Annotated in this window: 48 protein-coding genes; 27 read left to right on the top strand and 21 right to left on the bottom strand. The window is 39.2% G+C overall.

The annotated features are described in order from the left end of the window. Positions 1-155: 155 nt before the first annotated feature. From serA to I6F10_RS13930, 4 genes are read right to left on the bottom strand one after another with little or no spacing between them, the layout of a single operon-like run. Entirely contained in the window at positions 156-1,385 is a 1,230-nt protein-coding gene (gene serA / locus I6F10_RS13945; RefSeq protein ID WP_024595232.1) for a phosphoglycerate dehydrogenase, read from the bottom strand. A 9-nt stretch (positions 1,386-1,394) separates the two neighbouring features. Then, positions 1,395-2,048, bottom strand: coding sequence for a ribose-5-phosphate isomerase RpiA (rpiA, locus tag I6F10_RS13940; RefSeq protein ID WP_197099019.1), 654 nt, complete (start codon positions 2,046-2,048; stop codon positions 1,395-1,397). Positions 2,049-2,101: 53 nt separating this feature from the next. Beyond that, positions 2,102-2,698 carry a 5-formyltetrahydrofolate cyclo-ligase gene (locus tag I6F10_RS13935; RefSeq protein WP_197099018.1) on the bottom strand — a complete coding sequence of 199 codons (597 nt, stop codon included), beginning with the start codon at positions 2,696-2,698 and terminating at the stop codon, positions 2,102-2,104. 18 nt (positions 2,699-2,716) lie between these two features. Further along, positions 2,717-3,265: a hypothetical protein gene (locus I6F10_RS13930; RefSeq protein ID WP_197099017.1), complete on the bottom strand. Its 549-nt coding sequence runs from the start codon at positions 3,263-3,265 to the stop codon at positions 2,717-2,719. Between the two features lie 293 nt (positions 3,266-3,558). Between I6F10_RS13930 and I6F10_RS13925 the strand changes: the two genes are divergently transcribed. Beyond that, complete coding sequence (locus I6F10_RS13925) at positions 3,559-5,547, top strand: LTA synthase family protein (RefSeq protein ID WP_197099016.1); 1,989 nt, start codon at positions 3,559-3,561, stop codon at positions 5,545-5,547. A 95-nt stretch (positions 5,548-5,642) separates the two neighbouring features. Here the strand turns inward: I6F10_RS13925 and metK are convergent, their stop codons facing one another. Then, positions 5,643-6,794, bottom strand: coding sequence for a methionine adenosyltransferase (metK, locus tag I6F10_RS13920; RefSeq protein ID WP_197099015.1), 1,152 nt, complete (start codon positions 6,792-6,794; stop codon positions 5,643-5,645). A gap of 304 nt (positions 6,795-7,098) precedes the next feature. Between metK and tkt the strand changes: the two genes are divergently transcribed. From tkt to I6F10_RS13885, 7 genes are all read left to right on the top strand, one after another. Then, on the top strand, positions 7,099-9,090 hold the full coding sequence (tkt, locus tag I6F10_RS13915; RefSeq protein ID WP_197099014.1) for a transketolase: 1,992 nt from the start codon (positions 7,099-7,101) through the stop codon (positions 9,088-9,090). A 184-nt stretch (positions 9,091-9,274) separates the two neighbouring features. After that, complete coding sequence (gene ppnP / locus I6F10_RS13910; protein WP_002958974.1) at positions 9,275-9,589, top strand: pyrimidine/purine nucleoside phosphorylase; 315 nt, start codon at positions 9,275-9,277, stop codon at positions 9,587-9,589. Positions 9,590-9,766: 177 nt separating this feature from the next. After that, entirely contained in the window at positions 9,767-10,123 is a 357-nt protein-coding gene (gene hpf, locus I6F10_RS13905) for a ribosome hibernation-promoting factor, HPF/YfiA family (RefSeq protein ID WP_007376058.1), read from the top strand. 201 nt (positions 10,124-10,324) lie between these two features. After that, positions 10,325-11,500 (top strand): NRAMP family divalent metal transporter, encoded by a 1,176-nt coding sequence (locus I6F10_RS13900; RefSeq protein WP_197099020.1) that lies wholly within the window; start codon positions 10,325-10,327, stop codon positions 11,498-11,500. A 71-nt stretch (positions 11,501-11,571) separates the two neighbouring features. Continuing rightward, complete coding sequence (locus tag I6F10_RS13895) at positions 11,572-12,027, top strand: GNAT family N-acetyltransferase (RefSeq protein ID WP_197099013.1); 456 nt, start codon at positions 11,572-11,574, stop codon at positions 12,025-12,027. A gap of 64 nt (positions 12,028-12,091) precedes the next feature. Continuing rightward, positions 12,092-12,538: a DUF4160 domain-containing protein gene (locus I6F10_RS13890; protein ID WP_197099012.1), complete on the top strand. Its 447-nt coding sequence runs from the start codon at positions 12,092-12,094 to the stop codon at positions 12,536-12,538. A 42-nt stretch (positions 12,539-12,580) separates the two neighbouring features. Next, positions 12,581-12,742, top strand: a complete 162-nt coding sequence (locus tag I6F10_RS13885; protein WP_158000828.1) for a hypothetical protein — start codon at positions 12,581-12,583, stop codon at positions 12,740-12,742. On the opposite strand, the gene I6F10_RS13880 is transcribed toward I6F10_RS13885, so the two are convergent. The 4 genes from I6F10_RS13880 to I6F10_RS13865 all read right to left on the bottom strand — a co-directional run bounded on the left by I6F10_RS13880 (position 12,732) and on the right by I6F10_RS13865 (position 15,729). After that, on the bottom strand, positions 12,732-13,136 hold the full coding sequence (locus tag I6F10_RS13880; RefSeq protein WP_197099011.1) for a hypothetical protein: 405 nt from the start codon (positions 13,134-13,136) through the stop codon (positions 12,732-12,734). The two genes, I6F10_RS13885 and I6F10_RS13880, sit on opposite strands and share 11 nt — an antisense overlap. Before the next feature lies 1 nt (position 13,137). After that, positions 13,138-14,325 (bottom strand): vWA domain-containing protein, encoded by a 1,188-nt coding sequence (locus tag I6F10_RS13875; protein ID WP_197099010.1) that lies wholly within the window; start codon positions 14,323-14,325, stop codon positions 13,138-13,140. A 266-nt stretch (positions 14,326-14,591) separates the two neighbouring features. Then, positions 14,592-15,437, bottom strand: coding sequence for an AAA family ATPase (locus I6F10_RS13870; protein ID WP_197099009.1), 846 nt, complete (start codon positions 15,435-15,437; stop codon positions 14,592-14,594). A 52-nt stretch (positions 15,438-15,489) separates the two neighbouring features. Beyond that, positions 15,490-15,729 (bottom strand): DUF1653 domain-containing protein, encoded by a 240-nt coding sequence (locus I6F10_RS13865; RefSeq protein ID WP_039486721.1) that lies wholly within the window; start codon positions 15,727-15,729, stop codon positions 15,490-15,492. 60 nt (positions 15,730-15,789) lie between these two features. Between I6F10_RS13865 and I6F10_RS13860 the strand changes: the two genes are divergently transcribed. The 11 genes from I6F10_RS13860 to rpoS all read left to right on the top strand — a co-directional run bounded on the left by I6F10_RS13860 (position 15,790) and on the right by rpoS (position 23,376). Beyond that, on the top strand, positions 15,790-16,269 hold the full coding sequence (locus I6F10_RS13860) for a DUF2947 domain-containing protein (RefSeq protein WP_024596335.1): 480 nt from the start codon (positions 15,790-15,792) through the stop codon (positions 16,267-16,269). 75 nt (positions 16,270-16,344) lie between these two features. Further along, the gene (locus I6F10_RS13855; RefSeq protein WP_197099008.1) at positions 16,345-16,980 is read left to right on the top strand and encodes a hypothetical protein; all 636 of its coding nucleotides are present in this window, start codon (positions 16,345-16,347) and stop codon (positions 16,978-16,980) included. A gap of 37 nt (positions 16,981-17,017) precedes the next feature. Continuing rightward, positions 17,018-17,305 carry a cell division protein FtsB gene (ftsB, locus tag I6F10_RS13850; RefSeq protein ID WP_002958963.1) on the top strand — a complete coding sequence of 96 codons (288 nt, stop codon included), beginning with the start codon at positions 17,018-17,020 and terminating at the stop codon, positions 17,303-17,305. Then, complete coding sequence (gene ispD / locus I6F10_RS13845; protein WP_149603095.1) at positions 17,295-17,996, top strand: 2-C-methyl-D-erythritol 4-phosphate cytidylyltransferase; 702 nt, start codon at positions 17,295-17,297, stop codon at positions 17,994-17,996. The genes ftsB and ispD overlap by 11 nt, the downstream gene beginning before the upstream one ends. Continuing rightward, complete coding sequence (ispF, locus tag I6F10_RS13840) at positions 17,993-18,490, top strand: 2-C-methyl-D-erythritol 2,4-cyclodiphosphate synthase (RefSeq protein ID WP_024604077.1); 498 nt, start codon at positions 17,993-17,995, stop codon at positions 18,488-18,490. Before ispD ends, ispF begins: the two co-directional genes overlap by 4 nt. Then, a complete protein-coding gene (gene truD, locus I6F10_RS13835; RefSeq protein WP_165743874.1) occupies positions 18,487-19,539 on the top strand; it encodes a tRNA pseudouridine(13) synthase TruD in 1,053 nt (350 codons plus the stop codon). The genes ispF and truD overlap by 4 nt, the downstream gene beginning before the upstream one ends. Next, positions 19,520-20,284 (top strand): 5'/3'-nucleotidase SurE, encoded by a 765-nt coding sequence (surE, locus tag I6F10_RS13830; protein ID WP_024600608.1) that lies wholly within the window; start codon positions 19,520-19,522, stop codon positions 20,282-20,284. The genes truD and surE overlap by 20 nt, the downstream gene beginning before the upstream one ends. Continuing rightward, the gene (locus I6F10_RS13825; protein WP_197099007.1) at positions 20,274-20,912 is read left to right on the top strand and encodes a protein-L-isoaspartate(D-aspartate) O-methyltransferase; all 639 of its coding nucleotides are present in this window, start codon (positions 20,274-20,276) and stop codon (positions 20,910-20,912) included. The genes surE and I6F10_RS13825 overlap by 11 nt, the downstream gene beginning before the upstream one ends. A 9-nt stretch (positions 20,913-20,921) precedes the next feature. Further along, entirely contained in the window at positions 20,922-21,500 is a 579-nt protein-coding gene (locus I6F10_RS13820; RefSeq protein WP_197099006.1) for a YqaA family protein, read from the top strand. 41 nt (positions 21,501-21,541) lie between these two features. Beyond that, positions 21,542-22,366, top strand: coding sequence for a peptidoglycan DD-metalloendopeptidase family protein (locus tag I6F10_RS13815; protein WP_197099005.1), 825 nt, complete (start codon positions 21,542-21,544; stop codon positions 22,364-22,366). 35 nt (positions 22,367-22,401) lie between these two features. Then, complete coding sequence (gene rpoS, locus I6F10_RS13810) at positions 22,402-23,376, top strand: RNA polymerase sigma factor RpoS (protein ID WP_197099004.1); 975 nt, start codon at positions 22,402-22,404, stop codon at positions 23,374-23,376. An 89-nt stretch (positions 23,377-23,465) separates the two neighbouring features. Here rpoS and mutS read toward each other — a convergent pair whose 3' ends face one another. Further along, a complete protein-coding gene (gene mutS, locus I6F10_RS13805; RefSeq protein WP_197099003.1) occupies positions 23,466-26,051 on the bottom strand; it encodes a DNA mismatch repair protein MutS in 2,586 nt (861 codons plus the stop codon). Between the two features lie 21 nt (positions 26,052-26,072). Between mutS and I6F10_RS13800 the strand changes: the two genes are divergently transcribed. Next, positions 26,073-26,570, top strand: coding sequence for a CinA family protein (locus I6F10_RS13800; RefSeq protein ID WP_197099002.1), 498 nt, complete (start codon positions 26,073-26,075; stop codon positions 26,568-26,570). A gap of 58 nt (positions 26,571-26,628) precedes the next feature. Further along, positions 26,629-27,672 carry a recombinase RecA gene (gene recA / locus I6F10_RS13795; RefSeq protein ID WP_197099001.1) on the top strand — a complete coding sequence of 348 codons (1,044 nt, stop codon included), beginning with the start codon at positions 26,629-26,631 and terminating at the stop codon, positions 27,670-27,672. A 189-nt stretch (positions 27,673-27,861) separates the two neighbouring features. Here the strand turns inward: recA and I6F10_RS13790 are convergent, their stop codons facing one another. Then, on the bottom strand, positions 27,862-29,985 hold the full coding sequence (locus tag I6F10_RS13790; protein WP_197099000.1) for a TonB-dependent siderophore receptor: 2,124 nt from the start codon (positions 29,983-29,985) through the stop codon (positions 27,862-27,864). 219 nt (positions 29,986-30,204) lie between these two features. Continuing rightward, positions 30,205-31,401: a DcaP family trimeric outer membrane transporter gene (locus tag I6F10_RS13785; protein ID WP_197098999.1), complete on the bottom strand. Its 1,197-nt coding sequence runs from the start codon at positions 31,399-31,401 to the stop codon at positions 30,205-30,207. A 442-nt stretch (positions 31,402-31,843) separates the two neighbouring features. On the opposite strand from I6F10_RS13785, the gene acs reads away from it, so the two are divergent. Both acs and I6F10_RS13775 read left to right on the top strand, forming a co-directional pair. Next, the gene (gene acs, locus I6F10_RS13780) at positions 31,844-33,784 is read left to right on the top strand and encodes an acetate--CoA ligase (RefSeq protein WP_197098998.1); all 1,941 of its coding nucleotides are present in this window, start codon (positions 31,844-31,846) and stop codon (positions 33,782-33,784) included. Between the two features lie 104 nt (positions 33,785-33,888). Further along, positions 33,889-34,539: a response regulator transcription factor gene (locus tag I6F10_RS13775; protein WP_007376082.1), complete on the top strand. Its 651-nt coding sequence runs from the start codon at positions 33,889-33,891 to the stop codon at positions 34,537-34,539. A gap of 100 nt (positions 34,540-34,639) precedes the next feature. On the opposite strand, the gene purU is transcribed toward I6F10_RS13775, so the two are convergent. Both purU and I6F10_RS13765 read right to left on the bottom strand, forming a co-directional pair. Further along, a complete protein-coding gene (purU, locus tag I6F10_RS13770; RefSeq protein WP_024597310.1) occupies positions 34,640-35,470 on the bottom strand; it encodes a formyltetrahydrofolate deformylase in 831 nt (276 codons plus the stop codon). Between the two features lie 206 nt (positions 35,471-35,676). Beyond that, positions 35,677-37,563 (bottom strand): hypothetical protein, encoded by a 1,887-nt coding sequence (locus I6F10_RS13765; RefSeq protein WP_197098997.1) that lies wholly within the window; start codon positions 37,561-37,563, stop codon positions 35,677-35,679. 311 nt (positions 37,564-37,874) lie between these two features. On the opposite strand from I6F10_RS13765, the gene I6F10_RS13760 reads away from it, so the two are divergent. The 3 genes from I6F10_RS13760 (at position 37,875) to I6F10_RS13750 (ending at position 41,401) form a co-directional block, all read left to right on the top strand. After that, on the top strand, positions 37,875-38,852 hold the full coding sequence (locus I6F10_RS13760) for a DNA topoisomerase IB (protein ID WP_024600617.1): 978 nt from the start codon (positions 37,875-37,877) through the stop codon (positions 38,850-38,852). Between the two features lie 210 nt (positions 38,853-39,062). Next, positions 39,063-40,388 carry a L,D-transpeptidase family protein gene (locus I6F10_RS13755; protein ID WP_197098996.1) on the top strand — a complete coding sequence of 442 codons (1,326 nt, stop codon included), beginning with the start codon at positions 39,063-39,065 and terminating at the stop codon, positions 40,386-40,388. A gap of 11 nt (positions 40,389-40,399) precedes the next feature. After that, positions 40,400-41,401 (top strand): D-Ala-D-Ala carboxypeptidase family metallohydrolase, encoded by a 1,002-nt coding sequence (locus I6F10_RS13750; protein ID WP_197098995.1) that lies wholly within the window; start codon positions 40,400-40,402, stop codon positions 41,399-41,401. Positions 41,402-41,671: 270 nt separating this feature from the next. Here the strand turns inward: I6F10_RS13750 and pelG are convergent, their stop codons facing one another. Genes pelG through I6F10_RS13715 form a run of 7 tightly spaced genes read right to left on the bottom strand, consistent with a single transcriptional unit; the run spans position 41,672 to position 53,328 of the window. After that, positions 41,672-43,036: an exopolysaccharide Pel transporter PelG gene (pelG, locus tag I6F10_RS13745; protein WP_197098994.1), complete on the bottom strand. Its 1,365-nt coding sequence runs from the start codon at positions 43,034-43,036 to the stop codon at positions 41,672-41,674. Beyond that, positions 43,024-44,541: a GT4 family glycosyltransferase PelF gene (pelF, locus tag I6F10_RS13740; RefSeq protein WP_197098993.1), complete on the bottom strand. Its 1,518-nt coding sequence runs from the start codon at positions 44,539-44,541 to the stop codon at positions 43,024-43,026. Before pelF ends, pelG begins: the two co-directional genes overlap by 13 nt. Next, the gene (locus tag I6F10_RS13735) at positions 44,534-45,517 is read right to left on the bottom strand and encodes a HEAT repeat domain-containing protein (RefSeq protein WP_197098992.1); all 984 of its coding nucleotides are present in this window, start codon (positions 45,515-45,517) and stop codon (positions 44,534-44,536) included. The genes pelF and I6F10_RS13735 overlap by 8 nt, the downstream gene beginning before the upstream one ends. Then, positions 45,514-46,812 (bottom strand): PelD GGDEF domain-containing protein, encoded by a 1,299-nt coding sequence (locus I6F10_RS13730; RefSeq protein ID WP_197098991.1) that lies wholly within the window; start codon positions 46,810-46,812, stop codon positions 45,514-45,516. Before I6F10_RS13730 ends, I6F10_RS13735 begins: the two co-directional genes overlap by 4 nt. Further along, on the bottom strand, positions 46,809-47,324 hold the full coding sequence (locus I6F10_RS13725; RefSeq protein WP_197098990.1) for a protein PelC: 516 nt from the start codon (positions 47,322-47,324) through the stop codon (positions 46,809-46,811). Before I6F10_RS13725 ends, I6F10_RS13730 begins: the two co-directional genes overlap by 4 nt. A gap of 14 nt (positions 47,325-47,338) precedes the next feature. Then, positions 47,339-50,620, bottom strand: coding sequence for a tetratricopeptide repeat protein (locus tag I6F10_RS13720; RefSeq protein WP_197098989.1), 3,282 nt, complete (start codon positions 50,618-50,620; stop codon positions 47,339-47,341). Continuing rightward, positions 50,620-53,328: an endo alpha-1,4 polygalactosaminidase gene (locus I6F10_RS13715; RefSeq protein ID WP_197098988.1), complete on the bottom strand. Its 2,709-nt coding sequence runs from the start codon at positions 53,326-53,328 to the stop codon at positions 50,620-50,622. Before I6F10_RS13715 ends, I6F10_RS13720 begins: the two co-directional genes overlap by 1 nt. 826 nt (positions 53,329-54,154) lie before the next feature. Between I6F10_RS13715 and I6F10_RS13710 the strand changes: the two genes are divergently transcribed. Further along, entirely contained in the window at positions 54,155-55,747 is a 1,593-nt protein-coding gene (locus I6F10_RS13710) for a methyl-accepting chemotaxis protein (RefSeq protein ID WP_231619961.1), read from the top strand. The last annotated feature ends 152 nt before the right edge of the window (positions 55,748-55,899 follow it).

The following is a 55,899-nucleotide window of genomic DNA, read 5'->3' as shown; positions in this document are numbered from 1 at the left end:
GTCTTATTTAAGCTTCCAGCTAGACGAGAGGATAGAAGATATCCCCGATGGGTTAAGCCAAAACCATCTAAGTATCCCCATAAAAAGAAAAATGCCAGTCAGCTTAACTGACTGGCATTAGTCCATAAGGACCCTTTTTTAATATCAAAGAATGGTTAATGTAAGATACGTGCTCTAATTGTACCCTCAACAGCGCTTAGTTCTTTAAGTGCTACTTCAGATTGATCTGTATCAACATCAATAACTACATAACCAATAGATGCGTCTGTTTGTAGGTATTGCGCAGCAATATTAATACCGTGCTGTGCAAACGCTTGGTTAATTTGCGTTAGTACACCTGGGCGGTTGTGGTGTACGTGTAATAAACGGCTACGATTAGCAAGCTCAGGTAGCGATACTTCAGGGAAGTTAACCGCAGTAATAGTTGAGCCATTATCTGAGTATTTAGCCAATTTACCCGCTACTTCAATACCAATGTTTTCTTGCGCTTCTTGTGTAGAACCACCAATGTGCGGCGTTAAAATAACATTGTCGAATTGGCGCAGTGGCGATACAAATTCTTCATCGTTAGATTTTGGCTCAGTAGGGAACACATCAATTGCTGCACCACTTAGTTTTTTCTCTGTAAGCGCTTCTGCAAGGGCATCAATATCAACAACAGTTCCGCGTGATGCATTGATCAAAATAGACCCCTGCTTCATAACTGCAAGTTCTGCTGTACCAATAAGGTTTTTAGTTTGCGGTGTTTCTGGTACATGTAAGCTAATAATATCAGAGCGTTGTAACAGCTGAGTAAGGTTATGAACTTGTGTTGCATTACCCAGTGATAACTTGTCTTCGATATCGTAAAACTCCACGTTCATACCGATATTTTCAGCCATAATACCTAGCTGAGTACCAATGTGACCGTAGCCAATAATACCTAATGTTTTACCACGTGCTTCAAACGAACCATTTGCTGTTTTTAACCAGCCACCACGATGAGCCGCTGCGTTACGCTCTGGAATACCACGTAATAAAAGTAGTATTTCGCCAAGTACAAGTTCAGCAACTGAACGAGTATTAGAAAATGGAGCGTTAAATACAGCAATACCACGTTCGCGTGCTGCATCTAAGTCAACTTGGTTTGTACCAATACAAAAACAACCAATAGCAACTAGCTTTTCAGCTGAGTCTAATACGGCTTGGTTAATATGAGTACGAGAACGAAGTCCTACAAAGTGAACATCTTTAATGCGCTCTTTAAGCTCGTCCTCAGGTAAGGATGTTTTAACGTAGTCGATATTGCTGTAACCGTTACGTTTTAGCGTTTCAACTGCGCTTTGGTGAACACCTTCAAGCAAGAGAATTTTAATTTTGTCTTTTGCTAACGATACCTTACTCATAACCTCATCCTATTTTATTTGTGGCCCATTTTTGGTACCGATAATCACTTTATCAGCACCTCGCATCGCAAATAGGCCGTTGGTAACTACGCCAACAATTGAATTTATTTGTGTTTCAAGTTGTTTGGCATTGGTAATTTTTAAGTTAAATACATCTAATATAACGTTACCATTATCGGTAACTACGCCTTGGCGATAAACAGGGTCACCACCAAGTTTTAATAATTTTCGTGCAACGTAGCTGCGCGCCATTGGAATAACTTCTACCGGAAGCGGGAAGTCGCCCAATGTATCTACCAGCTTTGTGTCATCAACAATACACACAAACTGTTTTGCAACTGCTGCTACTATTTTTTCACGTGTTAGCGCTGCGCCGCCGCCTTTAATCATTTCGTTTTGAGCGTTAATTTCGTCAGCGCCGTCAACGTATACATCTAAAGCATCAACGTTATTAAGTTCGAACACTTCAATACCTAACGCTTCCAAACGTGCAGTTGACGCTTCTGAGCTTGATACAGCGCCTACAATAGTGTCCTTTACAGAGCCAAGGGCATCAATAAAGTGATTAACAGTAGAGCCTGTACCGACACCTACAATGGTGTTTTCTTTTACAAACTCGAGTGCTGCCCAGGCAGCTGCTTTTTTTAATTCGTCTTGTGTCATTGCTATGTGCTCATGTATGTCAGAAATATGCGGTTAGTAACCAAAATTAAATGTTACCAACAGTATGTTTTATCTGGGGTGATAATGGTTTTAAGTGGTACGTCCCACGACTCGATTGGTAGAACATCAACTTTTTGGCATTCATGTGCAAGGCCAATTAGTTGTGGTTTTTGCCAATTTTGTTCATGTAAACGCGCCAATGTCCGGTCGTAAAACCCACCTCCCATTCCTAGGCGATTACCTTGTTTATCAAATGCAACTAACGGCATAAGGATGTAATCAAGCGCTGGTAATGGGCATATTTGAGAGCAGTTCAGCTTAGGCTCCAAGATACCATAGCGATTTGCCCTCATGGGTGAGTTTTTCTCATAGCGCTGAAATAGTAAATTAGCGCCATTAAATGGGTGTATTATAGGTAGATAAACAACATGGTTTAAGTTCCATAATTCTTTAATTAACAATGAAGTGTCTAGTTCTCCGTCGTTACTTAAATAAATGGCAATATGCTTAGGACTCGTTGTTTTTTCGCTTTTTAAGTGTTGAATAAAATTCATTTTTAGCGATTGCGCAGCAATTATTTGCTGATTATTTGACAAGTTTTTACGGGTGTTACGAATTTCAGCTCTTATTTGTGCGCGTTTATTGCTCATTAAACTAATTAGCCATTCTTAAAAAGAGAATAAATCGGGAAAAATTAAAAAAACAGCCAGTACGACTAGCAAAATTGTGGCAGTTGCAATCAATGAATATAAAAGTAAGTTACTGCGTTTTTTAGGAGGTGCTAAATCCTCATCTAGCATTAGGTCGTCATTTTGCCATTCGTCTACACTTTCGTCTGGTGTTTTTAATTGAGCTTCAGGAAGGCGTTGCTCTAGCTCATCTAGCTTTTCTTCAAGACGTATTAAGCTGCTAGTGATGTAATCTAGAGCATCAAAAATACGTTCATCACGTTGGTTGTTATTTGCAGCTGCGGAGGAGCTATTTTGAATGGTGTTTGAAACAGCTTGCAGCTTACTTTTAATACCTAAGCTTGCTAATAACTTACTCTGTTTTAACGCTTTGTCTTTATCGCTTGGCGCAAATAGCGGCTTACCTTTAAAAAAAAGAGCTACTTTTTCATCTGACGTTTTTAATTTTGCAGCTAAGTTTGCGCACGCTGTTTTTATGTCAACGTTATCGGCAAGTCCTGCAAATATAACGCGAAAGTTATCGGCCATTTAACTATCCCTAAAGCTTTATAATGAAGCGAGTATAAACCGAACCCCTTTATAAATGTATCTCTATGTAAAATAAAATTGTTAAACGTATCTATTTCCCAAAAGATGACTTACAAAAAAAGTTGATTAGTATTTCAATAGAATATTCCATTACTTGCAATTAAATGTGAATAGAATATTTTATATGTAAAATTTATTCTTTAATTACAAGTAGTTACAGCTATTTCCTTGTTGAAATAGCTTAAACAAGTAAAATTGTTTTCCTAGGGGTATAATATATTAGGTACAGGATTTTGCTAAACACACACACACTTCCATCTAGTCGCTGGCTAGAATTTGTAAAAGAAAGCGGACGTATCGCCACTCTTTGGTTTGCTGGTGTACTACTTTTTATGGGCTTTCGGATTTTCTTTTTAATTCACTTTAGTGATCGTATAACTTCCGAACTAGATATTGATTCAATAATCGCGACATTAAAAGCGGGTCTAGCATTTGATTCTGCCGCGACGGGAGTCTGTTTTAGTATTGTTTTTATTTTAAACTGTATTTTACAGCCTCTGCGTTTAGGACAATGGGTTAGAAAAGCACGTATATATACAAGTCTAATATTCTTCATTACGTCAACAATACTATGTATAACGAGTATTACTTACATTGCTGAATATGGAAGCCAGTTTAACTTTTTTATGTTCGAAGGGCTAAATGACGATCAACAGGCAATTGCATTAACTGTAATCGAGCAATATAAACCGTGGGGTAGCCTACTTAGTTTAGTTATTTTATTAGCGATAGCATTTAAAATAAATAAACTAGTTGATAGGAAAAGCTATAGTGCTATCAACCATCTTTTCACGACTAATATATTAAAGCGTACGATTTTAGTTGCATTGATTATTGTTTTATTTGTTTGTGCAATAAGAGGATCATTTGAAACTCGTCCTGCTTCTCGAAAATGGTCAGCAGTAACGACAGATGCTTTTGTAAATAATCTTGTAATAAATCCGTTTCGAAGCTTTATATATGCCATTAAAGATTATAATGATTTACAAAGTTTTGGTTTAAATGGTCACAATCCTTACTTACAAAAAAATGCACCTGACATAGATAACCCTTTAACGACGCTTGAGAAAAAAACCAGTGCGCCAATGTTAGCGGCACCTTCACAAGTGTTTTTTATTGTTATGGAAAGTTATGATGCTTGGCCGTTACAGCAAAAATATACATCGCTCAATTTAACTAATGAACTACGTAATTTAGCTAGTAAAGGTATATATTTAAATAATGTGTTACCTGCAGCAAGCAGTACTATGAATTCGCTATCTAGCCTTATGTCTGGTATAGCGTTTTCGGGCGTTAATATGAGCCGTATTGGACCACAAAAACCAGCGAGTAAGTTATCAATATTTAATCAACTTGAGCAACTAGGTTATCAAAGTCGATTTTATTATGGCGGCTTGCTGTCATGGCAAAATATAGGCGAATATGTGCTTTCACAAGGAGCTGATAAAGTATTTTCGGCTGCAGACACTGGAGGTAAAGGAAGTGCTGGTGTGTGGGGAATTGATGATGGTCAGTTATTTGATTTAGTCGATACTAAAACAGATGAAAAAAGTTTTAACTTAATCATGAGTGGGAGTTACCACGGACCATTTAACTTAGATTTAGATAAGTATGGGTATCCTTTAAAATCAGTTGCTGACTATCCAAAGGAAATTCAAGCTTTAGATGATGACTTATTAGACCCTTACGTATTAGGGCATTTATGGTATGCCGATAAAATGCTTGGTCAATTTGTTCGTAAAATGGAGCAGCACTACCCAGATGCATTATTTGTAATTACAGGTGATCACTATAGTCGCCGTTATTTACATCATCGCCCAGATCTATATGAACTAACACATGTACCGCTTGTTATTTATGGTAAAGGTGTAAATCCAAACTGGGTATCTAGCGATCAATTAGCGAGCCATATGGATATTGCACCTACATTATTAAACTTAATAGCACCGCAAAATACGACATTTTATAGCATGGGCCAGTCACTATTAAATCAACCTAAAGATCGTACTGTATTTGGTTTTCAAACTGTGCGTAAACCAGAACAGCTTTGGCGTGGTGATTTTTCGTCAATGTATGAGTATCAAAAAGTTGAACCAGAGGATCGGATTAACTTAGTACCACTTAAGCCGCAGCCTTTTGAACCAATTGATGTAGCAACAGAGCAAGCTTATAATAAGTATATGGCTACAGCGTGGCAGTTACTTACTAAAGGAATGGATTAATAGATTTAAAAGTAGCTTTTAAAGCTGCTTTTACTCAATTAGTTTACATATAAAAAAAGCGCCAATTGGCGCTTTTTTTATATTTACTTAGCCAATCAAAGGCCAGCAGCTGCACGAAGTGCATCAGCTTTATCTGTACGTTCCCAAGGGAATTCGTCGCGACCAAAGTGGCCGTAAGCCGCTGTAGGAAGGTAGATAGGGCGCTCTAAATCAAGCATTTGAATTAAGCCGTAAGGGCGCAGGTCAAAGTGTTCACGAATAAGCTCGATTAAACGGCTTTCTTCTAACTTGCTTGTACCAAACGTTTCAACGCTGATAGATGTAGGCTCTGCAACACCGATTGCGTAAGAAACTTGTAATTCACATTTATCAGCAAGGCCAGCCGCAACTACGTTTTTAGCAACGTAACGTGCAGCGTATGCAGCTGAGCGGTCAACTTTTGATGGATCTTTACCAGAGAAAGCACCACCACCGTGACGAGCCATACCACCGTATGTATCAACGATGATTTTACGACCTGTTAAACCACAATCGCCCATTGGTCCGCCAATTACAAAGCGACCTGTTGGGTTAATGAAAAATTTAGTCGCGTTTGTAATAAGCTCTGCAGGAAGTACCGGCTTGATGATAGTTTCCATCACCGCTTCTACTAAATCTTTTTGTGAAATGTCTTCGCTGTGCTGAGTAGATAGTACTACTGCATCAATACCTACTGGCTTACCATTTTCGTATGCAAAAGTAACTTGAGATTTTGCATCTGGACGTAACCAGTTAAGCTCGCCGCTTTTACGTACTTGCGCTTGGCGCTGTACTAAACGGTGTGAGTAAGTAATTGGCGCAGGCATTAGCACTTCTGTTTCGTTACATGCGTAACCAAACATAAGACCTTGGTCGCCAGCACCTTGTTCTTCTGGGCTAGTACGGTCAACACCTTGGTTAATGTCAGGAGACTGTTTACCAATAGTGTTTAAAATTGCACATGAATCAGCATCGAAACCCATGTCTGAATGCGTGTAGCCAATTTCACGTACTGTTTTACGTGTAATTTCTTCAATATCAACCCATGCGCTAGTAGTGATTTCACCACCAACCATAACCATACCTGTTTTTACGTAAGTTTCGCACGCAACACGGGCATGAGAATCTTGCTCTAGGATAGCATCAAGTACCGCATCAGAGATTTGATCGGCGATTTTATCCGGATGACCTTCAGAAACTGATTCAGAAGTAAATAAATGTTTTGCCATTGTATTTCTGCTCACAAATATTGCGCTTCACAAACGTCGGTATTAGCGCTAAAAAATTAAGGGGCGTATTTTATCGAAAACAAAACACCTTGCATAGTGTTTTTACGCCTAGACGTCTAAATAAAATTACTAATAACTTTTTGGTCTTAAAAAATATTCATAATGCCTCACTTTTATAGGGTTTTTAATTGCACACAGCCCCCACAATAAGTAAGAATGGTCTATATAAACAAACCCAAGTTACTTGGGTGCATAAACAAACACATAAATACCCGCGCAAATACACATAAAGGTAGGAGAATTCATGCCATCTCGCAAAGAACTTGCAAATGCTATTCGCGTCTTGTCAATGGACGCAGTACAAAAGGCCAAATCTGGTCACCCTGGAGCCCCTATGGGCATGGCTGATATCGCAGAAGTATTATGGCGCGATTATCTAAAACACAACCCAACAAATCCAGAGTGGGCTGACCGTGACAGATTTATTCTTTCAAACGGCCACGGTTCAATGCTTATCTATTCTCTATTGCACCTAAGTGGTTACGACTTACCACTGGACGAAATTAAAAACTTCCGTCAAATGCATTCTAAAACACCAGGTCACCCTGAATATGGCTATGCACCAGGAATCGAAACTACTACGGGTCCATTAGGTCAAGGGATCACAAATGCCGTAGGTATGGCAATTGCTGAAAAAGCGCTAGCTGCACAGTTTAACCGCGAAGGTCACGATATTGTTGATCACTTTACCTATGCATTTATGGGCGATGGCTGCCTTATGGAAGGTATTTCTCATGAAGCTGGTTCACTTGCAGGCACATTAGGTCTGGGTAAACTTGTTGCATTTTGGGATGACAACGGCATTTCAATCGATGGTGAAGTAGAAGGTTGGTTTACAGATGACACGCCAGCTCGCTTTAAAGCATACGGTTGGCATGTAATTAGTGGTGTTGATGGTCACGACAGCGATGCTATAAGTGCTGCAATTGCAGAAGCTAAAAGCGTTACCGATAAACCATCACTAATTTGTTGTAAAACAATTATTGGTTACGGCTCACCTAATAAATCTGGTAGCCACGATTGTCACGGTGCACCACTAGGTGATGAAGAAATTAAAGCGTCTCGCGAATTTTTAGGTTGGACTGGCGATGCGTTCGAAATTCCTGATGATATTTACGCACAATGGGATAGCAAAGAAAAAGGTCAGCAGCTTGAATCAAGCTGGGACGAAAAATTTGCAGCATACGCAAAAGCATACCCAGAGCTTGCAGCTGAATATAAGCGTCGTATTAATAACGAACTGCCTGGCGATTGGGCTGAAAAATCTCAAGCGTACATTGAGCAATTACAAGCAAACCCAGCAAACCCAGCGTCTCGTAAAGCATCACAAAATGCATTAAACGCATTTGGTCCGTTATTACCAGAATTTATGGGTGGCTCAGCCGATTTAGCAGGCTCAAACTTAACAATTTGGGATGGCTCTAAAGGTTTAACACACGACGATGCAAGCGGTAACTACATTTACTACGGTGTACGTGAGTTTGGTATGTCGGCAATTATGAATGGTATTGCCCTTCATAAAGGCTTTATTCCTTACGGTGCTACGTTCTTAATGTTTGTTGAATATGCAAAAAATGCCGTACGTATGGCTGCATTAATGAAGCAACCAAGCATTTTTGTATACACGCACGATTCAATCGGTTTAGGTGAAGATGGTCCAACTCACCAACCAGTAGAGCAAATTGCAAGCATGCGTTTAACGCCTAACTTATACAACTGGCGCCCATGTGACCAAGTTGAGTCGGCAATTGCATGGCAACAAGCTATTGAGCGTAAAGACGGTCCTACATCGTTAATCTTTACTCGCCAAGGTCTTGAGCAACAAGCGCGTGACGCACAGCAATTAAGCGATGTTAAAAAGGGTGGTTACATCCTTAGCTGTGACGGCAATCCTGAAATTATTTTAATTGCGACGGGCTCTGAAGTGCAACTAGCACAAGATTCAGCAACTGAGCTACGCAGCCAAGGTAAAAAGGTACGTGTTGTATCTATGCCATGTACTGATGCCTTCGAAGATCAAAGCGCAGAGTACAAAGAAAGCGTATTACCGGCATCTGTTACACGCCGCGTAGCAGTAGAAGCAGGTATTGCTGACTACTGGTACAAGTACGTAGGTCTAAATGGCGCAGTAGTAGGTATGACTACCTTTGGTGAGTCAGCACCTGCTGGTGAGCTGTTTGAGCACTTTGGTTTTACAGTGGCAAACATTGTAAGCAAAGCAAACGAGCTTTTTTAATCGCTTTGATTAAATAAAGTAAGTAATTGAAAAACCCGCACATGCTGCGGGTTTTTTTATGCCCTTACATGAAGCAACTTCACCTTGAACAATGCTGCTTTCCTTGCAAGAAAGTAAGCTATCAGGCAAGGTAGTGCGATAAAATTTATAAATAAAAATCTTAAATTAATAGCAGGAGCTAAAAATGCCAAAGTTCGATAACGTGAGTGTAGTAAAAAAAGCCAATGTATATTTTGACGGAAAAGTGTCGAGCCGTACCGTTATTTTAGGTGATGGCGAAGCGAAAACGTTAGGCTTTATGCAACCTGGTGAGTTTGTTTTTGATACAAACCAAAAAGAGTGCATGGAGCTTTTAGCTGGCCAATGGGATATTTTATTACCAGGGGCAAGTGAGTGGAAAACATTTAACGCGGGTGAATCGTTTAATGTTGATGCAAATGTAAGCTTTAAAGTAAAAGTATCTGATTTTGCTGACTACTGTTGTTCGTACACAGATTAATCAATACAGCTAGACGTCTGAAAGCCCATGTACTATGGGCTTTGCATAAACTTTGCACAACGCATGATTTAAATCACCAAAAACCGCAAATAAACCTCAAATATCTCTCTTTTTTCCTTGTGTTAATCTAAATAGCCCCCAATACTATTTATGAGGTAACAAATAAAAGGATACCCTATGAAAATTAATCTTTCTGGTCACCATGTTGAAGTTACTGACTCTATTAGAGAGCACATCAACGAAAAATTTTCAAAAATCGAGAGCCACTTTCCATCGCTTATTGCACTCGATATTATTTTGTCTAAAGAGCATCATAAAATCCAAGCTGAAATTAGCACTAATTACGAAGGCACGCGCATATCGGTAAAAGGGGAAAACGAAGTTATGTACCCTGCCATTGCAAGCGCAGCTAAAAAACTCGATGCAGCACTAAAACATCGAAAAGGGCAGATAAAAGCAAACTTACACGAAAAGCCTGTTAGCACTACACCTGAAATCGCACACGAGATCATCCAAGAGATGGATCTTAAATAAAATTTAGTTCCAAAGTATTGTAAAAAAGAGCCGTATGGCTCTTTTTTATTGCCTGTAATTTAGGTAAGTTATGCGTTCTTGCAGTTTATTAATTAAAAAATTAATAAAAAGAACACACAACACACATATTTTGAGAAATTAATGCACACAACAAAAGCAGTATGGAAGTCTCGACTAGGTGCGCTTGGACCTGGAATACTCATGGCAACAGCCGCTATTGGCGGTTCTCACTTAGTTGCCTCTACGCAGGCTGGAGCAATATTTGGCTGGCAACTATTTTGGCTAATCCTCGTTGTTAATGTTTTAAAGTACCCATTTTTTCGCTTTGGTATGGAATACACACTCGCCACTAAAAATAGCCTAGTGGAGGGCTATAAAAGTAAAGGCCCGTTTTATTTTTACAGTTTTATCGGTTTAAACATTGTAGCCGCCGTAGTGAATACCGCCGGCGTATTACTGCTTACCGCAAGCTTACTGCATTACGCCTTACCCGTGGTTATTGAAGTAACCTTTCTTTGTTGGATGCTGCTGGGTGTATGTTTAGTTATATTGCTACTTGGACACTTTAAAGCGCTAGATAACGTTGCCAAAGGCATTATGGGGCTGCTTACGCTCGCTACTTTGATTGCCCTTGCCATTGCATTTAGTAACGGCCCAATGGCACCTGCTGACTATGTTGGTCCATCACCATATGAGCTTGCTATGCTGAGCTTCATGGTTGCGTTAATGGGTTGGATGCCAGCCCCTATCGAAATATCTGCATTAAGTTCTTTATGGCTAAAAGAAAAACAAGCCCAGCAAACAGTTTCTAAAAGCCAAGGCTTGTTCGATTTTAACGTAGGTTACTGGCTTACAGCTGGCTTAGCCTTGGTATTTTTTAGTTTAGGTGTATTAGTGCAGTACGGGCAAACCAGTAGTATTGAACTCGGCGGTGTCGCGTTTGCCAAGCAGCTTATTGATATGTACGCATTAACAATAGGCGAATGGGCAAGGCCGCTTGTATCAGCCATTGCGTTTTTGTGTATGTTTGGTACCACACTTACTGTACTTGATGGCTACGCCCGCACGCTTAACGAGTCTCATAAACTACTTGGCTTTGGGCAATCAAAACACAGCTTAAATATTTGGTTAATACTACAAGCACTTGCCGGTATGGCCGTTATTTTATTTTTTAAATCAGCCCTTGGCCCCATGCTTACTTTTGCCATGACGCTTTCATTTGTCACAACGCCTGTATTTGCATGGCTTAACTTTAGTCTTGTGCGCTCAGAGCCAGCTATAAAGCACAGCGTGCTATTACGCAGCTTAACGTGGTTAGGACTAGTGTATTTAGTAGGTTTTGCTGTTGCGTTTGTAGTATGGAAACTAGCAGCCTAAATAGAGCCACTTACTTTAGGGTTTTAATTAAAGCCCTAAAGCATTAAATTCTAGGATTAAACGAGGTATAAATGGATATTAGAATAGGTGAGCTTTCAAACCCACATGTTATAAAGTTACTACAAGCGCATCATAACGATATGTTAAAACACTCACCCGTTGAGAGCGTACATGCACTTGATGTGAGCAAACTCACTCAGCCCGATATAACTTTTTATAGCTTATGGATTGATAATAATTTAGCGGGTGTTGGCGCTTTAAAAACGCTAAATACAACGCATGGCGAAATTAAATCAATGCGCACATCAAGCAGCTATTTACGCCAAGGCACAGCCGCTAAGTTACTCACGCATATTATTGAGCAAGCAATTTTGCGAGGTTACAAAAAGTTAAGTTTAGAGACCGGCACGGCAAAGGCATTTTTACCCGCACAAAAGCTTTACACTCAATTTAGTTTTAAAGAGTGCGAACCCTTTGGTGATTATGAGGTAGATCCGTACAGCTTGTTTATGAGTAAAGGGCTTTGAATAATAAGAAATATAATTAGTCTTCGTTTAGAGCCTTAAATTAAATTTTAACACAGGAATATTTATGTCATTTAAAGGAACTAAGTGGTTCTATGAGGATTCGCCTGAACAGTTTGGGTCGTTAGATGAGCTAACCGAGCACCTTCATTCTTTGTTGTCTTCACAGACTCTAGTTAGTGATGATATAGATCCCGATGGACCTGTTTTAACTGAAATAAAGCAATTAGTTAAAAGGGTTGATGGTCTTAAAATAGAGATTTATTCTAACGAACACCCTCCACCACATTTTCACGTTATTACCTCAGACTCGAAAGCTTCTTTTAGGCTTGATAATTGTGAATTAATTGAGGGTAGCTTAGCAAGCAAACAAAAAAGAAAAGTTGAATATTGGTTTAATGAAATGAACGCAAAGAAGGCATTGATTTCAGTTTGGAACAATACAAGGCCTGCAAACTGTACAGTAGGGAAGTATTATGAAATTGGTAACGATAAGTATATCGACGTTTTATAGGTATGTAGGCGTTACTTAATTTAAATAAAATGGAAATTAATAATGAATCCATTAAAAAGACCGAAAGCAAATTTTAAAAGGAAAGTTGCAAAAGCAACAGGTATTCCAACATCAAGAACAGGTCGAGCACGTAAAGTTGATAGAATAAAGGGTTATATATTAATTGGAATAATAGTTCTTTTAATGTACATATTTAATAATTGACGCAGTTTGGTAATTTATAAAATCCAACATTTTTTGATTGCTTACTCATGAAATCAATAGCATATTTCATCTCTGCAATTGTTCTTACTGTAGAAAGTTTATCTTTAAAACATGCTGAGAATTCGTATGTGAAAGATGTTGACTGATCATAACCTCCCAGCTCTAAAAGGTTATATTCAGTAAAGGGATCTGGTCCTAAAATTTGATGAGAGGTAATAAAAGGCACCCCAGAGTCTTGTGATTTCCAATCATTCAAACATTTAGCCTCAACATTGCTTGCTAATAAATAAATGCTTTCATTTTTTTTAGAGTCACTTATAAAGATAGTAATAAAAACCATATTTATTATAAGTGATGCAAACAAAACTAATTTTAATCTATTTCTATTATTCACTTTAACTCAGCTCTTTTATCGCTCTACTTATTCCATCTAAACTCAGCGCATACATGCGGTTGTTCATTAACTCTTTTATAAAGCCAATTGATTGATAGTACGGCCAGTGTTCAACCGGTTGTGGGTTGAGCCACGCGACTTTATCAAAGTGGTTGGTGATCCGTGCCAACCATGCGCTGCCGGGCTCTTCGTTGTAGTGTTCTACGGAGCCGCCAGGGTAGGCTATTTCGTAAGGGCCCATAGTGGCATCGCCGACAAATATTACTTTATAGTCGCTGGTAAATTTATTAATCAGCGTTATGGTGTCGACTACGTTTGAGTGGCGGCGTGCGTTATCTTGCCATACATGCTCGTATAAACAGTTGTGAAAGTAGTAAAACTCTAGGTGTTTAAATTCGCTGTGGGCGGCGCTAAATAGCTCTTCGCAGGTATGGATGTAGTCATCCATTGAGCCGCCAATATCAAACAGCATGAGTACTTTTACGGCATTGTGGCGTTCGGGTGCCATTTTTACATCAAGCATGCCGCCTTGTTTTGCAGTAGCGCGAATAGTCTCGTTTAAATCTAGCGTGTCGCTTGCGCCAGTGCGGGCAAACTTTCGTAACTTTTTAAGGGCGAGTTTAACTGTGCGCGAACTAATTTCTCTGTCGGTGTCGAGGTTTTTGTATTCTCGTTTATCCCACACTTTTACTGCTTGGCGGTTACGGTTGCCGTCTTGCCCTATACGCACACCTTCTGGGTTATAGCCGTATGCACCAAAAGGCGATGTACCGCCAGTACCTACCCATTTATTACCGCCAGCGTGGCGTTTTTGTTGCTCTTCTAAACGCTCTTTTAGGGTTTTCATAAGCTCGTCGAGCCCGCCCATGGCTTTAAGTTGGGCTTTTTCTTCATCGCTTAGGTTTTTTTCAAACTCTTTACGTAGCCAGTCTTCAGGCAAGTTGTGTTGCTGCTTTAAGCTCTCGAGCAAATCAAGATCGGCAATACCGCTAAAGTAGTCGCTAAAGGCTTTGTCGAATCGATCAAAATGCGTTTCGTCTTTTACCATTATGGTGCGAGCTAAATAGTAAAAGGCGTCTACGTCGGCAAATATAACGCCTTTTTTTAAGGCGTTAATTAAATCGAGCAGTTCGCGCAGGCTTACCGGTAGGCGGTATTCACGCAGTTTGAAGAAGAACGCAATCAACATATAAGGGCCTGTTTATCTTTCGAGGTTAAATTTGCAGCAGTGAGTTTGGTATTTAGGTAAGGCAGAGCCTATGTAGTGTGGTTATTCCCCATAAATAGGCGATAACACAGCATAAATACCAAACACGCGCTGCCTGAAGGTTCGTCCTAGGGACGATTAACTCTTTGTTGCTCGGCTTTTACTTAGCCCACTAGGTTACAAACCTCGCGCCACGATAAAATCGTCCCTAGTTAGAACAAATTTTAATCCTGAAAGGTCAACAGGCCCTAGCGGCTCATAAACGCAAGCTTTTCGATTAGGCTTATGTCTTGCTCATTTTTAAGTAATGCGCCAAACATTGGCATTAAAGCGCCTTTTTTAGCTTTGTCGTGCAGTGTTTTAGCGTCTATGTCTTCAGCCATTAAAAGCTTTAACCAGTCGAGTAATTCGCTGGTGGATGGCTTCTTTTTAAGGCCGCTTGCTTCGCGCAGGTTAAAAAACACTTCAAGTGCTTGGCGTACTAAATCTTGTTTAACGTTAGGGTAGTGCACGTCAATAATTTGCTGCATTTCGTCGCTGCTAGGAAAATCAATATAATGAAAAAAGCAGCGACGTAAAAATGCGTCCGGCAATTCTTTTTCGTTATTAGATGTGATGATTACAATAGGGCGCTCTTTAGCGACAATACGCTCGTTAGTCTCATAAACATGAAACTCCATTTTATCAAGCTCAAGTAGTAAGTCGTTTGGGAACTCTATGTCGGCTTTGTCTATTTCATCAATCAAAAGCACTGGGCGTTTACCGTTGAGCTCTGCATATGTAAATGCCTGCCAAAGCTTACCTTTAACGATGTAGTTGCCAATATTGTGTACACGCTCGTCACCTAATTGACTGTCGCGCAGGCGCGAAACCGCGTCGTACTCGTATAAGCCTTGCTGCGCTTTAGTAGTCGATTTTATATGCCACTGAATAAGTGTGGTATCTAAACTTTTAGCTAACTCCTCAGCCAGCATGGTTTTACCTGTACCTGGTTCGCCTTTAATTAAAAGTGGTTTTTCGAGCATTATGGCAGCATTTACAGCTTGTTTAAGCGCGCTACTCGCTATGTAATTGTCAGTTGAATTAAATTGCACGGTGTACCCTTGTCTGGTCTGAGGAGTAAGTTATTTTGTTATAATGCCATAGTTAAGCAGCAGGTCCAATATAAGCAAAACGCTGTATGACCTCACCTTCTTTTTCAACAGTTTCTAAAAACATACTAAGTGGGCGCGCCCATATACCAAATTCACCATAAAGTGCTTGGTAAATCACAAGCTGTTCCTCGGTTTCGCTATGGGTGGCAACATGAATAACTTTATATTGCGGGCCTTTGTAGTGTTGGTATATGCCTGGTTTTAGGGAAAGTGGTTTTATTGCTGTAGTCATGTTTTGATCTCTTGTATAATTTGGCTTTGCACTTTTAATGTTAACTAATTTGCCAATACTATGAACTATATTTCTTTAGATGATTACAAAAAGGCGTGGGTTTTTCGCCACAAAGATTTACCTGTATCTGATGAAGACGCAGCAAAAATAAAGCCTATGAGCGACGAGCGCGCAGCAGTACTTTGGACAACCATGGTGAGCCGTGAGTTTGATCACCCTGATTTTTTTGAAGACACCGATTGGTGTGGTCAAGAAAAAAGCTTTAGCCAAGAAGTAGATTGGCAAGATGCGTGGGAAAATGGTGATGCGCAACCACCAGAAGCAATCTTAACGTTTTTAGATTGGGAAGCTAACACCACGGTTTATTTTTGTATGGCACGCGATAATATTATCGAAACGACGTTTGATGTATTTAAACGCAATTGGCAAAACTTTATGTTTTTAGCTGATGGCAGTTTATTGATTGGTAAAAAGCGTAATACGGTTGTGCAATTTTTAGAATCAGGTAAAGCAAAATTAGGTGAAAAGCCAAGCGCTTAAAATAGTGCGCTGCGCTTAAAAAATATTCAATACTGTGTTATAAAACATTTACCTGAATATTTTTGAGTACAGCTTTTGGTCGCTAAAAATCAGTCACTTGGTGCTCAACAGCAAGTTGAAATTTGGCAAACTGATGCACAAAAAGTGTTGTATGCACAATTGTGCAATGCGTTTTATCAGCGTGAGGTTCAGCGATTAGTTGCAGAGCCTAATGCCGATAAACTGCGCCGCCAGTTAAAAAGCCTACCTTATTATATTGAGCGAGCGGCAACGTTAGTTGCCAATGGTGACACGCCTTTTACGCTTGATGCACAAAATGGTACGTGGCTCGAAAAGCAAAAACCGACCCCACCCGATGTGAATGTTCAAGCTAATGAACTTTTTTATCAAACGTATGCCAAAGTGGGGCTTATAGTGCCCGTTATATTGCATGGCTACGATCAGGTGAGTCTTAGAATAGACAGTATCGATCAGTTAGGCGAAAATAAGCTGCATTGTAACGAGCTTGGTTGGTTTGATTTTTTAGGAAATGGGCTAGAGCAGCAAAATGCTCAGCTAATAAAGCCAAGTAAAGTGAGTTTAACCGCTGCATGTTGCGGGCATCAGTGGCAATTTTCGAGGCGTTGTATGCCACGGGTTTTATCACTACGCGAAATGCTTTTAGCGGGTAGTATTAATTGGCGCAATTTAAAGCGCCCCTTAGCGTATTAAAGCTAGGGTATTTGGAATTTAAAATAAGGAGTGTTAAATGCGTATTTTTCAAGTTGGCTTACTGTGCTTAGCACTGTTTGTACAATACAGGTTATGGTTTGGTCATAATGGTTTACAAGACTACACACGACTTAAAGGTGCAGTAACGTCGCATCATCAAACCAACGAAAAACTCATTAAACGTAATAAAGTACTTAAAGCAGATATTGAAGACTTAAAGCTTGGCCAAGAAGGCATTGAAGAGCGTGCACGCAACGAATTGGGAATGATTAAACCGGACGAAACATTTATTCGTGTTTTACCGGGCAAACAATATGACAAATAAACAGACTATTGCAGCAATTGTACCTGCTGCGGGTGTTGGCAGTAGAATGCAGCACAATGCGCCTAAGCAATATATACAATTAGCCGGTAAAACCATTTTAGAACACACCTTAGCTAAACTTTCTCAATTACCTCAATTACGCACTATTGTTGTTGCCCTTAGCGACAGCGACCCCTATTTTGACGAACTCCCATTGCTTGATAATCGCATTGTGCGAGCCAGTGGCGGAAAAGAGCGAGCCGACTCGGTGCTTAACAGTCTGCTTTTTTTAGCGCCTAACCCACCAACATGGGTATTGGTGCATGATGCTGCTCGTCCATTAGTTAATATCAGTGATATAGAACGTTTAATTGATGAATGTATACGCGCTGATGAAGGCGGTATTTTAGCTAGCAAAGTAAAAGACACTATAAAACGCGGCCACACTCATGCCCTACAAACTGTGCCACGAGACGATTTATGGCAAGCACTTACCCCGCAGTTTTTTAAATATGACGAGCTTAAAAATGCACTGCAAAACGCATTAGCAAGCGGGGCTACTATTACCGATGAAGCCAGTGCAATTGAGTGGGCGGGTAAACCGGTTAAGCTTGTAGCAGGTCGTAGCGATAATATTAAAATAACCACGCCAGAGGATTTAGACCTGGCTGGGTTTTTATTACACAAACAACAAAACGAGAGTGGATTATGATACGAATTGGCCATGGTTTTGACGTACATAAATTTGGCGGCGAAGGCCCGTTAACTATTTGTGGTGAAAAAATTGATTACCCACAGGGCTTTTTAGCGCACTCAGATGGTGATGTTGCTATTCATGCATTATGCGATGCTATTTTAGGCTCACTTGCAATGGGTGATATTGGTAAGCACTTTCCCGATACAGCTAGCGAGTATGAAAATATCGATAGCCGTATTTTACTTCGCCATGTGGTGGGCTTAGCTAAAGAGCAAGGTTATGTACTTGGTAATGGCGATGTGACTATTGTTGCTCAGGCACCAAAAATGCTGCCACATATTCAAGCTATGCGCGCTAATTTAGCCAGCGATTTAAATTGCGACCTTAGCCAAATTAACGTTAAAGCCACTACTACCGAAAAGCTAGGCTTTGAAGGGCGCAAAGAAGGTATTTCGAGCCATGCGGTGGTTATTATGAGTAAAGAGCTTGCGAGTACAAAAAACGCATGAGCGATTTAAATTATTTATACGGTGCACCGCTTTCTAAAGCTGATTTTAAAACCACAGCTGAAGACTTTATGGTTGATGAAGACTTAGGTATAGAATTTACCGGCAGTGGCGAACACGTGTGTTTGCAGGTGGTTAAAAAAGGCGAAAATACGCAATACGTTGCAAAGCTAATTGCGCAGCGTGCGGGTGTTTCACCGCGAGACGTAAGCTATGCAGGCATGAAAGATCGCCACGGTGTGTGTTCGCAGTGGTTTAGTGTAAAAGTACCAATTAAAAAGCCTATCGATTTTAGTGATTTAAATAGTGAGAGTATTTTTATTGTGTCGCAACAGCGCCACGACCGTAAGTTACGTACGGGCTGCCACAAAGGTAATAAATTTACTATTACGCTTCGTAACGTAACCAACCCTCTTGATATTTTATGTCGTATTAACGCAGTACGCGCAGGTGTGCCTAATTACTTTGGCGAGCAGCGCTTTGGGCATGGCGGTCATAACTTAGTTATGGCTGAAAAAATGTTTGCCGGTGAGCGTATTCGCGATAAAAAGTTGCGCGGTATTATTATTTCAGCAGCACGATCGCATGTATTTAATCAGTTAGTGAGCCTACGTGTAAAAGAGCATGGTTTAGCTAAAACAATGCACCGTGAAGTATTTATGCTCAGCGGCAGCAATGCATTTTTTGAAGATGCAATTAATGACGAAAACATAGAGCGATTAGCCACCGGCGATATTATGATGTCGGCACCTATGGTGGGAAAAAGCGAAAAAGGCTTAACCGAACAAGAAAAAATATGGCTCGAACCTTTCCAAACATGGTGTGATGGTTTAGGTGAGTTAGGCCTTAAAAATGAGCGCCGAATGCTGCGCTTAATTCCACAAAACTTAACCGTTGAAACACTTGATGAAACCACACTAAAATTAAGCTTTGGTTTGCCAAAAGGGTGTTTTGCAACCGCATTATTACGTGAGCTGGTGGATTACACCGATGCTAGCCCTCGAGAGCGCAAAGAAAAGGATAATGGCATAAATGAAGATACTGTTAAGTAACGATGATGGCGTAAATGCCAAAGGCATTGCGGTTTTATATCAGGCGCTTATACAAATTGCAGATGTAACCCTTGTTGCACCTGATCGCAACTGTAGTGGCGCGAGTAATTCTTTAACACTTATGAACCCGCTACGAGCAACTACACTCGAAAATGGTTTTATGTCGGTTAATGGCACACCCACTGATTGTGTACATTTAGGTGTAAATCAGTTAGCTGATGAAAAGCCAGATCTAGTTGTTGCAGGTATTAACCATGGTGCTAATTTGGGTGATGACACGCTTTATTCCGGTACTGTTGCCGCTGCAACTGAAGGTCGCCATTTAGGTCTGCCTGCAATTGCGGTATCGCTTTGCTCACATAATGGCGATCATTTTGAAACAGCCGCTGCAGTTACCGTCAATATTATTAAAGGCTTGGCTTCGCATCCGCTTCCAAAAGATCAAATAATAAATATTAATGTGCCAGATATTCCATTAAGTGAATTAAAAGGGGTGCAAGTAACACGTTTAGGTGCTCGTCATAAAGCCGAAACGATGACGAAACAAACCGATCCTTGGGGCCGTGATATTTATTGGTATGGATCGCTTGGCACCGAAAGCGATGCTGGTGAAGGCACCGACTTTTACGCAATCAATAATGGCTATGCCTCAGTTACGCCACTGAGTGTTGATATGACAGCTAAAGATAGCTTAAAGGCAGTAGGAGAATGGTTAGCCGATTTGGAGATTAATCGTGCTCGCTAATTATACCCGCAGTGCAAAAGCGCTTTCTGACTTACTAAAGCGTGAAGGTGTTGAAGATACGCAAGTACTTAGTGCTATAGCTGATATTCCGCGCCATATTTTTATAGATGATGTGCTAAAACACAAAGCCTATGAAAATACAGCGCTCCCTATTGGGCACGGGCAAACAATTTCTCAGCCTTACATAGTAGCGCGCATGACAGAGCTACTTCGTTTAGCTGGTGTGCGCAATAAAGTGCTAGAAATAGGTACAGGATCTGGGTATCAAACTGCAATATTGGCCAAAACGTTTGCAAAGGTTTACTCGGTAGAGCGTATTAAGACACTTCAGTGGCAGGCAAAAAGACGTTTGCAGCAACTCGATTTATATAATGTAACCATGAAGCATGGCGATGGTTGGCAAGGCTGGCAATCACAAGCGCCGTTTGATGGTATTATAGTGACTGCTGCGGCCTCTAAAGTTCCGCAAGATTTACTAGCTCAGTTGGCCGATGGTGGCGTGTTATTAGCCCCAATTGGTGAGAGCGATCAAAAATTAATAATGGTTATCCGCAAAGGCGATAATTATAAAGAGCATGTTATTGCTCCCGTTAGATTTGTGCCGTTAGTACCTGGCGATATTGAATAGGAATTCATTTTGAAGTTGTTTACCAAGTTATACGATATGGCCCTAGTGTGGGCAAAACACCGTCATGCGGAACGTTACTTAGCTGCTATGAGCTTTGCAGAATCAGTTTTTTTCCCGATACCACCCGATGTAATGCTTGCACCTATGTCACTTGCGCAACCAAACAAAGCATGGCGATTTGCAAGCTTTGCCACAATAGCATCGGTTATTGGTGGAGTGCTTGGTTACTTACTTGGTTTTTGGCTATTTGAACCCGTTGTAGAGCCATTGATTGCACAAATGCACTGGCAAGAAAAGTTTGATATAGCACTAAACTGGTTTAAGGATTACGGTGTTTGGGTTGTGTTTTTAGCCGGTTTTTCGCCTATACCATATAAAGTATTTACGATTGGCGCAGGTGTTTTACAAATGGCATTTTTGCCATTTTTAATAGCATCAGCCATTGGGCGCGGTGCGCGATTCTTTTTAGTTTCAGCCTTAATGAAGTGGGGCGGAGCTCAAATGGAGCGAAAATTACGTCAGTATATTGAAATACTTGGTTGGGGATTAGTGGTATTAATTGCGCTAGCTTACTTTTTATTGCGTTAAGCGTTAAAAATATCAATTTTCTAATTTAGGGGAAAAATACAATGAATAAACAGTGTTTACTGTATGTAACTATATTTATTAGTATTTTTCTCTTTGGTTGCTCTTCTCGCCATGTTCCTGCACCTGTTAGTAGCTTAAATAATAATGTTAATGATTTGGGTCATACTATTAATATTAATGGGACTAGCTATAAAGTACAAAAAGGAGATACGCTCTACTCTATTGCCTTTAGTGCAGGGCAAGACTTTAGATTACTTGCAAAAAACAATTCAATTCCATCACCTTACACAATTTTCCCTGGGCAAAACATCTCCTTACTCCCTAAGCCCGAAAAAACAAAAAGGGATGAAAATTATACGAATTCGAGTAAAAAGTCTATAAAAAAATTACAAAAAAATAACAAAATTTTAAAGAAAGAGCTTGATCACCCAAAACAACGAGAGTATGTTCAGAAACAAGCCAGTAACAAAATTAGTAATACTAAACGCTTGTCGAGCAGTAAAGTTAAGTGGTTTTGGCCTGCAAAGGGCAAAATTACCAAACGCTTCTCTAATAAGGAAAACGGTTATAAAGGTTTACAGATTACTAATCGCAAAGGGGCTTCAGTCTTAGCTGCGGCACAAGGAACTGTAGTGTACGCGGGTAACGCCCTTCGAGGTTATGGTAGTTTAATCATATTGAAACATAATGATGATTACCTAAGTGCTTATGCACATAACTCGAAATTACTTGTTAAAGAAAAGCAGAAGGTTAAGGCAGGACAAAAAATAGCAGAAATTGGTAATTCAGAATCTCCGGTCACCGCGCTTCGCTTTGAAATTCGCTACCGAGGGCAAGCTGTCAATCCTGCTAAATACCTACCCTAATTTTTAGGTATTGATAATTGCTCGGGAGAAGGCTTATGGCTAGCGCAGCAAAACTTGACAAACATACTACGACTGACGAAAAGTTCGATGACATCGATGTTGATGAAAGCACAGCTCTACTAGATAAAGTAGACGACGATGAAATCTTTGCTAAAGAAGAAGTAACTAAAAATCTTGACGCAACTCAACTTTATTTAGGCGAAATTGGTTTTTCTCCTTTGCTTAGTGCAGAAGAAGAAGTGTTTTTTTCTCGTAAATCACTTCGAGGTTGTGATGCCTCACGCAAACGTATGATTGAAAGTAACCTACGTTTAGTTGTTAAAATAGCACGCCGTTACAACAACCGCGGCCTGGCTTTACTCGATTTAATTGAAGAAGGGAACTTAGGTTTAATCCGCGCAGTTGAAAAATTTGATCCTGAGCGTGGCTTTAGATTTTCAACTTACGCTACATGGTGGATACGTCAAACAATCGAACGTGCCATTATGAATCAAACTCGCACCATTCGCTTACCTATTCATGTAGTTAAAGAACTTAATGTTTATTTACGTACAGCTCGAGAATTAACTCAAAAGCTTGATCATGAGCCAACAGCTGACGAAATTGCAGCTTGCCTAGATAGACCCGTTGAAGACGTGACAAAAATGCTACGTTTAAACGAAAGAATTGCATCAGTTGACATGCCGATTGGTGGTGAAAACGACAGTGTTTTACTTGATATCATTCCTGATGAAAAAAGTGCTGGCCCTGAAGGCGAAGTACAAAACAATGATATTAATAAGCATATCGTAGATTGGTTAGGTGAATTGAACCCTAAACAGCGCGAAGTGTTAGCACGTCGATTTGGATTACTTGGCTACGAGCCATCTACACTTGAAGATGTAGGTCGTGAAATAGGCTTAACACGTGAACGTGTAAGACAAATTCAGGTAGAAGCATTACGTCGTCTAAAAGACATTTTGCAACAAGAAGGTTTAAGTACAGATAGCTTGTTTAATCAGTTTTCGTAACAGCTTAAATAATTTAAAGATTATGTGTGTTAAAAAGCCGAAGAATTTATTCTTCGGCTTTTTTATACTTGTAAATAAGATGATATAAATTACAACAATGCTTTTAGTTTATATAATAAATCGTGTGCTTGGCGTGGCGATAAGTTATCAGGGTCAATAGCACTTAACTGCTCTTCTACTTCAGAAGAGGCACTTTGTGTAACTTCGTTATTGAAAGTAAATGCTTGTTGCTCTGTATTTGGTGCAGTAACGCTTTGATGATTTTCAAGCAACTTAAGTTTTTGCTTTGCTTGTGCAATCACAGCTTTTGGCACACCTGCAAGGGCGGCTACTTGTAAACCAAAGCTTTTGCTTGCTGCACCGTCGAGAACTGTATGCATAAATGCAATCGTGTCGTTATGTTCTATTGCATCAAGATGCACGTTTACAAGGCCCGTGGTTTGCTCAGCAAGTTCTGTTAATTCAAAGTAGTGCGTAGCAAACAATGTTTTAGCAGATATTTTTGATGCTAAATGATCGGCTGTTGCATACGCAAGCGAAAGCCCATCGTAGGTACTTGTACCGCGACCAATCTCATCCATTAATACTAAAGACTGCGCAGTCGCATTATTTAAAATCGTTGCTGTTTCGGTCATTTCTACCATGAAGGTTGAACGCCCTGATGCTAAATCATCGCTTGCACCAATACGTGTAAATATACGGTCGATATTACCGATTTTAGCGCTGTCAGCGGGCACATAACTGCCAATGTGCGCCATGAGAACAATAAGTGCTGTTTGGCGCATATAAGTTGATTTACCGCCCATGTTTGGACCGGTAATAATTAGCATTTTACGCTGAGAATTTAACTCTACAGGGTTGGCAATAAACGGTTCTTTCATTACTTGCTCAACAACAGGGTGACGACCTTGTTTAATGCTTATATTGTCGTTATCGCACAATTGTGGTTTTGCATAATTGAGTGCAAATGCACGCTCAGCTAAATTGTTTAAAACGTCCAGATCAGCCAGTGCTGCAGCCATCATTTGTAATTGCTCAATATGCGGAGCGATAAATCTAAATAGCTCTTCATATAATTGCTTTTCAAGCGCGAGAGCTTTTGATTGGCTACCGAGTACTTTATCCTCGTGTTCCTTAAGCTCTGGAATAATGTAACGTTCGTTATTTTTAAGCGTTTGGCGACGAATGTAGTCGGCTGGCACTAAGTGCGCATTAGCTCTACTTACTTCAATAAAAAAGCCGTGTACTCGGTTATAGCCAATTTTTAATGTACTAATGCCTGTACGTTCACGCTCGCGTTGTTCAAGCTGCTCAAGTACATCTGTTGCACCTTTACTTAAGTTACGCCACTCATCAAGCTCACTGTTGTAACCAGGGGCAATAACGCCACCGTCACGAATTAGTACCGGTGGGTTATCGATAACTGCACGTTCTAATAATTTTTGTAAATCAGGGAGTTCAGGCGAGTGCTTGATAATACCTGCTATACGAGGATCGTTAGCGTCAGCTAACAAAGTATGCAGTGGTGCAAGTGCTTGTAATGCACTGCGCAGGCGAGTTAAATCGCGCGGGCGAGCTGTGCATAAAGCTAGGCGTGCAATAACACGCTCTACATCACCAATCTCTTTTAATGATTCGTGTAATTCACCGCAAAGTTGTACGTCTAAAATTGCACTAATTGCATTTAAACGTGAATTTAGCTCGTCTTTATTACGAATGGGTGTATGAATACGGCGCTTAAGTAAGCGAGATCCCATTGGCGTTGCTGTTTTATCAAGTACTTGAGCAAGTGTATTTTCAAACCCGCCCGATAAATTAACAGTTAATTCTAAATTTTTACGGGTAGCGGCATCTAAAATAACAGCGTGTTCGTTGTGCTCAAGCGTAATTGCACGAATATGCGGCAGTGCAATACGTTGTGTATCTTTTACGTATTGCATTAAACAACCTGCAGCAACAAGCGCGCTATGGGCTTTATCAACACCAAAGCCAACTAAATCTTTAGTACCAAACTGATCGCATAATAAGTGCTGAGCCGTATCTAAGTCGAACTCCCACTCTGGGCGACGGCGAGCACCTTTTATATGTTCAATTAAATGAACGTTTTCAAAGCTTTCGCTATACAGAAGTTCGGCTGGTGATAGGCGCTGAATAGTTGAGCTAAAGGCTTCGTCGGTATTTACCTCGACAATATTAAAACGACCAGAGTTAATGTCTAAATAAGCAATCCCGTATAAGCCTTTTTTACTTTGCCAAACGCTGGTAAGGAGATTGTCTTGTCGTTCTTGTAAAAGTGCTTCATCAGAAATTGTACCGGGTGTAACTATACGCACTACTTTACGATCAACAGGGCCTTTACTGGTTGCAGGGTCTCCCACTTGTTCGCAGATAGCGACTGATTCACCCATTTGGACTAGACGTGCTAAGTAGTTTTCTACCGCATGGTAAGGTACACCCGCCATAGGGATAGGATCGCCGCCAGCTTTACCACGATGAGTTTGCGAAATATCGAGTAATTGAGCGGCGCGTTTAGCGTCATCAAAAAAAAGTTCGTAAAAATCGCCCATACGATAAAACAATAAAATATCGCGATGCTCTGATTTTATTTTTAGATACTGCTGCATCATAGGGGTTTGTTGTTTTATAGTGTGTGGTGCATAAAGATCAAACGACATGTATTTACCCAAAGGCTGAATATGGAATTACATCAAGAGATTAAAACACTTGCTGCGCAATTAGGCGCTATTTTAACGGATAAATGCTTATGGATCACTACTGCTGAGTCATGTACTGGTGGCGGAGTGAGTTATGCGCTTACCGATACCCCTGGAAGCTCAGCTTATATTGACCGTGCATTTGTCACTTACAGTAACCAAGCAAAGCAAGATTTACTAAATGTGAGTGCAGGCACATTAGCGCAATATGGTGCAGTGAGCGAGCAAACTGTACGTGAAATGGCAATCGGTGCTATTAAGGCAACAAATTCAAATATATCTATAGCTGTATCTGGCATTGCGGGCCCCGGAGGTGCAACTGATGGCAAACCTGTAGGACTCGTGTGGTTTGGCATACAAATTAATGACAAAGTACTGACCTTTAAACAAGTATTTACTGGTGATAGAGCTCAAGTTAGGCTGCAAGCTATTGTATTTGCATTGAAAAGTGTAATAGATGAGATAAAATTAAAAAATTAGCTTGATACTGTGATTTCATACAGTATACTTGTCTGCATTAGCTGGATTGGAGAACAAAATGAACGATAACAAACAAAAAGCGTTAGACGCAGCACTATCACAAATTGAACGTCAATTTGGTAAAGGCTCAATCATGAAATTGGGTGATAACAAAGCGTTAAATATTGAATCTGTATCTACAGGCTCATTAGGTATTGATATTGCTTTAGGCATAGGCGGCCTACCTATGGGACGTATTGTTGAAGTATACGGCCCTGAATCGTCTGGTAAAACAACGCTTACTTTACAAGTTATCGCTGCTGCACAAAAAGAAGGCAAAACATGTGCCTTTATCGATGCTGAGCATGCTCTAGATCCAGTGTACGCACAAAAATTAGGCGTAAACATTGACGATCTTTTTGTTTCTCAACCAGACACCGGTGAGCAAGCGCTAGAAATTTGTGACATGTTAGTACGCTCAAGTGCTGTAGACGTAGTTATTATTGACTCGGTTGCTGCGCTTACACCAAAAGCTGAGATTGAAGGCGACATGGGCGACTCGCACATGGGCTTGCAAGCACGTTTAATGTCACAAGCATTACGTAAGCTTACTGGTAATATTAAACGCTCTAACACGTTATGTATTTTCATTAACCAAATCCGTATGAAAATTGGTGTTATGTTTGGTAATCCAGAAACAACAACGGGTGGTAATGCACTTAAGTTTTACGCATCGGTACGTATTGATATTCGTCGTATTGGTTCGGTGAAAGAAGGTGATGAAGTTGTTGGTAACGAAACCCGCGTTAAAATTGTTAAAAACAAAGTAGCGCCGCCATTTAAACAAGCTGAATTTATCATCATGTATGGCGAAGGTATTTCTAAGCAAGGCGAGTTAATTGATTTAGGTGTTAAGCATAAAATTGTTGAAAAAGCAGGTGCTTGGTACAGTTACAGTGGCAACAAGGTTGGCCAAGGTAAATCTAACTCAATTAAGTTTTTGAAAGAAAACCCAGAAATTGCAGATGAGATTGAAGGTAAGTTACGCGAAATGCTTTTACTAAAAGCAACTATTGAACCTGAAGACGGTGAAGATAAGTTAGGCGACGATCCAGACCTTTAAACTGCACCCAAATGAGTTTTTAAGCTTGATTTGACCCGAGCTTTGAAAAGCGCTAATCAGTAATGATTAGCGCTTTTTTGTTATTAAAAACTTACATCAGGTTAGATAAAATAAAAACGACACATTAAAAATGTGTCGTTTTTTAATTCAATAGAAAAAAATCTAGAGTCTTTAATTAATCAAATATATTTATAATTGCCAGTTTACAGATAGGGCGTAGTTACGAGGTGCACCGTAGTAACCTTGTGCCCAGTACAGGCTGTGCAAATATTTTTCACCGGTGGTGTTATTTACGTTGAAAGTGACTCCTACGTTATCTGTAATTTCGTAAGTGGCCATTAAATCAAGTAACCCGTATGCATCTTGGTGAGTAGTGACGCTTGCAATACCATTTGTATCTTCGACTTGAACTCGGCTAGTTGAATCCTGCCAGCGATAGTTTGCACCAAATGATAAACCATCAACTAAAGGTACTTGGTAGGTTGCGGCCACTTTAAGTTGATTTTCAGGTGTGTAATCTTTAACTAAATCATCACCATCAATAGTTAGGTTACTAAAACTTACACTTGCGCTTAAATCATCTGTTATTCGACCACTTAGTTCAACTTCAAAGCCGTTGCTGTTAATACCATCTGCTGCATAATAACGCGTATCACTAGGTAGTGAGTCGGGTAAAGCTATGGCAAGCCCTTCCTGCTTTGCATCGAAGTAAGCAAAAGTTACGAAAATTTGGTCATCAAGTAACTGTGCTTTTATACCAACTTCACTGCTTTTACCTATTACGGGAGCTAATTGGTTGGCATTAATATCAAGCTCTTTTTGCGGTACAAATGTTTCTGTGTAGCTTGCATAAGCTGATAGAGACTCGTTAAAGTCGTACACCGTGCCAATATAAGGAATAACTTCAGAGTCGCTTCTTGTTTGTTCAACACCGTAAGCACTCCCTTTTGTTTTCCAATCGGTATAACGCACACCAGCGAGCACACTTAAAGGCTCACTTAATTTAATGCGAGTAGATATGTAAGCTGATTTTTGCTCGTTAGTAATATCACTACCATCTAAGCCATCAGCAAGTGTTGCCTCTGGTACTACACCATCCCACGTTTTAAGTGATGGCATATCTGGAAAACCATTGCCTGTAGTGTAATCGTAAAGAGACTGCTCGTTGTAATCCATTTTAGCTTGGCTAACACCAAATGATAGGTCGTGCTCTTGGCCAAATAAATTAAACTTACCACTGGCATATAAATCAAATAAGTCATGCTTATCTTCGTAATCATAACGGCTAGCATAACCTGTTAAACCAAGTTCAGTATCTTTATCAGGGGTGCCGTATACGTAGAACAACTCTGAGTCTTGTTCGTTTTCGATGTGAGCATAACGTGCTCTAGCTACCCATGTTGCCGATAAGTTTTGTTCAAGTGTTACATATACTTGCTCAGCACTGTTATCCCAGTAAGACCAGTCAGCAGCGGTGCTGGTTGATTCGTCGTAATCGGTTGCTGTTCCGTCTGTATAATAAAGAGGTAGTGCACCCCACAGCGGGCTATCTGCGTCTTTTTGTTGGTTAACGTAGTTAACGCTTAATAATGTGTTGTCTGTTAATTTGCCTTCGTAGGCTAAGTAAACAATGGTTTTATCTGTTTCGTAGCGATCTAAATATGAGTCAGCTTTTTGCTTTGTAAATACAGCGCGTACAGCGTGGTCTTCATTTATTGGCGTAGATACATCTAAATCTAAACGTTTTTTATTCCATGAGCCATAAGATGCTGATGCATTTGCCTGTGTTGTATAAGTTGGCTTTTTTAAAACCATGTTTACAGTTGCAGAAGGATTACCAGCGCCGGTCATTAAACCATTAGCACCGCGAACTATCTCTACACGGTCATAAATTGATGTATCAAGACTGCCTTGAATAGAGCCTGAGCTTTGTGGGATCCCTAAGCCATCAACTTGAAAGTTCGTAATTTCAAAACCACGGGCCTTAAAGTAAGTACGATCTGTTTCTATTTGCTCTACTGTTACGCCTGGCGTGCTTTCAAGTACTGAGTTTATATCGTCTAGTGAAAAGTCGTCCATTAGTGCGCGTGAAACTACCGAGATTGATTGTGGTGTTTCTTTAATTGTTAAACCTAGTTTGGTAGCCGATTGCGCTTCTTCAGTAATGTAGTTTTTATGATGCTGACCATATACCGCAATTTTTTCGAGAGGTTCAGATTTTACATTTGCCTCATCAGCAAGTGCATAACCAGATAAAATTAAAGAAGTAGCAAAGCTTAGTTTAGATAAACGCAAAACTTGAGGGGACGACATAAGTTTTTCCAGTTAGTTCAAAAGAAGTGTGTAACTTAATCTAAATGATATCGATTTGCAATTGTGTTTGGTGTTTTTATCAATAATAATTCTATTTTTTTGGATTTTAGCGCCACATATAAAGATTTTAGGTACGAATTGATGAATTATATAGAACTCAATCTCGCTTATAAAAAAAGCGGCCTAGGCCGCTTTTTAAAGTAGTTAGCTTTTTAGCTGTTAAAAAGAGTATTTAACAGAAAACTGTAAGCGGTCTAAATCGCCATCAACGCCGCTTTCAGTTTCACGCTCAGCATGCTTTAGCTCAGCACCAAAAGTTAGACGTTTAACCGGTGAGTATAGAATGTTAGCGCTATAGCTTTGGCTTGATTCAGTCGGATCACCAGAAATAGCTAATAAATCAGTGTTGTTATCAGCGCTAAAGAATGAATATAAGAAAGTTGAACGCCATTGGCTGTTCCACTTATGCTGATACGCTACAAAGCCAGAGGTTGAATCAATAGCATCTAAATCATCACCATTGAGTACTGCACCATGGGCTACATTAACACCAACATAACGGCCTAAGCCTTTACCTTGCGTAAGCATAAATTTAAGGTTGTCTTCACCAAGGTTTATTTTACCTGAAGCACTTACACCAAACGATGTTTCATCGGCATCAATAGCACCTACTTTATAAGTAAGTTGACGGGCAAGTGCAGCAACTACTAAATTACCCCAGTCAGCTTTATGGGTATAACGTGCAGTAAAGTCAGGAAGTGAAGCATCGTCGGTTACAGCCATTGATGAACTTTTAATACCCTGTGGGTTTGTAGTAAAACCTGTAGTAATGGTACTTTCTGGATTTTCTAATGAAAACGACCATGCGCCAGTAGTGTATTTAACTTGAGTTTGGCGTACAAACACTGTGCCCTCTGCTGGGCCTATAAAATCAAGTGCTTCAGGTAGTGCGCCAACGTTTTGAAAGTTAGACCATGTTTGGCCAAATAACCAGCCATCGTAGCTAATAAATGCATGACGTATACGTGGAGCGTAAGAGTTAGATACGCGCTCGTTACCACCAGGAGCAGAAGCTAAAAAGTCGATTTCAATTTTGGTGTTAATGGTTTTGCCATTATCAAGTAATGTAGCTGTACCAAAGTTAAAACGAGATTCACGGGCATGCATATCAAATACAGCGTCAGAGCTATTGTCTGGGCCTACAGTCACTGTACTCGGTACGTAAAAGTCACGACCAACGTTAGTGCCCGCTGGTGCGCCTGCAGAATAGTCACTCCACATAGCATCTAATTTAATGTATCCGCCGTAAGTAAATTCAGTATCTCCAACTTTTGCTGCGGTGGCTGCATAAGCTGTGCTTGAAAGTGCACATAATACAGCGCTTGCTGCTAATGTTTTTAATGGGGTAAATTTCATTGTGGTGTCCTTTATAGGCTACTTGTTGTTTGTTGCTTTTTTTTTCATGTAAGGTTGTATTACTTGCTACTAGTATTACTTACGAATAAAAAAGGGTGTTAGTTTGGCTTCTCAATACACATATTGTTTTCATTCGTTAAATAAAGCTTTAGCAAGTAATACCGCAAATATCTTTATTAAAGTGCACAAACACTTTTGAATATGTGCAATATTTACTCAATTACCTATTGGTCTATAAGACTAAGGTTTTAGAGTTGATTAGTTTGCATTTACTTACATTTAACGCGTTGTATTATTTATGTAAAAAAATTGAAAGCAGGTGGATTATAAACTACAAATGAGCAAATTGGAGTAGAGTACAACTAAGGTCTAATACTTAATAAAGTACTGCTGAGTAATCCTTGATAAAAGCTTAAGGCAAGTAATTTAAATGGAGACGAAGATGTCACAAAGTATCTATCCAGTTCCTGCGCATATTAAAGATGCGACTCTCATTGATAAAAATAAATATAATACGCTTTATAAGCAATCTATTGATGACCCTGAAAGTTTTTGGCGTGAGCATGGCAAACGCCTCGATTGGTCTACTCCTTACACTAAAGTTAAAAACACCTCTTTTGATAAAGGCCACATCAGTATTAAATGGTATGAAGATGGCTATTTAAATGCGTCTTACAACTGTATTGACCGCCACTTAAAAACGAAAGCAGACAAAATTGCGCTTATTTGGGAAGGTGATGATCCTTCTCAAAGTGAGAACATTACTTATCAAAAACTTCATGATGAAGTGGCTAAATTTGCCAATGGTTTAAAAAAACTGGGTGTACAAAAAGGTGACCGCGTAGCTATTTATATGCCAATGACCCCACAAGCGGTGTATGCAATGCAAGCCTGTGCACGTATTGGTGCTATTCATTCTGTTGTATTTGGTGGTTTTTCACCATCGGCTATTGCTGATCGTATTAGAGATTCTGGCGCTAAGGTTGTTATTACTTCTGATGAGGGGCGCAGAGCAGGAAATTGTGTTCCATTAAAAGCAAATGTAGATGAAGCGGTAGCGCAAGAAACTGTAACCACAATTGAACACGTTATTGTGCACCAATTAACAGGCGGCGAAGTTGATTGGAATGAACACGATATATGGTGGCACGAGCTAGTTGCTGACTTACCAGCACAGTGTGAGCCAGAGCCAATGAATGCTGAAGATCCTTTATTTATATTGTATACATCAGGTTCTACGGGTCAGCCTAAAGGTGTTGTACATACCACAGGTGGCTACTTAGTTTACTCATCAATGACACATGAGTACGTATTTGATTTAAAAGAAGACGATGTGTATTGGTGTAGTGCCGATGTAGGTTGGATCACAGGACACAGTTATATTGCGTACGGGCCATTAGTAAACGGATGTACTCAAGTTTTATTTGAAGGTGTACCCACTTATCCAACTGCAGGGCGTATGGGCGAAGTAGTTGATAAACACGGTGTGACTATTTTATATACCGCCCCTACAGCAATTAGAGCACTAATGGCTAAAGGTGATGAGCCTACAGCTTCGTCACATCGCGATAGCTTACGTATTTTAGGTTCAGTAGGTGAGCCAATAAATCCAGAAGCGTGGACGTGGTATTACGAGAGTATTGGTAAATCTAATTGCCCGATTGTTGATACGTGGTGGCAAACAGAAACCGGTGGCATTATGATCACACCACTTCCGGGTGCTACTGATACAAAACCAGGCTCTGCAACACATCCATTTTTTGGTATTGCGCCTGCATTATTTGATGCTGAAGGTAATACACTCGAAGGTGCCGTAGATGGTAATTTAGTTATTTTAGATAGTTGGCCATCGCAAGCGAGAACTGTTTATGGCGACCATGAACGTTTTGAACAAACTTATTTTAGCGCCTACCCTGGAGTTTACTTTACAGGTGATGGTTGTCGTCGTGATGAGGATGGTTATTACTGGGTCACAGGTCGAGTAGACGACGTACTTAATGTTTCGGGACATCGATTAGGCACCGCTGAGATAGAAAGCGCGCTAGTTGCTCACGAAGCTGTAGCAGAAGCAGCAGTAGTAGGTTACCCGCATGATATTAAAGGCCAAGGTATTTATGTTTACATTACGCCTAACGAAGGTATAACAGTAAGCGATGAATTAACTAAAGAGGTACGTAATTGGGTTCGTAAAGAGCTCAGCCCAATCGCTTCTCCAGATATGATCCAATGGTCACCGGGTTTGCCAAAAACACGTTCAGGCAAGATTATGCGTCGTATTTTACGTAAAATCGCTGCAAATGAGCACCAACAACTTGGTGATACATCAACGCTTGCCGATCCTTCAGTTGTCGATGAACTAATCGAGAACAGATTAAATCGTTAAATGTGCGTTAAAAACTTGATTACAAGTTGATTCTAAACGTAGTATATCGGCTGTCAGTAAAGGTTTTAAACCTAACTGGCAGCCGAATTTATTAGGAGTGAACCATGAGTCAGTTTTTAATAGCGGACGATCATCCGTTATTTCGTGAAGCACTAAAAGGCGCACTGAGCGCAAAATTTGAGGGTTTAGCCGTTTTTGAATCATCCGATTTTGACAGCACACTGCAAGTGTTAAGCGAGCAAGAGGATCTTGATATATTACTGCTAGACCTTCACATGCCAGGTAATGGTGATTTATACGGTCTTATTCGTATTAGAGAAGAATACCCAAGCTTACCTATTGCCGTTGTTTCAGGTAGTGAAGACGTGAATATCGTTTCTAAAGTAATGGGTTATGGCGCTATGGGTTTTATTCCTAAATCATCATCGTCTGATGATATTGCCAGTGCGATTAACCAAATACTTGAAGGCGATACATGGCTACCAAAAGAGCTAAAAAACAAAGTAGCTGAAATTGAAGGTGAAGATAGAGAAATAGCAGCGCAAGTTGCCTCATTAACGCCCCAACAATACCGAGTGCTGCAATATTTGCACGAAGGTTTACTCAATAAGCAAATTGCTTATGAACTACACATATCAGAAGCGACAGTAAAAGCACACATTACAGCCATATTTAGAAAACTCGGTGTGTACAATCGTACCCAAGCCGTTTTAATTGCCGCTAAATTAAAGCTCGAACCAATAGAGCAGGCATAATTTACATTTAAAAAGTTATTAGCTTATTTATGAGCAAAAAAATGCCAGCAACAATGCTGGCATTTTTTATATGTAGAATAATTAAGCAGTTGGAATAATGCTAAGAAAACACCACGGTTTTATTACCATTAATAAATAGCTTATGCTCTGAGGCAAGTTGAAGTGCTTTACAAAACACTGTTTTTTCAACATCTTTGCCCATTTTAGCCATCATTTCGGCGGTATTAGCATGTGTAACGCTGGTTACATCTTGCAAAATAATAGGCCCTTCATCAAGCTCATTATTAACAAAGTGAGCGGTAGCACCAATAATTTTTACACCGCGCTCAAATGCTTGATGATAAGGTTTAGCCCCTATAAATGCTGGCAAAAATGAGTGATGAATATTAATTATTTTACCTTCAAATCGACCCACAAATTCAGGACTTAAAATACGCATGTATTTAGCAAGACCAATAATGTCAGGATTGTAACTGGCAATTAAATCGCCTACCTTTTTATCATGTTCGCTACGGGTTAACCCTTCGTGCGATACAACATGAAATGGCACACCAAACCCTTTAGCTAGCGGCTCTAAATCAGCATAGTTAGCAATTACAGCGAGTACTTCAATATTAAGAGTTTGTTCAAATTGCTTTAACAGCATACCACCTAAACAATGAGCTTCTTTAGTTGCCAGTAAAACTACTTTAGTTTTTGCGCCGCAATGTAGCGCAAGTTTAGCGCCTTGTGGCAACAGTGCGCGTAATTGATCTAAAAAGTCGCTTTGTGGCTCACCTGTAAGCTCTGTACGCATAAAAAATCGCTGCGCGTCTTTATCTACAAATTCGTTGTTACGCGTAATGTTTAAATTATTTTTATGGCAAAGCCCTGTAATTTTAGCTATTAAGCCTACATCATCAGCACATTGGGTGGTTAGTATATAGCTCATTGTCCTCATTCTTACCCTGTAATTAATCCTTTCATTATTTGTGTTTTGGCACATAAAGCAAGGGCTTTGTGAACTAATCCAATATTAATCATGTTGTTGAGTGCAAAAGAGGTAATAAAGTTAAAAAGTATTGAATAGAGGTTAAAAAAAATGCCACCTAAGTTAACAAGGTGGCATTTATAAAAGTTATCTAGGTTTGAGGTTAATTAACCCTTGGGCTCGGGAGATAAGTTTTCTTCTTGTCTTAAATACCCGGCAGCTTCTTCATCATCTTTCGCTATTGCTTGCTGAGTAGGTATAGCGCGCGTTTGTTGGTTTAGTTGATGTATTTGTGACGCATTACCTAAATCACGCTCACTGGTGATTGAGGCGATAGATTCGCGGTCTTTTAAGAATGAAATAACGTCTTTTTTGATTGCTTGTAATTGTCCTTCGTCTTTATGCATTTCCATAATGTGGCGAGGATGTTCAAGGTTTTTCATACCTGTTGCAGCAAACGTAGTAGAGATAACACGAGAAACAATAATCCAAGGCGTTATGCTACTGCGTACTAAAGTATTTTCTGAGCGGGTGCTATCGTGAATACCAGTACCTGTTGATATTTTAGACTCAGTAAACGTGCCTTCACATTTAAAGTACACAAGCAGTGACTCAAATTGCATTTCTGCAAAAAATAGATGCGCTGTGTTTGCAAGTAACTGCGCAAATGCTTTAATAAGTACGCCTATTAGCAATAAGTGAAAGCTTGTCATTAATAGCTCACTAAATTGAATGACATGTTGGTTATTAAATGCCTGTTTAAAACTATTAATATTTGCCGCATCAATGTAATGGTAAATATTAATAAACGAATACGCTAAAAGTACAGTAAATGCTAACGCTACAATATAAAGTAAGTTACCGCTCACCAAAGCAAGTAATCTCGCGAGTGTAAAGTTTTTACCTAAGTCCATTGAGTGCAGTTTAGGCTGAATCTCTTGGATCATTTCACCTTTAAAACCGCCTTTACCTTCTATTTGTTCTTGAAGCTTAGGGTCTAATTCTCTGTAAACTCTGTTAGGTACTTCTTTATAACGGCGATTAGCCATTACTAGGTTATCGAGGTTTATGAAAATCTCGTCTGGATGAACAGACTCTTGCCAGTTTTCACGTAGTTCAGATACTTCAGCTGAAGGGGTAACTGAATTTAAACGCGCTTTAATCATGATAAAAGCAAGCACACAGCTTAGAGTTGCTAATATAATAATTGCAATTAAGTACATTCCAGCATGAAGACTAGGTAGTTGCTCAAGCCAGCTATCTATTTCTTGTTTACTAATGTGCTGCTCTTTCATCAACCATGACATAGAAAGACCAATAGCGATGGGTAAAATAAAAGATAAAGAAATAATTTTAGCAAGCGCACCAGTACCAAGTGCTTCAATATTCTTTTCTGCATTTCGAGAGATAGGTTTACCTGTAGAGCGCCAAGAAAAAAGCACGTAAAACATTAATATTGCACTATAAACCGGAAATGCTAATTCCCCAGCTTCACCGGTAAAGCCCGACAAAGATACAAATGCAACAAGGCCATAAGCAATAAGGGCGACAAAGGTGCTTACCCATGAGCCAAATAATCGCTGGGCAACATTTCGGATAGGATATGGTAGAAACAATAACTTAGGGATTAAGCTGTGAAGTAAGCGTGATAAAAAACCATTAGGCTCTTTAAATGTACTGTTTTTACGACCAACCAGCATTTCTTCAAGTGATTGCGCTGTGTAGGCTACTTCTTTTTGTTCTTCTTGAGCGGTTGATGCTTGCGATTTACTGTAGTTATAAGCAAGTGAAGTTGGGTGGTTTCTACCTACAAAGTATTTAAGTGTTGCATAAATACCTGACGATAGTGAGCGAATGCCGAATGCTAAAATAAGCATGCCAAACACCATTAAAATCCAACCTGCGGTTGTATCTTCTTTCACAGAGCCTGCAGCAATAACAAGTAAACTAATACCTGCTATAGACTCAATGAGTCCTCTTAATGCTGTTACTTTACCTTCCAGTTTGAAGGGGTTTTTTAGTCCAAGATCAATCGATCCATAATCAAAAACCATTGAATTCTCCATTTAAACAGCACCCCAATTGCAGGGGACAAAGTGTAATTAATCTGAACTTAGGATAATAAATCTATCTCAAGTAGCTTTTTTAGCGCTAAGTGCATCGAGTTTAATCGTAATAGACTTGTTGCTGGCGCGTAAGTTCGACCTACTTTTACGAAAACCTAAATAGAATTATTAATATATATTAAGTATTTATAATTGTTGTTGGTTTTTTATTATATATCAATAATCTTGTTCAGTTTAAGGTTATTTTAAAGTGATACATTTTATATTCCGACGCATGCTTAAATATAACTGGAGGGTTAATGAAGCTAATTTATGTAGACGATAATTTACCAGGGATCACTCGTAAACTTAAACAGAAAAGTTGGCTTTACTTTGATCCAATCGGTAAGCAAATAAAAGAGCAAAATGTGATTGATCGTTTGAATGGATTGGCATTTCCGCCAGCCTATAAAAACGCTTGGTTTTGCCCAGAAGAAAACGGACATATTTTAGCGACAGGATTTGATAGTAAGGGGCGAAAGCAATACCGCTACCATCCTGAATTTAGGGCGCAACAAGAAGCAAAAAAATACCAAGCATGTGGAGTATTTGGTAATAAACTCCCTTTGTTAAGAGCGCGTTTAGAAACAGACTTACAAGGCGATGAGCTTAATATTGAGCGCACTTTAGCGGCAGTTGTAAGACTTATGGATTTAGGTGCATTGAGAGTAGGTAACGAGCGTAACGTAAAGCAAAATAAAAGTTTTGGTGCTACAACATTACGAACACGCCATGCAAAACTCACGGGCAAAAATATTCAGCTAAAATATCGTGCCAAATCAGGTAAAGAACGTGAAGTAAATATAACCGACAGGGTGCTTAGCCATGTTATAAAAGACTTGCAAGATTTACCCGGGCAGCATTTATTTCAGTATATAAATGAAGGTGAGCGCACAAATGTAACATCAAGTGAAATAAATCAATACATTCAGCAAATAATGGGCGAGGAGTTTAGTGCAAAACACTTTAGAACTTGGCGAGCAAGCGTTATTGCATTCAAACAATTAGCTAAAGCTAAAGGGGCGCTTAGTTTAAAAAGCATGCTTGATAGCGTATCTGAGCAACTTGGTAATACTCCCGCTATAGCACGCAAATCTTATGTGCATCCCGATTTAATTACGCTGTGTAAAGAAGATGAAGATACTCAAACTGCGTGGAGAGAGTCCCTTTCATTACCACGAAAAACAAAGTACTTGAGTCGTTATGAACGTGGTTTTTTAGCTTTTTTAAAAGATTAATTGCCATAGCAACTTTACACACTTGAGCATATTAATTACATATTCTCTAGTTTAATTTATTAACGTTTAGAATAAGGGGTTTTAAAAAGTCATTAAATTTCAATTGTTTATTTTGAAACTTTAATTTGGCATTACCGTTGCACCTACAGTGTACTACTTAGTGGTAAGTACAAAAGCATTTATCAACGATATTTAGCGAGGAGGTACACAGTGAAGGGGTTATTTTCAAATCAAGCGCATACTAAAGCAAAGGGTTTTACTTTAAAAACTGCATTGTTTATTGGCATGAGCGGTTTATGCTCAGCACCAACACTCGCTGCCAATGAGCTTGAAAGTGTGGTACTCGCTAACTCTTCACTAACTACTTATAACTCACAAAAGTACATGCAAGCTGATGACACCTACTACTTTGACCAATATTCAGCGCAGTTAATTGAACGTACAGAAAAAGCCATTAATTGGTATCAAGAAATAGTTAACAAAGGTGGTTTTACACACTTATATAACGATGAATTGCTTGAACTAGGCAGTAATAATAAACAGGTGAGCTTACTTGCACAGCGTTTATATCAAGAGCGTGACTTAAAAACTAATGTGTGCGACGAAGCTATATGCACGTTTGATAAAGATATAGAGCAAGCTGTTAAGCAATTTCAAAGCCGCCATGGTTTAAAAGTTGATGGCCGAGTGGGTAAGCGTACTTTTGCATCGCTTAATGTGCCCGCACAGCAAAAACTCGATAAATTAAAACTTAACTTTTATAGAATAACTAACTTTGCAGGCGCAAGTGATGAGCAATATGTGTATGTAAATATTCCTGAATACAGCTTACGATTTGTAAAAGCGGGCGATGTAAAATTAAAAAATAACGTAATTGTAGGTAAACCAAGTTGGGAAACACCTGCATTTAGCGACGAAATAGAAAAGTTTGTAGTTAATCCTGAATGGCGTATACCCACCTCAATTGCCACCAAAGAAATTGCTCCAAAGGTAGCCGAGGATCCTGACTACCTTGTAAAAAATAATATTGAAATTAGAAAAAACAGCTACCTAGACTCACAAACTGTTAATCCAAGCAATATTGATTGGGATTCTATTGAGCCCTACCAATTTGATCACTTTTTAGTAAAACGTGCTGGTGAAGAAAACCCCCTAGGGGAAGTTAAGTATTTATTCCCCAATCCCGAAGCAATTTATGTTCACGATACACCTGCAAAGCACCGTTTTAGCCAAGCAAACCGAGCCTTATCGCATGGCTGTATAAGAATAGAAAAGCCTTTTTCGTTAGCGCGTGAAATTATTAAGTACGAAGGAGAAGCGCAAACACTCAATAATATGGACACTGCACTTGCTCAAAATAGTACTCAAACGTTTCATTTAGATGAGCCTCTTCCTATTCATTTAGTTTATTGGACTGCATGGGTTGACGAAAATAAGCTGGTTAACTTTAGAGATGATATATATCAACGCGATAAAAAAGCGCTATTAAAAAATGATGAACAGTCGGTGATTGCCGCTTTATTAAAAAATAAATAATGAGAGGGTTTATGCAATTTATTCATTATATTTCTATCGCCATATTCACAATTATATTTAGCAATAGTGTATTTGCTGCCGCGCCTATAAAGCCTGCGCATCAGGTAGTTGATATAAAAAACAAAGCCAACTTTGAAGATGCAGAATTTAGCCTAAAAATTAACGACATAGTTATGCCATATTCGGTGTTTTCAGTATTTGTAATGCCCAAAGAGCAAGTTGAGTTTGAAGTGCTTTTTGCGCAATCAAAAAATGCTTACACGCTAATTAACACTCAAGGGAAATCTAAGCTTACAGACACCAACCGCTGGCAATGGCAAGCACCCAAAGAGCCTGGTTTAACAACGGTAATTATTGAGTCGCCCGATAAAAAACAGCGTATGAAAATCAACGTATTTGTAAAAGTACCGGCAGACAATGTTGAAGGAGGAAAGCTCAAGTATTACCACATTGGGCACTATCCTAAACCTTCACAGATTAAAGACGCTTCACACTACATAGTGCCCGATGGCTTTGTTAAGGTAATGCCTGAAAATGAAAATGTAAAAATATCACCTCACTTTTCACTAAAAGAATTTGTTAGTAAGCAGCGAAGTAAGTACCCAAAGTATTTATTTTTACAAAATAAGTTGCTACTTAAACTAGAAAAAATACGCAAAGAACTGATTTTAGAAGGTATACCGGTTAGTAATATGGTGGTTATGAGCGGTTATAGAACTCCGTACTACAACAAATCAATTGGCAATGTAAAACTTAGCCGACATGTATTTGGTGATGCTGCCGATATTTTTATAGATAACGATGGCAACTACCGTATGGATGATATAAATAATGACGGTAAGCATTCAATTGGTGACGCTAAAGCGATGGCCGATATAGTGGAGTCGTTAGCTAGACGTGAATCATTTAAAGGTTTACTAGGTGGTTTAGGTATTTATGGGCCTAAGTCGCACAGAGGCGCATTTATACATGTTGATACGCGTGGTTTTAAAACGCGATGGGTGAGTAAGTAATTGCAACGGCTACCTCATTTAGCATAAAGCTAAACTAGCTAAGTCTAATTGTACAAGAGATTAGCTAAGCCAAGGTAGCTTTGTTTTTATAAGTCCTTTGTTTTATAACCATTTTATACCTTTACTGAGCTAGTCTTTTTTGCTTTAAACTGAGGCGCTTATATGAGCTATAAACATGGTGTGTATCAGCCGCTTTCCAATAATTAATTATTTTAATTTTCTACGAAAAGCTTTAAATATAAAGGCTGCATAAGCAGCCTTTATATTATGCTATTGCAGCATAAACGTTTCGTATTCTAAATCTTCAAATTGTTTAGAAAGCCAAAATAAGCCAACAACAGAGGTAATAATAGTTGAGAGAGCAAAGCCGTAACCATAAAACTGCGGCCCAAAAGCGATTGATAGCAAAGTTAAAACAACGTTTATTACCAAAAATAGTCCCGCTAAAAACAGGACGGTTGAGCGTTTATCTAAATAAAACAAAATATTTAAAATAGACAAAAATATAACTTGTACACCCACACCAACTACATCAATAAATAAAAGCGTTTTATAGTTTGGATCAATACCAATAAAGGTAAGTATTTGCTCGCCCCATAATAATAAGCAGGCAACGGTAATACCTTGAATTTTAAATATATCGTATAAACCGGCACGTGCAGTTTGGATCATATTATCTTTTAAATAGTAAATCTCTTCTAACGATGAACCCTCTCGAATAGCTGTGTAAAAACGGTCGTATTCTTCTACAAAGTCGGTTTCCATTTTTACTAAAAATACTGCCATACCGGGAATAATAGACAAATAAGCCAAAAATATAGGTAAGTCATAAATTGGGCTGGCTCTTAATGTGCCAATAATTTGAATTGATGTGCTTGGAGAATACCAAAAAATGATTTTATCAGCCCATACACCAATGTTATAAAACAGACCACAAAAGAATAGGCTGTAATACACTTTTTTATTGCTTAAAAAGTCAAAGCTTATAAGTTTTTCACCTGGGTAGCGGCGAATAATCATAAATAAAAAGCTAAAAAAGAGCAGTGCTTCGCCAGCAAAAAACGCAAAAAATAAGCCGTCTAACTGCCAGTCTCTTAATAAATATGCAAGCAATACCATAAAGGCGTAACCACTTAGCATGGTAATTAAAATTAACCGGTATTCTTTCATACCTGATAGAAAAATAGCACCAAGCCACTGATTACATAAGCTTACAAAGGCACCTAAAATTATAATCTTAGTAACAACGGGTATAGGGAGCATAGGCCATACAGCTAAGCCCACCAATAACGCAGCTATTGTTGTTACAAGTTGCGCACCAAGTAAATTAGGGAGTACTTTTGCCTCTTCTTTTTGAAAAAACAAATCGGCAATAAACCGAGTTAGTAATAACTGCAAGCCACTCGTTAAAATAAGTGAGGCTGCCATCATGTAGGTAACAAGCGTTAAAAATTGAATAATAAGTACTTTAGGTAATACAATTCCTAAACTTAAAATACCAATTAGCATTAACGCTACAATAGAGAGCAGCCAGGGGCCTGAGCCTATTAAACCTGCGTAGCCGTATGCTTCAAAAACTGAGAGCAGGGTATTTTTTTTGAGAATTTTTCGTATCTCAAAACCTATTCCGGCCATGCCATTGTATCCTTATAAAGTTTATCGTAACGGGCAAACATGTGGCTCTCGTCATAAAATTTTTGTACGCGGTCTAAGCCGCTTTGTTGATACTCAAGCCAAGTTTGCTCATTTGTTAGCATGTTTGATATTTGCTTTGCTGTTTCGCTCGGAGAAGCAATTGAGACAACTTCACCGGCTTTACCTAATGCTTTATCTTCATCGGTTCCGCCTTCGATTATTTCGCGGCATGAGCCAACATCACTAGCAAGTACAGGCACACCAGCCGCCATTGCTTCTAAAAGTACTAAAGGCTGCGCTTCAGAAATCGAGGTTAAAGCTACAATTCCGAGCTTAGGCAAAATTTTAGTAATATCTTGCATACCTAAAAACTTAACACTGTTTTGTAAATCAAGGCTGCCTACCAGTAGCTCACACTCTTTGTAGTATTGTGGGTCTTCTTCGAAAGGGCCGATGATCCAGCCTTCTACCTCTGGTAATGTCGATTGCGCTTCTTTAATTGCACGTATAAAGGTTTTAATATCTTTTATAGGCACTACACGTCCAATTAACCCAACAACCGGTGGTATCTGTTTTGGACGCTGATCAAGCGCTTCAATAAAGCGCACTGTTTTAATGCCATTAGGTACAACAAATGCTTTTTCTGGCGCTGCACCATCTTTTATTTGGCGCTGTCTGTTACCGTCGTATAGCGAAATGATCTTATCTGCTTCTTGGTATGTTGTTCGGCCAATTTGCTCAAAAAAGCTTATCCACATACGGCGAATAAAGCCCATCTCGGTATTTAAGTTTTTACCTAGGCTTTGTTCAGACTCTTTGATCCAACTGGCTTGAATAAGATCTATTTTTCTCTCTTTGGTGTAAATACCATGCTCGGTCAACAAAAAGGGAGTATTACTTATTACACTGGCACCAGATCCTAAAATACCCGCATACCCGGTAGATATTGAGTGAATAAGTTTAACTTTAGGGAGCCCTCGTGCAATTTCGGCTATTTTAAATAACGGTTTATATAAATTGCGATATGACCAAAAAAAGTCGATAAAAGAAGATTCATCACAAAAAGTTGAATAATAATTAGTGAGTACTTGCCATGAAGATTCACTATACAAAAAGTGGGCTTCGTTAATGCCATCTTTTTTAGCTAAGGTTTCAAATGCAAACTTTAATAATTCAGTCGGAATTGGCTCGTTACAATCTCTAAAATAATTTTGTAGTTGCTGCCAAAAATCAAAGAGTTCTTTTTTATATTTAACCCCGTGCTTAGCTTTTATTTCAGAAGTGTCATTTTGTACTAAATAATGAACATGCAGCTTGGTAACGTTTTCAGGCAAGGTATATTGAATCTCACCATAATGCTCAGGCGCTCCACCTATAAAAACAAGCTCAAAGTTATAATGAGGTAACCCTTCAATTATTTGATGAACCCAGCTAGATACACCGCCGCGCACATAAGGGTAAGTACCTTCTAAAAGCAGTAAAATGTCTGCATTTTTGTTACTCATGCCAATACTCCTGTAAATGACGTAATTCACTGCCCTTAGGTTGTTCTGGGAGTTCTTTTAAGTAGCGTTTACAGTCGTCAAACTTATTCATACAAAAGGCAACTTCGGCTTTATATGGGAGAACATGACGCCTTGCCATGCCCGATTCAGTTGCTTTGAGTAAGTACTCATGGGCTATTTCGTATTTGTTTAAGGCTAAAGATATACGCCCTAAAAATATAAAGGTTGCGGGTGTTTTTACGTGCTCAACACTTTGCTGTGCAAGTGCTTCTGCTTTTTCTAAAACGTATTTTCGAAGCGCACCTTGGGCTAAACCTAAGTAGCTAAGTTCCCAATAAAGTTCGGCTAGTTGTTTTTGTAAATTACTTAACTTTGGTTGCTTAGTCGTAATGGCTATTTCTTGCTGGTACAAACTGATTTTTTCGTTGAGTTTGGTTTCTTTACCATCAAGGGTTGAGTAGGCGAGTAGGCGAATATCATCTTCTAAATCTTTAAGTGCTAGCTTTAAAATAGGAATAGCTTGTGAGTCACTCATGTGACGAGCTGCCATTACTGCACTTAAACGCTTATTAGGTTCACTAGCGTGCTTCAAAATTGCTTTAAGTCCTCCCATAGAATAGGTCGGGTTTGCTGATATTGCTCTGGCTTCAAAAGGAAGCTCAGGTATTTTATGCTCTTCAATTTCTATGTCATCGTTTTTGAGTGGTTTACACAGAGCAAACGTAAGCGCTACTACAACGCCTATAATTCCAAGTACAGGCAATGTAAACAACAATAAAAACATGAGTACTAAAGAGCTATAGGGAGTCGTTTTGTATTTTTTAGGTATCAGGAAATAGCTAACAAAAGCAAAAAGAATGCTAGCAATAGCATGCAATAGTATAGCTAAAAACCAATTAGGTGTTTCCAGTACTTCTATTAGTGCAAAGTACTGACAAATACACCCTAAAATAGCCGCTACAATAATTATAATCATGAAAGTGAAACCAATCTCTTTATGTCATCTGAGCTTATAGGTAGTGCAAGTTGCTGCTCAATAACAATATCAAGCTCAGCTAAAGTGCTACCAGTGCGCTCTTTACACCAAGTGTTCATTCGGGCGATAAACCCTGCTTTTTCAAGTTCATCAGCTAATGGCATCAATAGCAGTAATACCTGATTTTGATTATCGTACAAATAAATGTCTAAACCACGGCGTGCTTCACTTAAATAACTCATAAGTTGAGTGGATTTATCAGTAATATTATTAGCTTTTATTTTTAGTAGCTGCGATGGAATGTTGTATCGTTTTGCTTCTTTATTCGCACGTTTAACTTGGCGAATAAAGTATGGATACTCTTCATAAGTCATTACTGGGTTTGTTATTTCATGGCGCAGTAAATCGCCTATATGCCCAGCCATTACAGCAAGTAATGTTAGAGTTGTATTTTTAAGCGCAAAAAATTGTATTCTTTCAACCAAAATAGCGCCGTAAATAGTATTGTTTACGTCGATAAGTGGGATTGCCATATGGTATTTACTTATACCCGATGATGCTTTTTCGTCTTTTACCGATACTAATTCTTTTTCTTCGATCATTGCTAATATAAGAGGATCGTTTTTAGCTATTGGACTCATTTTACCTATAGAGGCAAGTGGTGGCTCTAAAACACTGTCGTTTTCAACTTTATATAACCCCGCTCTTTCTAGCGAACCGTACTCAACAAACAAGTCGATTATTTTTTGCGCTGCGCTATCAAGTCTTCTTTCTTTTAATAGCCCGATAGAGGTTCTTACTGCTTGTAGTGATTCACGTAAACTTAACGTATGGCCAGCTAGCATTTGCTCAATTCTATCGTGAGATGAATTAATTAAATGATACTGACGAGTAAATGTTTCAAGACGATCTGTTACGTACTCAAGCTGAATACTTTGCTGTTGATTAGTACGCTCCCACACATCTCTAAATTCACCGGTGATCATAATTACAATAATGTAGCCAATCATAGCGTTAATATTGAAGTCACTTTGCGGTGATAAAATATTTGCTTGAAGTAAAAAAAGTTGGCCAACAAGCAAACATAAAATGCTAATAAAGCCTTTTGAAAAGCCATAGCGTAAAGAAACTAAAAGTGGGCCAAGTACAGGCCACGAAAACCCTCCCTCAGTCCAAAATGGGTCCTGTGCGTTAAATAATACAGGCAGCCCTAAAGCAAGCGCGGTAAATATAAATACCTCAGCCCATATTTGTAGCTCAGGAACGTCTCTTGGTCTAAGGAAATGTGTTTTCACTCACTAGCCTCTATATAAGAAATTAAATCGGCAATCACATCTTGTGCTGTTGCTGCAATGCTATCGCGGCCCCAGCCACTTTTAGCAATAGTACCTGTCCAAACTGGTGTGGTTTGTCCATTTACAGTGAGTGATAATGTAAGTGCAACAACAGGTTCGCCATCAAGCCCTGCTTTATAGCGCCACTCTTCAATGCTGCCTGTTAGTACATAGTCAGCTTGTTGAGTGCTTAACCATTGCATAGCATTGTCTAAACGGTATTGATCATCCAACGGTGGAAGCTCTTTGCTGTTTACACGAGGTGCACGTATAAGAGTTGGTAATTTATTTTGTTGCCAAATACTGGCTAAAATATCTTCAGCACGCTCACCGGCAAGCGGTGTTTGAGCATGATTAACAAGCGGCATTAGTGCCACTGTTTTCGAAGGGCTAAGCTCTATATCATCAGCAACTCTGCTGGTGGTACATGCTGATAATAGTAATACCAAGCACGGTATAATTAAACGAAACATACTCTCTCCTAACATTAAAAATGTACGTAATAACCTAATTGTAATTGTGTATCTGAGTTACCCACTTTATTACTACTTTGGTAACCCAGTTGTAATTTAAATAAATCATCGCCCAGTACAGACCAACCTGCGCCACTGGAAACTGATACATCTACTGTATCGTTAAGTGTTTGATAGCCAGTACTTATATCAAATAACCACGAAGGGCTTGCGCCTAGGTGTGGTGGTTCTAAAGAACCAGTTGAAGCAAATGAGGTCCCTAGTGCAAAGCGTCTAAATGGTTGAAGGTCAACTCTTAGCGGTCTTGATTCTGTATTTATTAATGCATTTACACGCTCAAAGTCTTGCCATTGCGCACTAAAATAAGCGTTCCAAATTGGGCGGTCTTTTAAAATACTGTATTGGTAACGAGCATTATATTCTTGGCCGTTTATTAGTGAGCTGCCATCGCTTCTTAGAGAAAAAGATATCGCTGCTGCTGATAGCTGTACGTTTTGTCTACCATCAATATTGTAGTTAACATAGGCCGTGGCTTTATCTAGCTGAGCATAACTAAGTAGTGCTTCTGATTGGCGGTTTTCAACATTATATTCAAGCTTTAAACCTACCTGTGTTCGTGAATCCCATTGATAACGAGAGTCTAAGCTAAGACCTTGGCGGCTAATTAAGCTGCCTTGGTGCGAATCTATCTTTGCATCAAAATACCAACGACCAAAGGTCATTTTATCTTCAATTGCAAACAGTAACCCGTTGTTATCAAGGTTTTGCTGATTACTTAAGCTTAATTTCCATTGCCCATTAGCATAAGGAAAATAAACGTTTACATCGTACTGGCTACTGTTTAAACCAGCCTCTGGCGATAGGTTAATTTCAAGCGCTCTAAAATAGGATGAGCGTGCATTTCTAAGTAAACTCAATTGCGATTGACTTGGTTCTTCAGTGAGTTCTTCGTACCAACGTTGCATGGTGGCATAGGGTTGTTTTAAATAGAGTAGGGCGTTTAGCTCATCTAATTTGCTTAGTGAACCCTCAGCTATAAGCTGTTTCGCTTTATTAAACTCGCCGTTGGTCATATAAAGTTGTAGCTTTTGCCATGGCTCTAATTTTTGTGCAGCCCTGCGCGCTAACCACCAATTTGTTTGAGGTTCACCAATAGTGTCGGGGGCAAGTTCTTCCATTGTGTTTAATTGCATTAAATGAGGAACTGCCATCGCGCCCGCCCAGCGGAACATTAGGCCTCTGTAGGCATATTTATCTTTAGGTAAGTGTTGCAGTAAATAGTGATTAAGTTCAGCAGCATTTGCATAATAGCCAAGTTGTTTCATTACATCGGCTAAGTTAACCAGTGTTGTTAAGTCACTTGGCTCTGCAATGGCCAATTTACGCAAATAAAAGTAGGCACTGTTATATGATTTTTCATAAATAGATAGGCTAGCTAAGAGTTGCGTCCACGCATAGGAAGTGTCGCTTTGAGAATAGCGCGTTAAAATGCGGCCAATCATTACAGTGTCATGCATTTGCAGCGCTAACCAACCTTGTGCAAGCACAACATCAGAGTCATATTCGCTTAATTTAGCAGCGCGGTTTAAAGTTGTATAAGCTGAATTTAAATCACTTTGGTTTTGATACCAATTAGAAAGAATTAACCAAGCAGGATAGAGAGCTTTATTATATCGTTGTTTATCAAGTTCAGCATGAATACGTGCAACTGATTTAGCATCATTTACTTGTGTGCTTAATAATGCAATTTGAATCAATTGACGGTCAGTTTGCGACTCACTTTTCCATAAATAATCAAGAAGCTCCTGAGGCCTACCTTCAAAGCGCAATTGTTGGTAGTGCAGCATGTCGCCTACGCTTAAAGGGCTTATTTGTTGTAACTGCTCTAATGCATATAGCTCATGAGCTTTGTCTTGGACTCGCATTGCCATGTCTACATTGGCACTCCAAAACTCATCGTCAGAACTTTCATGTTTGTTTTTTAGTACTTGCAGAGCTGTAGAAAAGTCATCTTCTAGCCAAAATGCGCGGGCAATCCAAAGTAAATCTTCTTCATTTTTAGGCCCTTTATATGTAGGCCACAAAGCTCTTAATGCTTTTAAATTACCAGTATCGTGAAGTACTTTTGCTTTCCAATATTGTGATAATGCACTTTTACCATTTATTTGCTCAAAGCGTTCAATATTATTTAACTCTTGCTTTGTGTTACCAATAAATTCGTTAGCTTGCATCCAATTAGCAAAGCCATTTCCTTTTAGATTTCTATTTTGGGCTTTATATTCGTATATATCATTAGCATCTTGGTATAAATATAAAGCGGTGGCATCGTTAATACTATCGGTAAGCATCGAAGGGGTTACGGCTTTGTTAGACATTAGCCATTTAAACTCTCGAAGTGCCTCTTTAGGCTTGTTTTGCCAGCGCTTTATCTTCCAATTTAATAAATGTAGCTCTTTGTCATCTGGGCTTTGTAGTAATAACTTTGCAAGTAATTGCTCAGCCCCTTTTGCATTTCCATTTGCTAAACGCAGGTGCATTGCTTGTGTTAAGTACTCGCTGTTATTTGGCTCGCTCTTTAATAAGCTTTCAATGGCTTGAGCTGCATCTTCTGTGTTGCCAGCCAAGTTTGCTAAATAAAGGGTGCGTTTAACATCGGCTTTGTCACCGTAGGTGTTCCACCATGCATAAGCTTGAATCGGATTATTTGCGCCAAGTGCAGTTTCAATCGCTTTAGCTGCAATGTCAGCATTTATATTTGTTTTATAAATAGCGAATGCTTTGTCAGGTTCCCCTGCGCTTAACCAGTAATCGGCTGCAAGGAGTGGCTGTTTATTTTTTTGATAATACTGAGCAACTTTTGCGTTTAACCCAACGGCTTTTGCAACAGTCAGTATTTGTTCGTTCCAATTTTTATGAGCTCCTATTTTTAATGATAGCTCTTCAAAGCGGTCGTCAACTTTAGCACCACTTGCTAGCCATAATGAGTAAAGCAGCTTTATTTCAAGTGTTGCTTTGCGCTCGCCCCTAGGTAGCTTTTCAAGCTCGTTAGTGGCTTGTGAATACTCACTAAGCCCTATATATAGCTCAACCAATTTTGCGCGAAGCTTTTCGTTGTCGGGCTCTGCATTGAGTGCTGCATTGAGGTAAGATTTCTCAAAGGTATAATCTTGTGAAAGTGCATCATCTTCAAAAAATAAGGTATGGGGAAATAACGCATAAAGTGCAAAACAACTTACAGCTAGTATCGCTAATATTGTTTTTATAGAAATTAACTGAGGGCGCTTTTTAGTATTCATTATAGAGCAGATCCGTTGCAGTTAAGGTAACCATAAAAGTCACCTGTAGGTATTTTAAAATGTGTTAATTTACCCCGATTAATACCTTTGAAGCGCTCACCCAAATTAGATACAAATTCGCAAGAAAGTGCATTAATTAAATCAAGTGAAGCGGGCACCCATGCTTTAAAACTAACCGGTCCGTTAACTTGCCAGTTATCAATAACAACATTTGCAGACGCTAAATAAGGTTTTTTACTATTTTGGCTATGATCAAAGCTAAGGCGAGCTATGTTATTTATAATATGTATGTAGTCACCTTTTTCAGTTACACCAGATACTCCTTCACTTTGAGCTATGTTTGGCACATCAAAATCGCTAGGTATGCGCAGAGTGCGAATGTACTTTGAGCTAAATAACCATTCATTATTACTGTTTTTTGCAAGTGCAGAAAAGTAAAAATCTTTTGCTACTTTTGCATAGTGGCTTAAATGCACCGGTGTATTTGGCCTTGCTAAAACATAATCAATGTTGTGTTTAAGGGCGTCTAAGCCCGCAAGAACTTCACCTGAATAAAAGTGATAATAAATAGTGTAAGGTTTTAACCTATATGGCTTTTCTGTTATTTCGAATGTTTCGGTTAAGCGTCTAAAGCCGTAATAAGGGCCATGCCATAAGTTTGTGTAAACATTTTCATTTAATATGGGGGCGTAAATTTGATACAGCAAATCTCTTTCAGGGCGACCGATAGGGGAGATGTGAGAAAGGCTTGGGTTATCAGCATTTACATCAGTATTACCACCGTTGACATTTAACACGCCAGCGTCACGAGCAAGTTCAAGTGCTTTTGGGCCAGGTGTTGCATCACCAGACCATAGCATCATTACTGTTTTTTTATTTTTAGGTGCGAGCTTGTCATTAATGTACTTTATCGAGTCGGTAATTTCTTTTTTAAGGCTAATTGTGTTGTAGCCAGGCACGTCTAGATGAAAACCGTAATCTGTGTCGTCTTCATCTATTTTTTTCCGCCCAGATAGGGCTGTCCAAAAATAGGGGTGACTATAAGTGTGTGAAGCAACTTCTACGTAAGGCAAGTTAAAAATACTACGCGCAATGCCTTCGAGTTTGGCACTTTGTTTAGAATGAATACCGCCTTCTTCAATATCAGCTTGGATCACTGATGACGTTAACGGTAGTTTGTAGTGTTTAATTATTTCGTCTCGAATTACTTCTGCTGAATAAGGCTTACCTGCGTAGTGGGCAACACTTGTAAATCCATCTCCATCGATATGCAAAGTAAGCATTCGCCTGCCGCTTTCGGTGGTTGTATCTGGCACTAATATAGGTGGTAACCCCATTGCTTGAGTAAGCAATGTACGCGGATCAATAACCCATTTGCTGCCTTCCATCGGAAATGTGTCAATTAACCAAGGAGCGGCCACGACTGCACCATATTTAGTTTTAGCCGCTTGTAAAATACTTATATTATTAGCAGACTTTATTGTTATTAGAGGAGTCGCATCAGTTGCTAATTTAAGTAAGTATGGTTTAACAATAGGGGGAGGTTTTGTTGACTCCCCTTTGAGCCAAGGTGCAAAGCTATCTTGTTTATATGGACCTTCAGGTAGTGTGTTTAACGACTCAATACCTAAGCTTAATAATAATTTAGTTGATTGTGGTAACTCGCCTAAAATGAGTTCTGGTACAACACCTAAATTAGCTTCAAGCCAATTGTTTAGTGTTGGTGTGTAAAACGTATCGCTTGTGGTCCACGAGATAATACCTGCATGCAAGCTAGGATCAACTAAAGGTAAGTCGCGCTTTGCCATATCTATGTAATCAGGTATATATCCCAAATACTCAATCATGGTCGCTAGTTTTAAATGTACGGTAGTGTAAATGAGTGGCTTTACGTTACTGTTGTACGGAATGAGGATGCGTCTTGGTACTGGTGATATAGTTGATGTACCCCATGTTTGTAAGTGTCCATCAGTTACCCAAGGGGTAAAACCTGCCTGCTTAATTTTTTGCGCCATAGTAAGACGGTTGTCAGGCTGTGCATAATCAATAACTTGTACTTTAAAACCAAGCTTTTGTGCCGTTTTTAATTGTGCACTTAGCCAAGCTTGATCGTTCTCGGTGGTTAATTTGTAGCTATTATTGATTGGGTTGTAATGGCTATATAAACCTTCAGCCACTAAATCGCTGGCTAAACCGGTAAGTCTAGGTAGTAACTCAAAGCCTCGGTTGAGGATAAGGTGTTTATTAAACGTGCCAGACAGACTCTTTATAATTGCGACTAAGCCATTTTGTTGATCTGATTTACTGTGCTTATCATCTAAAAGTTGATAGCTGTCTAGAGTATCTAAAAACAAGCCACTGAAGCCTCGTGCTTTTAAAGTAGCTGCGTTATTTTGCACATGTTGTTGCCAATGCGTAGATGTTAAATCGGCAATGTGGCTATTCCAATTAGGGTTAACTGCGAGTGAAGACTCACTTTCAATAAACGACTCACCAACACTTAAATAAGCATAAACAGCTATGTCACGCTGTTTAAACCAATTGAGTTCGTGCTCAGTCACAAGGTCAGGCTGAACTACAACGCGAGAATAAAAGGTCATTTCGGCTAATGGCATCGGTGCTGAGTAGTAAAAAGCGATACTATTATTTACAGGCGTTGCGAATGCGTGAGCCGACACTAAAAGTGCAAGGTATAAAATATACTTCATTAATAATTCATTTTTATTAGATTATAACTGTGGCTCAAAGTGTTGTGTTCCAATTTTTATCTAGTTGTTTGGTATTAGGAATATAGGACTATCATATGTTAATGGAAGTTTAATATCCATATGTTCATTATTTATATGAACCTAAAACCAATACTAACATGACTAATGAGTTAACTCATTACATACGAAGCAACCGAGCGGCTCAGTACGCTATCAAATTAATTTTAGATCAATACAGTCGTTAGAATTTTGAATATAACAAATAGGGTGGTAAATAATATATTGATTAATACAAAGGTCGCAGTGTTTTTAGTGTTCAAATACCTCCTTTGTGACTATAATATCAGCACGCAGAGCAAGGTATGAGTATACTCTCACCAAATTTTTTATTTACTACGTTTTAAACCCAATAAAACATAGTAAACAGTCGTAATTTAACTTTGGCAATTGTCGCTATATATGCATTTATACACCTCGGAGAAAAAATGAGTAATTTAAGCTTGAAAAACAAATTGCTGTTACTAGGGCCTGTTTATCTTTCGAGGTTAAATTTGCAGCAGTATGTTTGGTATTTAGGCAAGGCAGAGCCTATGTAGTGTGGTTATTCCCCATAAATAGGCGATAACACAGCATAAATGCCAAACATGCGCTGCCCGAAGGGTTCTACCCAGGGGCAATTAACTCTTTGTTGCTCGGTTTTTACTTAGCCCACTAGGTTACAAACCTCACGCCGCGATTAAATCGCCCCTAGATTGAACAAATTTTAATCCTGAAAGGTCAACAGGCCCTAGCTATTTTACCGCTAATGCTACTTTTGATCAGCTTAATGCTGAGTTCTTATTATTTAGAGAATAAAAATCAGCAACAAAATTTTGAATCATTTCAAACTAAGCTGATAAGTGACAAGCAAACGTTATTAAGTACCGAAATTGAAATTGCTAGCAAAATTGTTCGCTATCAATTAGCAAATGGCTCTGAGCAAGATGCTAAAAACGCTTTAAGAGACTTAACATTTGGCCAAGGTGGTTACTTTTTTATATACGACACCAATGGCATTAGTGTTTTTCATGCATTACTAGGTGATGCTATTGAAGGACAAAATAAAATAGGGATGACTGACCCTAACGGTAAAAAAATAATAGTGGGCTTATTAGATCAAGCTAGAAAAGGCGGCGGCGCTTTTAACTATCATTTTCAAAAACCAAATACCACAGGCTTAGTTGAAAAGATGGGCTATGCAGCAATGATACCAGGCACAAACTGGATGATTGGTACTGGCGCATATATGGATGATATAGATGCAGAGCTACTTAAATACCAAACAGCAATGCAAGAGCACATGAATGATAAGGTAATGACCTTATTATTAATTGCTTTGTTTTGGGTTGTTTTAACAATTATATGTGCGTTAGTTGCCGCAAACACAATGGTAAAACCAATACAGCGCATGGCGCAAAGCCTTGACGATATTGCAAAAGGTGAGGGCGATTTAACTAAGCGTCTAGACATTGATACTAACGATGAAATAGGTCAACTTGGCGAAGCATTTAATATGTTTGTAAGTAAGCTACATGGCATTATTGCTAATGTGGTTGATGTAACACACGATGTAAAAACAGCTTCTGGTGATATAAATACACAAACACGATTAATTGAAGACAAGTTACTTAATCACAATCATGAAACAGACCTTGTTGCGACGGCTATTACTGAAATGTCGGCTACTTCTCATGAGGTGGCTCAAAATACAAACCAAGTGGCAGAGTCAACCCAAGCGGCAACGCAAGAAGTTGCTAAAGCGCAAGAGTGTGTTGATATTTCACTCAGTGAGGTTTCAAACTTAATGGGAGAAATTAACTTAGCTGCTGAACAGGTTGATTCACTCAGTGATCAATCTAAAAAGATTAATAGCGTACTAAGTGTAATTGGTGGAATTGCTGAGCAAACAAATTTACTTGCACTTAATGCTGCAATAGAAGCTGCGCGAGCAGGTGAGCAAGGCAGAGGGTTTGCAGTTGTTGCTGATGAAGTAAGAAGCCTAGCAAGTCGTACTCAAGTTAGCACACTAGAGATTAGCGAAATGTTGAGTGAGCTACATAATTTAGTATCAGATGCAGTTGCTGCAATGCAAGCAAGCCAAAGTAGTTGTAATCGCTCTGTTGAATCCTCTCGTGCTATTTCAGAAAGTTTAGGCGCGGTAACAAGCTCAGTTAGATCAATTAACGACATGAGTACGCAAATCGCGACAGCAGCGCTGGAGCAAAGTAGCGTTACAGAAGAAATAAACCGTAATGTGTTTGCCATTCAAGAAATAGTTAATGAGCTAACTATTTCAAGTAAAACGACCTCTTCGGTCGGTCAGCATTTGGCTGCGCGTGGTGAAAACTTAGGCCAGCTTGTTGGTCAGTTTAAAATTTAACAAAGCTTGAAGCTCTACACTAAAAGCCGCTAATAGCTGTCTCTTGATCACAAGTCTGACTCAAGAGATTTTGCTAAATCGTAGCCTTCTAGGATGGCTTGTAACTTAAGCCATCCTTTCCATAACACTTTCACAGATGCACGCCCTGTGCG

It is taken from the genome of Pseudoalteromonas sp. SWYJZ98, from assembly GCF_015864495.1.
Classification (GTDB): Bacteria; Pseudomonadota; Gammaproteobacteria; order Enterobacterales; family Alteromonadaceae; genus Pseudoalteromonas; species Pseudoalteromonas distincta.
This window is presented reverse-complemented; position numbering and strand designations above follow the sequence as displayed.

Bases quoted from the DNA above. Each gene is read 5' to 3' on its own strand.
- purU (WP_024597310.1), bottom strand. From the start codon at position 35,470: ATGAGCTATATACTAACCACCCAATGTGCTGATGATGTAGGCTTAATA.
- surE (WP_024600608.1), top strand. From the start codon at position 19,520: ATGAAGATACTGTTAAGTAACGATGATGGCGTAAATGCCAAAGGCATT.
- I6F10_RS13790 (WP_197099000.1), bottom strand. From the start codon at position 29,985: ATGTCGTCCCCTCAAGTTTTGCGTTTATCTAAACTAAGCTTTGCTACT.
- I6F10_RS13890 (WP_197099012.1), top strand. From the start codon at position 12,092: ATGTCATTTAAAGGAACTAAGTGGTTCTATGAGGATTCGCCTGAACAG.
- recA (WP_197099001.1), top strand. From the start codon at position 26,629: ATGAACGATAACAAACAAAAAGCGTTAGACGCAGCACTATCACAAATT.
- ispD (WP_149603095.1), top strand. From the start codon at position 17,295: ATGACAAATAAACAGACTATTGCAGCAATTGTACCTGCTGCGGGTGTT.
- pelF (WP_197098993.1), bottom strand. From the start codon at position 44,541: ATGAGTAACAAAAATGCAGACATTTTACTGCTTTTAGAAGGTACTTAC.
- I6F10_RS13725 (WP_197098990.1), bottom strand. From the start codon at position 47,324: ATGTTTCGTTTAATTATACCGTGCTTGGTATTACTATTATCAGCATGT.
- I6F10_RS13720 (WP_197098989.1), bottom strand. From the start codon at position 50,620: ATGAATACTAAAAAGCGCCCTCAGTTAATTTCTATAAAAACAATATTA.
- rpoS (WP_197099004.1), top strand. From the start codon at position 22,402: ATGGCTAGCGCAGCAAAACTTGACAAACATACTACGACTGACGAAAAG.
- I6F10_RS13785 (WP_197098999.1), bottom strand. From the start codon at position 31,401: ATGAAATTTACCCCATTAAAAACATTAGCAGCAAGCGCTGTATTATGT.
- I6F10_RS13885 (WP_158000828.1), top strand. From the start codon at position 12,581: ATGAATCCATTAAAAAGACCGAAAGCAAATTTTAAAAGGAAAGTTGCA.
- rpiA (WP_197099019.1), bottom strand. From the start codon at position 2,048: ATGACACAAGACGAATTAAAAAAAGCAGCTGCCTGGGCAGCACTCGAG.
- I6F10_RS13865 (WP_039486721.1), bottom strand. From the start codon at position 15,729: ATGACTACAGCAATAAAACCACTTTCCCTAAAACCAGGCATATACCAA.
- I6F10_RS13930 (WP_197099017.1), bottom strand. From the start codon at position 3,265: ATGGCCGATAACTTTCGCGTTATATTTGCAGGACTTGCCGATAACGTT.
- I6F10_RS13900 (WP_197099020.1), top strand. From the start codon at position 10,325: ATGGCAACAGCCGCTATTGGCGGTTCTCACTTAGTTGCCTCTACGCAG.
- tkt (WP_197099014.1), top strand. From the start codon at position 7,099: ATGCCATCTCGCAAAGAACTTGCAAATGCTATTCGCGTCTTGTCAATG.
- I6F10_RS13860 (WP_024596335.1), top strand. From the start codon at position 15,790: ATGAACTATATTTCTTTAGATGATTACAAAAAGGCGTGGGTTTTTCGC.
- I6F10_RS13710 (WP_231619961.1), top strand. From the start codon at position 54,155: ATGCTGAGTTCTTATTATTTAGAGAATAAAAATCAGCAACAAAATTTT.
- ppnP (WP_002958974.1), top strand. From the start codon at position 9,275: ATGCCAAAGTTCGATAACGTGAGTGTAGTAAAAAAAGCCAATGTATAT.
- I6F10_RS13815 (WP_197099005.1), top strand. From the start codon at position 21,542: ATGAATAAACAGTGTTTACTGTATGTAACTATATTTATTAGTATTTTT.
- I6F10_RS13875 (WP_197099010.1), bottom strand. From the start codon at position 14,325: ATGTTGATTGCGTTCTTCTTCAAACTGCGTGAATACCGCCTACCGGTA.
- hpf (WP_007376058.1), top strand. From the start codon at position 9,767: ATGAAAATTAATCTTTCTGGTCACCATGTTGAAGTTACTGACTCTATT.
- serA (WP_024595232.1), bottom strand. From the start codon at position 1,385: ATGAGTAAGGTATCGTTAGCAAAAGACAAAATTAAAATTCTCTTGCTT.
- truD (WP_165743874.1), top strand. From the start codon at position 18,487: ATGAGCGATTTAAATTATTTATACGGTGCACCGCTTTCTAAAGCTGAT.
- acs (WP_197098998.1), top strand. From the start codon at position 31,844: ATGTCACAAAGTATCTATCCAGTTCCTGCGCATATTAAAGATGCGACT.
- ftsB (WP_002958963.1), top strand. From the start codon at position 17,018: ATGCGTATTTTTCAAGTTGGCTTACTGTGCTTAGCACTGTTTGTACAA.
- metK (WP_197099015.1), bottom strand. From the start codon at position 6,794: ATGGCAAAACATTTATTTACTTCTGAATCAGTTTCTGAAGGTCATCCG.
- I6F10_RS13895 (WP_197099013.1), top strand. From the start codon at position 11,572: ATGGATATTAGAATAGGTGAGCTTTCAAACCCACATGTTATAAAGTTA.
- I6F10_RS13750 (WP_197098995.1), top strand. From the start codon at position 40,400: ATGCAATTTATTCATTATATTTCTATCGCCATATTCACAATTATATTT.
- I6F10_RS13800 (WP_197099002.1), top strand. From the start codon at position 26,073: ATGGAATTACATCAAGAGATTAAAACACTTGCTGCGCAATTAGGCGCT.
- mutS (WP_197099003.1), bottom strand. From the start codon at position 26,051: ATGTCGTTTGATCTTTATGCACCACACACTATAAAACAACAAACCCCT.
- pelG (WP_197098994.1), bottom strand. From the start codon at position 43,036: ATGGCCGGAATAGGTTTTGAGATACGAAAAATTCTCAAAAAAAATACC.
- I6F10_RS13715 (WP_197098988.1), bottom strand. From the start codon at position 53,328: ATGAAGTATATTTTATACCTTGCACTTTTAGTGTCGGCTCACGCATTC.
- I6F10_RS13765 (WP_197098997.1), bottom strand. From the start codon at position 37,563: ATGGTTTTTGATTATGGATCGATTGATCTTGGACTAAAAAACCCCTTC.
- I6F10_RS13735 (WP_197098992.1), bottom strand. From the start codon at position 45,517: ATGATTATAATTATTGTAGCGGCTATTTTAGGGTGTATTTGTCAGTAC.
- I6F10_RS13775 (WP_007376082.1), top strand. From the start codon at position 33,889: ATGAGTCAGTTTTTAATAGCGGACGATCATCCGTTATTTCGTGAAGCA.
- ispF (WP_024604077.1), top strand. From the start codon at position 17,993: ATGATACGAATTGGCCATGGTTTTGACGTACATAAATTTGGCGGCGAA.
- I6F10_RS13760 (WP_024600617.1), top strand. From the start codon at position 37,875: ATGAAGCTAATTTATGTAGACGATAATTTACCAGGGATCACTCGTAAA.
- I6F10_RS13935 (WP_197099018.1), bottom strand. From the start codon at position 2,698: ATGAGCAATAAACGCGCACAAATAAGAGCTGAAATTCGTAACACCCGT.